This window comes from Membranihabitans maritimus, from assembly GCF_021729145.1.
GTDB classification, from domain to species: domain Bacteria; phylum Bacteroidota; class Bacteroidia; order Chitinophagales; family Saprospiraceae; genus Membranihabitans; species Membranihabitans maritimus.
In genome coordinates, this window is the sequence record NZ_JAJSLW010000024.1 from 1 (window position 1) to 57,671 (window position 57,671).

At 37.5% G+C, this 57,671-nt stretch carries 48 protein-coding genes; 28 read left to right on the plus strand and 20 right to left on the minus strand.

Annotated features, from left to right (window positions below; translation table 11 throughout):
* Positions 1-125: 125 nt before the first annotated feature.
* The 6 genes from LVD47_RS20590 to LVD47_RS20615 all read right to left on the minus strand — a co-directional run bounded on the left by LVD47_RS20590 (position 126) and on the right by LVD47_RS20615 (position 5,722).
* A complete protein-coding gene (locus LVD47_RS20590) occupies positions 126-2,294 on the minus strand; it encodes a xanthine dehydrogenase family protein molybdopterin-binding subunit (RefSeq protein ID WP_236980257.1) in 2,169 nt (722 codons plus the stop codon).
* A 7-nt stretch (positions 2,295-2,301) separates the two neighbouring features.
* Complete coding sequence (locus LVD47_RS20595) at positions 2,302-2,799, minus strand: (2Fe-2S)-binding protein (protein ID WP_236980259.1); 498 nt, start codon at positions 2,797-2,799, stop codon at positions 2,302-2,304.
* 106 nt (positions 2,800-2,905) lie between these two features.
* Entirely contained in the window at positions 2,906-3,781 is an 876-nt protein-coding gene (locus LVD47_RS20600; RefSeq protein ID WP_236980261.1) for an RNA polymerase sigma factor, read from the minus strand.
* A 57-nt stretch (positions 3,782-3,838) separates the two neighbouring features.
* Positions 3,839-4,390, minus strand: coding sequence for an RNA polymerase sigma factor (locus tag LVD47_RS20605; RefSeq protein WP_236980263.1), 552 nt, complete (start codon positions 4,388-4,390; stop codon positions 3,839-3,841).
* A gap of 79 nt (positions 4,391-4,469) precedes the next feature.
* On the minus strand, positions 4,470-5,342 hold the full coding sequence (locus LVD47_RS20610; RefSeq protein WP_236980265.1) for a sulfite exporter TauE/SafE family protein: 873 nt from the start codon (positions 5,340-5,342) through the stop codon (positions 4,470-4,472).
* A gap of 77 nt (positions 5,343-5,419) precedes the next feature.
* On the minus strand, positions 5,420-5,722 hold the full coding sequence (locus LVD47_RS20615; RefSeq protein ID WP_236980267.1) for a hypothetical protein: 303 nt from the start codon (positions 5,720-5,722) through the stop codon (positions 5,420-5,422).
* Positions 5,723-6,195: 473 nt separating this feature from the next.
* Here LVD47_RS20615 and LVD47_RS20620 point away from each other — a divergent pair, with 473 nt between their 5' ends.
* Positions 6,196-6,639 (plus strand): RrF2 family transcriptional regulator, encoded by a 444-nt coding sequence (locus LVD47_RS20620; RefSeq protein ID WP_236980269.1) that lies wholly within the window; start codon positions 6,196-6,198, stop codon positions 6,637-6,639.
* Between the two features lie 64 nt (positions 6,640-6,703).
* Here the strand turns inward: LVD47_RS20620 and LVD47_RS20625 are convergent, their stop codons facing one another.
* The gene (locus LVD47_RS20625; RefSeq protein WP_236980271.1) at positions 6,704-7,729 is read right to left on the minus strand and encodes a nucleoid-associated protein; all 1,026 of its coding nucleotides are present in this window, start codon (positions 7,727-7,729) and stop codon (positions 6,704-6,706) included.
* Positions 7,730-8,264: 535 nt separating this feature from the next.
* Here LVD47_RS20625 and LVD47_RS20630 point away from each other — a divergent pair.
* The 3 genes from LVD47_RS20630 to LVD47_RS20640 all read left to right on the plus strand — a co-directional run bounded on the left by LVD47_RS20630 (position 8,265) and on the right by LVD47_RS20640 (position 11,508).
* Positions 8,265-9,764, plus strand: coding sequence for an acyl-CoA dehydrogenase family protein (locus LVD47_RS20630; protein ID WP_236980273.1), 1,500 nt, complete (start codon positions 8,265-8,267; stop codon positions 9,762-9,764).
* 21 nt (positions 9,765-9,785) lie between these two features.
* Positions 9,786-10,538 carry an NYN domain-containing protein gene (locus LVD47_RS20635; protein WP_236980274.1) on the plus strand — a complete coding sequence of 251 codons (753 nt, stop codon included), beginning with the start codon at positions 9,786-9,788 and terminating at the stop codon, positions 10,536-10,538.
* Positions 10,539-10,728: 190 nt separating this feature from the next.
* Positions 10,729-11,508: an NIPSNAP family protein gene (locus tag LVD47_RS20640; RefSeq protein WP_236980277.1), complete on the plus strand. Its 780-nt coding sequence runs from the start codon at positions 10,729-10,731 to the stop codon at positions 11,506-11,508.
* 19 nt (positions 11,509-11,527) lie between these two features.
* Here LVD47_RS20640 and LVD47_RS20645 read toward each other — a convergent pair whose 3' ends face one another.
* The 3 genes from LVD47_RS20645 to LVD47_RS20655 form a co-directional block, all read right to left on the minus strand.
* Entirely contained in the window at positions 11,528-11,836 is a 309-nt protein-coding gene (locus LVD47_RS20645; protein WP_236980279.1) for a hypothetical protein, read from the minus strand.
* A 275-nt stretch (positions 11,837-12,111) separates the two neighbouring features.
* Entirely contained in the window at positions 12,112-12,873 is a 762-nt protein-coding gene (gene yaaA / locus LVD47_RS20650) for a peroxide stress protein YaaA (protein ID WP_236980281.1), read from the minus strand.
* A gap of 84 nt (positions 12,874-12,957) precedes the next feature.
* Complete coding sequence (locus LVD47_RS20655; RefSeq protein WP_236980284.1) at positions 12,958-13,422, minus strand: DUF1573 domain-containing protein; 465 nt, start codon at positions 13,420-13,422, stop codon at positions 12,958-12,960.
* A 252-nt stretch (positions 13,423-13,674) separates the two neighbouring features.
* Here LVD47_RS20655 and LVD47_RS20660 point away from each other — a divergent pair, with 252 nt between their 5' ends.
* The 13 genes from LVD47_RS20660 to ftsZ all read left to right on the plus strand — a co-directional run bounded on the left by LVD47_RS20660 (position 13,675) and on the right by ftsZ (position 30,997).
* On the plus strand, positions 13,675-16,104 hold the full coding sequence (locus LVD47_RS20660) for an alpha-ketoacid dehydrogenase subunit alpha/beta (RefSeq protein ID WP_236980285.1): 2,430 nt from the start codon (positions 13,675-13,677) through the stop codon (positions 16,102-16,104).
* 81 nt (positions 16,105-16,185) lie between these two features.
* Positions 16,186-16,911, plus strand: coding sequence for a polyprenol monophosphomannose synthase (locus tag LVD47_RS20665; RefSeq protein WP_236980286.1), 726 nt, complete (start codon positions 16,186-16,188; stop codon positions 16,909-16,911).
* 1,200 nt (positions 16,912-18,111) lie between these two features.
* Positions 18,112-18,582: a division/cell wall cluster transcriptional repressor MraZ gene (mraZ, locus tag LVD47_RS20670; protein ID WP_236980287.1), complete on the plus strand. Its 471-nt coding sequence runs from the start codon at positions 18,112-18,114 to the stop codon at positions 18,580-18,582.
* Positions 18,579-19,481, plus strand: coding sequence for a 16S rRNA (cytosine(1402)-N(4))-methyltransferase RsmH (gene rsmH, locus LVD47_RS20675; RefSeq protein WP_236980288.1), 903 nt, complete (start codon positions 18,579-18,581; stop codon positions 19,479-19,481). The genes mraZ and rsmH overlap by 4 nt, the downstream gene beginning before the upstream one ends.
* Before the next feature lie 31 nt (positions 19,482-19,512).
* Entirely contained in the window at positions 19,513-19,833 is a 321-nt protein-coding gene (locus LVD47_RS20680; RefSeq protein WP_236980289.1) for an FtsL-like putative cell division protein, read from the plus strand.
* A gap of 7 nt (positions 19,834-19,840) precedes the next feature.
* Positions 19,841-21,976 carry a PASTA domain-containing penicillin-binding protein gene (locus LVD47_RS20685; RefSeq protein WP_236980290.1) on the plus strand — a complete coding sequence of 712 codons (2,136 nt, stop codon included), beginning with the start codon at positions 19,841-19,843 and terminating at the stop codon, positions 21,974-21,976.
* Complete coding sequence (locus tag LVD47_RS20690; RefSeq protein WP_236980292.1) at positions 21,969-23,459, plus strand: UDP-N-acetylmuramoyl-L-alanyl-D-glutamate--2,6-diaminopimelate ligase; 1,491 nt, start codon at positions 21,969-21,971, stop codon at positions 23,457-23,459. Before LVD47_RS20685 ends, LVD47_RS20690 begins: the two co-directional genes overlap by 8 nt.
* Entirely contained in the window at positions 23,459-24,697 is a 1,239-nt protein-coding gene (mraY, locus tag LVD47_RS20695; protein WP_236980294.1) for a phospho-N-acetylmuramoyl-pentapeptide-transferase, read from the plus strand. Before LVD47_RS20690 ends, mraY begins: the two co-directional genes overlap by 1 nt.
* Before the next feature lie 299 nt (positions 24,698-24,996).
* On the plus strand, positions 24,997-26,163 hold the full coding sequence (locus tag LVD47_RS20700; RefSeq protein ID WP_236980296.1) for an FtsW/RodA/SpoVE family cell cycle protein: 1,167 nt from the start codon (positions 24,997-24,999) through the stop codon (positions 26,161-26,163).
* Positions 26,129-27,244, plus strand: coding sequence for an undecaprenyldiphospho-muramoylpentapeptide beta-N-acetylglucosaminyltransferase (gene murG, locus LVD47_RS20705; RefSeq protein ID WP_236980297.1), 1,116 nt, complete (start codon positions 26,129-26,131; stop codon positions 27,242-27,244). Before LVD47_RS20700 ends, murG begins: the two co-directional genes overlap by 35 nt.
* The gene (locus tag LVD47_RS20710; RefSeq protein WP_236980298.1) at positions 27,241-28,035 is read left to right on the plus strand and encodes a cell division protein FtsQ/DivIB; all 795 of its coding nucleotides are present in this window, start codon (positions 27,241-27,243) and stop codon (positions 28,033-28,035) included. Before murG ends, LVD47_RS20710 begins: the two co-directional genes overlap by 4 nt.
* Before the next feature lie 11 nt (positions 28,036-28,046).
* Entirely contained in the window at positions 28,047-29,513 is a 1,467-nt protein-coding gene (gene ftsA / locus LVD47_RS20715) for a cell division protein FtsA (RefSeq protein WP_236980299.1), read from the plus strand.
* Positions 29,514-29,575: 62 nt separating this feature from the next.
* Positions 29,576-30,997: a cell division protein FtsZ gene (ftsZ, locus tag LVD47_RS20720; RefSeq protein WP_236980300.1), complete on the plus strand. Its 1,422-nt coding sequence runs from the start codon at positions 29,576-29,578 to the stop codon at positions 30,995-30,997.
* 1,087 nt (positions 30,998-32,084) lie between these two features.
* On the opposite strand, the gene LVD47_RS20725 is transcribed toward ftsZ, so the two are convergent.
* The 6 genes from LVD47_RS20725 to pdhA all read right to left on the minus strand — a co-directional run bounded on the left by LVD47_RS20725 (position 32,085) and on the right by pdhA (position 37,478).
* The gene (locus LVD47_RS20725; protein WP_236980301.1) at positions 32,085-32,864 is read right to left on the minus strand and encodes an endonuclease/exonuclease/phosphatase family protein; all 780 of its coding nucleotides are present in this window, start codon (positions 32,862-32,864) and stop codon (positions 32,085-32,087) included.
* Entirely contained in the window at positions 32,861-33,706 is an 846-nt protein-coding gene (locus LVD47_RS20730; RefSeq protein WP_236980302.1) for an endonuclease/exonuclease/phosphatase family protein, read from the minus strand. Before LVD47_RS20730 ends, LVD47_RS20725 begins: the two co-directional genes overlap by 4 nt.
* A gap of 315 nt (positions 33,707-34,021) precedes the next feature.
* Complete coding sequence (locus LVD47_RS20735; RefSeq protein WP_236980303.1) at positions 34,022-34,876, minus strand: MBL fold metallo-hydrolase; 855 nt, start codon at positions 34,874-34,876, stop codon at positions 34,022-34,024.
* A 113-nt stretch (positions 34,877-34,989) separates the two neighbouring features.
* Positions 34,990-35,508: a 6,7-dimethyl-8-ribityllumazine synthase gene (gene ribH, locus LVD47_RS20740; protein ID WP_236980305.1), complete on the minus strand. Its 519-nt coding sequence runs from the start codon at positions 35,506-35,508 to the stop codon at positions 34,990-34,992.
* 77 nt (positions 35,509-35,585) lie between these two features.
* Entirely contained in the window at positions 35,586-36,269 is a 684-nt protein-coding gene (locus tag LVD47_RS20745) for a tetratricopeptide repeat protein (RefSeq protein WP_236980306.1), read from the minus strand.
* A gap of 174 nt (positions 36,270-36,443) precedes the next feature.
* Positions 36,444-37,478 carry a pyruvate dehydrogenase (acetyl-transferring) E1 component subunit alpha gene (pdhA, locus tag LVD47_RS20750; protein WP_236980307.1) on the minus strand — a complete coding sequence of 345 codons (1,035 nt, stop codon included), beginning with the start codon at positions 37,476-37,478 and terminating at the stop codon, positions 36,444-36,446.
* 101 nt (positions 37,479-37,579) lie between these two features.
* On the opposite strand from pdhA, the gene recF reads away from it, so the two are divergent.
* Together recF and LVD47_RS20760 are read left to right on the plus strand one after the other, a co-directional pair.
* Positions 37,580-38,686 (plus strand): DNA replication/repair protein RecF, encoded by a 1,107-nt coding sequence (recF, locus tag LVD47_RS20755; protein WP_236980308.1) that lies wholly within the window; start codon positions 37,580-37,582, stop codon positions 38,684-38,686.
* A complete protein-coding gene (locus tag LVD47_RS20760; protein ID WP_236980309.1) occupies positions 38,683-38,970 on the plus strand; it encodes a DciA family protein in 288 nt (95 codons plus the stop codon). Before recF ends, LVD47_RS20760 begins: the two co-directional genes overlap by 4 nt.
* Before the next feature lie 58 nt (positions 38,971-39,028).
* On the opposite strand, the gene LVD47_RS20765 is transcribed toward LVD47_RS20760, so the two are convergent.
* A complete protein-coding gene (locus tag LVD47_RS20765; protein WP_236980310.1) occupies positions 39,029-40,684 on the minus strand; it encodes a S8 family serine peptidase in 1,656 nt (551 codons plus the stop codon).
* 112 nt (positions 40,685-40,796) lie between these two features.
* Between LVD47_RS20765 and LVD47_RS20770 the strand changes: the two genes are divergently transcribed.
* The 3 genes from LVD47_RS20770 to LVD47_RS20780 all read left to right on the plus strand — a co-directional run bounded on the left by LVD47_RS20770 (position 40,797) and on the right by LVD47_RS20780 (position 45,111).
* A complete protein-coding gene (locus tag LVD47_RS20770; protein ID WP_236980311.1) occupies positions 40,797-41,705 on the plus strand; it encodes a DUF6089 family protein in 909 nt (302 codons plus the stop codon).
* A 440-nt stretch (positions 41,706-42,145) separates the two neighbouring features.
* Positions 42,146-44,035, plus strand: coding sequence for a RecQ family ATP-dependent DNA helicase (locus LVD47_RS20775; protein WP_236980312.1), 1,890 nt, complete (start codon positions 42,146-42,148; stop codon positions 44,033-44,035).
* The gene (locus LVD47_RS20780; RefSeq protein ID WP_236980314.1) at positions 44,032-45,111 is read left to right on the plus strand and encodes a glycosyltransferase; all 1,080 of its coding nucleotides are present in this window, start codon (positions 44,032-44,034) and stop codon (positions 45,109-45,111) included. Before LVD47_RS20775 ends, LVD47_RS20780 begins: the two co-directional genes overlap by 4 nt.
* A gap of 74 nt (positions 45,112-45,185) precedes the next feature.
* On the opposite strand, the gene LVD47_RS20785 is transcribed toward LVD47_RS20780, so the two are convergent.
* The gene (locus LVD47_RS20785; RefSeq protein WP_236980316.1) at positions 45,186-45,377 is read right to left on the minus strand and encodes a hypothetical protein; all 192 of its coding nucleotides are present in this window, start codon (positions 45,375-45,377) and stop codon (positions 45,186-45,188) included.
* A gap of 221 nt (positions 45,378-45,598) precedes the next feature.
* On the opposite strand from LVD47_RS20785, the gene LVD47_RS20790 reads away from it, so the two are divergent.
* The gene (locus tag LVD47_RS20790) at positions 45,599-46,873 is read left to right on the plus strand and encodes an MATE family efflux transporter (protein WP_236980318.1); all 1,275 of its coding nucleotides are present in this window, start codon (positions 45,599-45,601) and stop codon (positions 46,871-46,873) included.
* Between the two features lie 67 nt (positions 46,874-46,940).
* A complete protein-coding gene (gene smc, locus LVD47_RS20795) occupies positions 46,941-50,507 on the plus strand; it encodes a chromosome segregation protein SMC (protein ID WP_236980320.1) in 3,567 nt (1,188 codons plus the stop codon).
* Positions 50,508-50,722: 215 nt separating this feature from the next.
* On the opposite strand, the gene LVD47_RS20800 is transcribed toward smc, so the two are convergent.
* Positions 50,723-51,214 (minus strand): hypothetical protein, encoded by a 492-nt coding sequence (locus tag LVD47_RS20800; protein ID WP_236980322.1) that lies wholly within the window; start codon positions 51,212-51,214, stop codon positions 50,723-50,725.
* Between the two features lie 151 nt (positions 51,215-51,365).
* Here LVD47_RS20800 and LVD47_RS20805 point away from each other — a divergent pair, with 151 nt between their 5' ends.
* From LVD47_RS20805 to LVD47_RS20815, 3 genes are all read left to right on the plus strand, one after another.
* Positions 51,366-52,421, plus strand: a complete 1,056-nt coding sequence (locus LVD47_RS20805) for an acyl-CoA dehydrogenase family protein (protein ID WP_236980324.1) — start codon at positions 51,366-51,368, stop codon at positions 52,419-52,421.
* A 52-nt stretch (positions 52,422-52,473) separates the two neighbouring features.
* Positions 52,474-53,691: a Tm-1-like ATP-binding domain-containing protein gene (locus LVD47_RS20810; RefSeq protein ID WP_236980325.1), complete on the plus strand. Its 1,218-nt coding sequence runs from the start codon at positions 52,474-52,476 to the stop codon at positions 53,689-53,691.
* A gap of 127 nt (positions 53,692-53,818) precedes the next feature.
* Positions 53,819-54,679, plus strand: coding sequence for a phosphoenolpyruvate hydrolase family protein (locus LVD47_RS20815; protein WP_236980327.1), 861 nt, complete (start codon positions 53,819-53,821; stop codon positions 54,677-54,679).
* Between the two features lie 251 nt (positions 54,680-54,930).
* On the opposite strand, the gene LVD47_RS20820 is transcribed toward LVD47_RS20815, so the two are convergent.
* Positions 54,931-55,755: an SMP-30/gluconolactonase/LRE family protein gene (locus tag LVD47_RS20820; protein WP_236980329.1), complete on the minus strand. Its 825-nt coding sequence runs from the start codon at positions 55,753-55,755 to the stop codon at positions 54,931-54,933.
* A 214-nt stretch (positions 55,756-55,969) separates the two neighbouring features.
* On the opposite strand from LVD47_RS20820, the gene LVD47_RS20825 reads away from it, so the two are divergent.
* Positions 55,970-57,337 carry a sulfatase-like hydrolase/transferase gene (locus LVD47_RS20825; protein WP_236980331.1) on the plus strand — a complete coding sequence of 456 codons (1,368 nt, stop codon included), beginning with the start codon at positions 55,970-55,972 and terminating at the stop codon, positions 57,335-57,337.
* Positions 57,338-57,671: the final 334 nt, after the last annotated feature.

Here is a 57,671-nt window from a genome sequence, read left to right on the forward strand (position 1 = left end):
GGTGTATTTAATGAATGGCCAAAGAAAACTTCTTCAATTATCTAACCCATTAGTACCTTACTACTGAATATCCCTAATTCACCTAACAACTCTTGACTCATAGCTTACTAAATATGGCTCAAAATTCACAGGTTGAAATACCTGTTCAATGGCAAATTCCTGATCCTTTTGCCCGAAGCTTGATAGACAGCATTGGCTATGGCAGCTGAGGAGGGACCCTGAGCAGCTTCCCCGGCACCCATAGGGGGCTCATAGGGACGATTTATAATTTCTACTTCTACTTCGGGTGTATCAGGGAATCTAAGAATCGGATAACTATACCAGTCCCGGGAAGTTATATTGTTTCGGTGGAATTTGACCTCTTCCAGAAGTGTCCAGCTGGCTGATTGTATCATGCCTCCTTCGGTTTGATTGGTAAGTCCATCGGGATTGATGACTTCGCCGGAATCTATGGCAGCCCACATCTTCTGTACTTTAATTGTTTTGTCTCTTTCGATTGATATTAAGGCAGCTACAGCACAATAAGAAGCTGAATTTTTGTAGCGGGAAAATCCAAAACCTAGTCCTTGGTTTTGATTTGGGGTGATACCTGAAGTCATCATAACTACTTTCTCGAGCACTTCGCGAGCGCGATTATCATCAATATGTTGTATTCTGAATTGAACAGGGTCAATGCCAGCTAATTCGGCCAACTCATCCATAAAACATTCTATAGCAAAAATATTGGCAAAAGCGCCTAAACTACGAAGAGATGACACTCGCAGCGGACCATTGTAAAAATGAGCATCAATAGATAAGTTGGGGATGGAATAATAAGGATCTGCATTGCGGTATCCACCACCTCGATAACCCTGGGGAATATTTACCGAAATGGTTTTGTAGGATCCTGTTGGGAGAAGATTCATTTCATTGCCACTGGGGCGTGTACTGTGGCTATCCGACCATACATTACATTGCCAACTGTCTATTTTCCCATCTGCAGAAAGACTGGCTTCCAGGTCCATGATCATTGCACAGCCATAGGGTTCAAGTCCATGCTCTTCTGTTCGGTCCCATTGTAACCGAATGTAATGATTAGGATACTCCACTGCTAATATGGCAGCTTCGGCAGCAGCGTCGTCGGCGGCATTGTGTCCATAGCATCCGGCTCCCGGAACGCCGGTGATTCTCACATCTTCTTCCGAAAAATCCAAAAGTTGTGCTATTGCTCCCCTGAGTGGGAAAACACCCTGAGTATGTGACCATATGTGTACTTTCCCGTTTTTGCAGATTGCTACTGCACATGATGGTCCATTAGCACCGTGCATGATGTAAGGTTTGTAGTATTCGGCCTTATGCGTTTTATTTGTTAGATGTAATGATCCTTTATTTTGAACTTGGACGGGCGGCTCGGCAATATCTTTAATATGATCTTTTAAATTGTCAAATTCTACGGTAAAACCGTTTTTACTCCATATACAATCCTGTTCTAATTGCCTCTTTGCTTTAATAGCCTGGTATTCCTCGTGGGCCAAAACCCCTATAAAATCATTTGTTCGGATTATTTTGACTACATCATTTATTTTTTCAGCATTGTCCGGATTGTATTCGATTAATTTTGATCGATACGAAGAAGAACGTGCTATGCGGGCGTGCAACATTCCCGGGAATCGAAGATCTTGTACGTAAACCGATTTCCCACGTACCATTTTTTCGATATCCTTCCTAGGTACAGGATGTCCGACATATCGATATTGGTTTTTGGGTTTGAGTTTCGTAGATTTATCTGTGTTTTCCTCGAGTTGGGCGCCTTTTAGTATTTCCCGGAAAGTAAATCTCCCTCCGTCTTTCTTTGCAATAATATATCCATTTTGGATGTTCAGTTCATTTTTATCTATTCCCAATTCTGCGGAAGCCTTACCTAACAATACTTCGGCTGCAGCTGCTGCCGCCTGGCGGACTGCCATGGCACTCCGAACAATAGACTGGCTACCTGCAGTGTATCCTTCATTGGGTGTAATCTCTGTATCTGCCAGAAATACTTCAATCCTTTCTATAGGAGTGTTTAATTCTTCAGCTGCTACCTGAGCTATAGCAATACGGATTCCCTGGCCGAGTTCCATTTTCCCGGTAATCACCCGAATGTTCCCGTCTTCCAGGATTTGAATCCAATCCCGGATGGCCGGAGCATCAATTATTGGGCTATGATTCGTTTCGCAGTCTGTATCCAATATCCAATGTACATTGGGAAACAAGGTGAAACCTACTGCGACATATCCTGTATTTTTTATAAATGATCTGCGATTGAGCCTCATAGTAAGATTATTTTGATTTTGCAGTAACCGAATGAATAGCCTTTACAAACCTGCTATGGGTTCCACATCTGCAGAGTACGCGCTCCATTCCATTTTTAATTTCCTGGTTACTGGGGGAGGGATTATTGGCCAATAAGGATACTGCACATATGATAATTCCATTTGTACAATATCCGCACTGAGCGGCTTGTTTGGAGACAATTGCTTTTTGAACAGGATGTAATTTACTATTGTTTTTAACCAATCCTTCCAGGGTGACTATATTCCTATTGTTGATCCCCGATACGGGGATACTGCAGCTTGGAGTGGCTATCCCATCTATCAGTACCATGCACGATCCACATTGGCCGAGCCCACAACCATATTTCGGCCCATTTAACTCCAAATGATTTCTTAGGACATAAAGTAATGGAGTATCGGGGTCTGTAATAAGCGCATAGCTTTCTCCATTTACCTTCAAGGTTAATTCCTGTTTAATTTCTCCACTTTTATTAACCATATTCATTTTTCTTAAATATAAGTATTTATAGCTTTTAAACTGTGGATGAAAAAAGGATTTTGCGTTGGGAAATATGGATTATTTTCCTTTGAAGTACCGTTTTGAGTGGAAATCAATTTGATGAAGTATGTATTTTTCGTAAAGATTTAATTCCTATATACATATAATTTCGGACCCCCTCTTCTCGAATATTCATAATGGCACTTATTTCAATGGTGCTTTTATTTTCGAAATATTTTAAGTAAATAGCTTCCTTCTGTCTTGAGGGAAGAGCATCTAATATTTTTTCAATGAAAGAATTAATTTCTATTTCAAATTCGCTATTGATCAGGTTTTCTTCAGGACTAGGGGTAGATTGTTCCATTGGCCACTGGTCATTCAGTACTTTCAACTGACGGCTGGAGGTTTTTAATAATCTGATAAGTTGACGCCGAAAAGATATAAAGACGTATCCTTTTATTGATTGAACTTGTTTAGGCGGATTTTCCCATAATCTCAGGAACAGGTCATGGATGGCATTATTTATAGTATCTGTATCATTGGATATCACTTTTCCATAACCGTATAGATTGGGATAAAAGTAGAGGTAGATATCTTTGAAAACTTTTTTATCCCCTTTAATAAACTTTTTCCACAAGTGTTCTATATTTTTTTCAAGAAAGTAAGCCCATAGTTCCTTCCTTTTTAACGGGGTGCGTGATACCGATTGAAAATGATTGAAGATTAAATTTTTGACAATTTCATGGATTGATGCTTCCATAGGTTTAGCTTTAGTTATTCTCTTTCTTTCTTCCCATATTTTTGACTGTGTTACTTTCACAATACGATCGGATACCTGTCGTGATTTTGTGAATTCAAATGCAAAATTGTAAACTTTTTCTTCCCAGTTTTGATCAAACATTTGTTTGAATTCAGACAAATTATGAGGAATCGTTACTTTGGATTGTTGTTGAGAGTCGGAGGTCCCTTCTATGTTTTTAGAACTCATCGTTGATCCTGTTTATTAGTTAAGAATGGAAATGATGAAGTATCTTATATACCAGAGTCAAAATGGCATTACTTGTGTGATTATTAAGACAATATTGAGAAGGTTATGCCTGGCAACGTATTCTTTTACCTTTTTCCTTGAAGCTATCATATGGTTTCTTACAGTATTTCTGGACAGATTTAATTTTATTGCAATTTCTTTGTAAGACAGTCCTTTATCGCGATAAAGTGTAAAGACTTTTTTCTGTTGTGGTGTTAATTTGGCAATTGAATTATCTACGGCAGTTTGTTGCTCAGAAGTTTCAAAAGGGTCGATATAGTCTGTGTTGTCGTTAATAATATTCTGTAAAAATTCTTTTTTAATACGATGGTTTGTTGCCGCTTTTCTCCAATAATCTATTATTGTGTTTCTGGCCATTACAAAGAGATAGGATTCGACGTCGTGTATTTTTTCCTTAGAATTCTTTCTCAACAACTTGATGAAAATATCCTGTAGTATGTCTTCTGCAAGGAAACTATCCTTAATGTGTAACAATAAGAATCCATATACTTTGTCTTTATTTTGAAGATAAAGTTGTTCAATTGAAATGTTCTGATTTCTTTTTTTCATAGTATTAAAATATTTAGTCTATAGTATTTATAGATATTAATGAAAAATTATAAACTAATATTTTTGGATAAGAGAGTGTTTACGTAATTGTCAAATAAAAGGTGCGTATACTAAGGCCGATAATTAATATGCCTACGATAATAAGCAAGATTTCCGGTTTGACTTTTTTGCAAACTATTGCAGCAAAGGGAGCAGCAACAACTCCTCCCAGGATAAGTCCTAAAACCGGCGCCAAACTGAGTTCTTCCATGAAGAATATAAAAGTACTGGCACTTGCCAGAGAGACAAAGAATTCCGAAAAATTTCCGGTTCCTATTGCAAACCTGGGCTTTTGCCCTTTGCCCATCAGGCTGGAATTGACAATGGGCCCCCAACCACCTCCTCCGATCGCATCTGCAAACCCGCCTATTGCTGCTAAGTACGGAATGGTCTTTTCGCGGCCATTAAATTCTTTCTTTTGTTTTTTTATAGTTTTGATTAATATATTAACCCCCATGACCAAAAGGTATAAAGCGATAAAGGGTTTTACGGCTTTACCGTCAATATTGGATAAAAAATACGATCCAATCACAGCCCCTCCGACTCCGGGCAAAATCAATCTTTTTGCCAGGTTCCAGTCTACATTTCCCAGTTTTAGGTGGGAGAGCCCGGAGGCCATGCATGTGAATGTTTGTGCAAAATGAACCCAGGCACTTGCTGTAGCGGGGGGAATCCCCAGCCCCAGTAGAATGGAATTGGAACTTACACCGTATGCCATTCCCAATGCTCCGTCAATGATTTGAGCTATAAAACCCGCAATCAGAAACCAAAAGAACAGTTGGTAATCCATTTGAGAGGTACCTATAAAGCCTATGATTCCTTGAAGTGTAATTATTCCGAGGACTATAAGACTTGTCGCTATGAATGTGGCCCACAGTGGTTCTGATTTTAATTTAGCAAATATTTTTTTCATATTGATGATTGTAATAAATGGGTTAGATAGTTATATATATTTTAGTCTATAGGATTTATATAGTTATAGAGTAAAATTTATGATACATTGAGTTTCTTTTGGGGTTTAACCCCAAAATGTTCTCCTTTGATGAGCTCTCCTTCGAGTGTGATTATCCGTGGAATTTCCCAATGGATGAAACAAGGGTATTTAAAGAAATTGTGAGGCTGACGGGTCATTAATTCTTTGTCCAAAAGTATGAGTTCGGAGCATATAAGAAATATCGGCTCAATATCAATATGAATGTGAAGATGTTTGCAATGGGTTTCAAAATGAATTTCTTTGATTTTCCAGGGATAGGATAATTGCAGGGCAGATTCAAATAATTCAATGTTACTCATGATTGTTTCGTTTTATGGGATTGTTGATAATAATATATCCAACCTTTTGAGGAATGAAGATGATCCATGTGAGGTAAGGCAATTATTGCATACATGTTTCGAGTCTTTGCTTGTAGAATATTATTCATATTGTCATATTTTAAACTCATATCGAGTAAATAGCATCCTACACTTTAATTATGGTATAAGATGTCATGTCTGATGTAAAACTACTTTATATAAATATAAAGTCTATAGAAATGATAGATTAATAAATGTTAAAAATTTCTTATGCTTTGTATCAATGATATTTACAATGGATGCTTTATGCATGTAGTTCTCTGATACAGAAAAGTTTATAGGTTTGTCAACTCTTTTCTATACCATAGTATCCACGTGGGACAATGTTTATTATATCATATAAATTGTATATTTCGGAAATATTTTGTCCTAATCCCCATACTTACTGTATCAAGTTTTATATTTGTCCGAATATGATTTCAAAAAAATCAAAATATGCACTGAATGCCTTGATTCATCTTGCTCGCAAATATGGAGAAGGTCCTACTTTGATAAGTACAATTGCGGAGGAAGAAAGTATACCCCAAAAGTTTCTTGAAGCTATTTTGCTGGATTTGAAAAATGCGGGTATTTTAGGTAGTAAAAAAGGCAGGGGTGGAGGTTATTATCTCAGAAAAGACCCGGAAAAAGTAAATATGGCTCAGGTACTTAGACTTTTTGACGGGGCTATTGCTTTAATGCCCTGTGTGACGTATAGGTTTTATGAGCGATGTGATGAATGCAAGGATGAAGAAACCTGTTCTTTGCGCGAAGCTTTTAAAAAAGTGAGAGACGAATCAGTGAATATCTTTAAAAAATATACGTTGAAAAGCCTGGTTGACAGAGAAAAGATATTAAAGGAATTAACTTCAAAATAATCATCCATATCCTGGTTTAATTGGTTATTATTCTGGAGGTCTTAGAAATGTAATAAACTATCACTTATTGTTCCTTTTCATAATAAATTTTATAAAATTTACGTCCATTTTCATCGACTCCTTGTTCGATCCATTCACGATTTCCATGAATATATATGTGAAAATTTTTGTCGAGTTTAAGAACACTTTTGAATGCACGCGCTTGTTTTTTAACTGCTTGGGGTGATATTTCAAAATGGTCTGGTGATTGTAAATCCCTTTCTTTTCGGTAGTTTTGATCAAATTCTTGAAAGGATTGGATTACACCTTCATCACGAAATACATTTTCTTCAAATTCATTTTTATCGAAGTTGTCATGTGATTTGAAATAATCAACTGATCTGTTCAAATAATCGATTTGATCAGCTTTAGATACCTCAAACTCCTCAGTAATCCGGGAGTTGATGAATTCTTTGGTCATGGACAATGTTTGATTTGTGTTATTTACATGATCTGCTTTTGGCTTATGGTTGATAAATTCATTTTGCCAGTAATCCGTTTCTCTTCTGGGGTTGTCAATAATCAAAATAGTATAAGGGGCATCTGTGAGTAGTATCAAACATCCTTTATCGGGTTTTTTGCTGCCGATAACTTTGCGAAATGTAAGGTGTGCCCGGTTACCTTTTACAGAGGTATCTATAAATTGATCCTTTTCTTCAAATTTGAAAATTCCAATAGCATCCACTATTTGATTATTGTATTGGACCTCTTCGATCATAGCTGTAAATACGTCTCCACCTTTAATATTCGGGTGACGTGAACAAGAAATCAAGTGTTGTAGAATATGGTAGGACCCTTCTGCAAAGTCATCTCCCATTTCAATATTTTGTATAATTTGGAAGAGCACATTATAATCAAGGTCCACATCGTGGTGAAATTCAAAAGTTTCAGCTATAGTCATAAAGGGTTTTAGAAAGGCTTTTTTAAGAGTGTTAATTTCACTTTCTTCTGAATATTCAAGTATAGAATTACTTAAGATTATTTCTGTTTCATCTGGAGAAACTTTATGATGAGTAATACAGCTAATGCGAGAATCTTCGATTCCTATCATCTTCATTTATTATAGAATCCAGTAATTGTGGGTAAAGATAATATTTAATGCGAGTTAAAATAGTTCGTTAAAAAAATAAGAATCTTAGTAGATTATTTGAATGAAAATGATCGATTTTAAATTTATAAATGGTAACATCCGAATGTAGGTATTAGGTAACTTTTGGAAAGGGAAAGATCATTTTTTTACCGGTTGAGGCCTGAAAGGTAAGAATATAGATGGTGTATAGTGCTGATTAAAATGAAATTTAGGATGAAATTCTGTAATAAAGGTCAAATCTTAAAGTTCAATCATTGTTCATTAGAGTGATCGGACGGAAACAATGTAAATCTTGAAAAGTAAATTAGGTAATTAAAAAGTATTACCTTTAGGAAGATAATTTATCTGAATTTCAGGTGTATTGAATTATTTCTTTATTTCACAATTCTAGTGAAGGCATCTAATTTTAGTTTTCTGATTTTTGATCATTTTATCCAATTTATTTTCTCTTACCATCTAGTTGATAGGAAAAATAGAATAATAAAGATTTTTATCTATGAGTACGATATCATGTTTGTCTCCGATTCCTTTTTCCTTGTTTATCCATAGATATGAGATGGCACTGAAAATGATTTTTAGTAATAGAGACCTAAACCCTTCAAAGACCTTCCAAGGGAAAATTTTGAAAGAAGTTGTTGGGTTGAAACCGTTATCTATTTGTGTGCCTCAGCAATACGGTGGGAGGGGAACATCCGCTAAAGAGTGTTTTGGTTTATTGGCTGCTACATCCTATCATTCATTGCCATTATCCTTGGCATTGGGAATTAATATAGCTTTATTTCTTGAGCCGTTGGCGAAGTACGGAGATGAAGTGGTCAAAGGTGAAATCTATTATAATTTCTTAGAAAGAGGGGCAATGGGAGGTTTAATGATTACAGAGCCTGAATATGGGAGTGATGCACTTAATATGAAAACATTCAATCAGAACAAGGGAGACAACCATATTATTAAAGGGATAAAGCATTGGCAAGGATTGACAGGTATGGCAGATTATTGGATCATCGCTTCAAGAAATAAAGACAGAAAAGGAGTCCTTCGACGGGATATTGATTTTTTTATTTCAGATGAATCCAGGGAAAACCAAAAGGTAGAGGTATTGGAGTATTATGATAGTGCGGGATTGTTAATGATCCCGTATGGCAGAAATAAAGTCGATATTAAAGTTCCGTCTCAAAAAAGGCTAAAACCAAAGTCTACAGGATTAAAAATGATGATGGATATTTTACATAGAAGTCGCTTGCAATTTCCTGGAATGGCCATGGGATTTATTAAACGGATACTAGATGATTCTATAGAACATTGTAAAACCAGAATTATTGGCAAATACAGACTATTTGATTTTGATCAGGTACAATTTCAATTATCTAAAATACAATCATCATTTACGATTTGTTCAGCTTTTTGTGTGAAGAATAGTGCCCTTAGTGATATCGACCAAGATGCATCCAGCCGGGGTATTGAGGCAAACAGCACAAAAGCTTTAGTTACTGATTTAATGCAAGAAGCAGCACAAGCGCATGCACAGTTATCCGGTGCTAAGGGATACAGAATGAGTCATTTGGCAGGAAAGGGAATTATGGATAGCAGTCCTTTTCGAATATTTGAAGGTGCCAATGAAATGTTGTATACACAAATAGCTGCAAGCATAATCAATGAATTAAAGAAATTTAGAACAAAAGATTTGTGGACACTCTTAAGTCAAAAAAGTGAAACTTGCATGGGAGCTCAATATTTTAAAAGAGAATTAAGTTTTCCTATAAGTAATAATATTACTCAAAGGAAATTGATTGATTTAGGAAAAATAATCGCTAGAGTGGTTTCAGCAAATAATGTAGTAGAGCTTAAGAATACAGGTTTTAATATTGAATTAGCTGAAAATTGTTTGAAAATAATTAGACAGGAAATTTCTAATCTTACGAACTCAATCAAATCACATACATCGGTGAAAGTTAGTTGTGAAATAGGTGGCAACAGTAACTGGATGGAATTTGCCTAGTGTAAAATTAAAAATTAATTTATGAAAGATTATAAAATAGCTGTGTTAATAGATGCTGATAATGTGCCATATTCTAATGTCCGGGAAATGTTGGAGGAAATTACTAAAAATGGAATACCTACTATAAAAAGAATTTATGCAGACTGGACAAAGCGAACCGTATCAGGTTGGAAAAGCGTATTATTGGAAAATGCTATCACGCCGATTCAGCAATATAGTTATACCCGGGGGAAAAATTCCTCAGATAGCGCTCTTATTATTGATGCAATGGATATTCTTTATTCAGAAAGAGTGGATGGCTTTTGTATTGTATCTAGCGATAGTGATTTTACCAGATTAGCTATCAGGCTAAGAGAAGCAGGTATGAAAGTGATAGGAATGGGAGAAAAGAAAACACCTACTCCTTTTATTACGGCCTGTGAGAAATTTATTTACCTAGAAATTTTAAAACAACCTACTGGAAAAGAAGAGTCAGAAGGTGTCAAAAAAGGTAAGTTAAAACCGGGAAAAGAAGGACTGACTAGCCCTCTTAATAAAATAGATGCTGATTTTATTAGATTTTTGACAACCAGTTCTTCTGATCTAGCCGATGAAAATGGGTGGACCTTTTTAGGGGATCTAGGTAATTTATTGCTTAAGAAAAAGGCTGATTTCGATCCCCGGAATTATGGATTTCCTAAATTGCTTCCACTAATAAAAAGTACAAATGCTTTTGAAATAGACCAGAAAGAAGTGAGTAAAAATAGCAGGCATATCTATATTAAGATCAAGTAATGGGTTTAGAGTCCGTTGTCTGGCATTAATCGCATGATAATTAATATTTCAAGTTTATCTCAGAGCGCTTTTCAAATGACGTGTTACTTTTTTGTAAATATGCTTTTAAATGTTAAACTTGTAAAAGGATAAATTAATCAAATTGAATTTTGTCCTTTCATTTTTTACAAACTTTTAATTAAAACATTAAATGAATATTAAATTATTTAGAATTTTGACTGGGTTGATTTTTTTGATGGTTTTTGTTTCAATAGCAAAAGCACAAAAGCGTGATTTATTTGAAATTAAAATATATCATATTGAAAGGCCGGAACAAGAAACTGTATTGGATCAATATCTTGAAAAAGCATTTATACCCGCAATGCATAGAGCTGGTGTTGATCACATAGGTGTATTCAAACCTGTTCCTTCAGATCCTACCTTTGGAAAGGTAATTTATGTTTTTAGTCCTTACAAGTCTCTGAGTCACAAAATGAAAGTGGATCAAAAGGTGAAAAATGATAAGGAATATTTATCGGAAGGTGAGAGTTATATTACTGCTTCTCCGGAAAGGGCCCCTTACCAGCGAATAGAGACTATCCTTTTACAAGCATTCGAAGGAATGCGGGGCTATAAATTGCCGGACCTGAATAACCCAAAGTCAAAGCGGGTATATGAATTAAGAAGTTATGAAAGTGCTACCGAAGAGAGGTTTGCCAATAAAGTACACATGTTCAATAACGGAGAGATCGATATTTTTGAACGTCTTGGTTTCAACGCTGTCTTCTATGGAGAGGTTATTGCCGGGAGTAAAATGCCAAACCTTATGTATATGACTACTTTCGAGGATCTGGACTCCGAAAAGATGCACTGGGATGCCTTTCGTGCGGATGATCAATGGAATAAAATGAAGGTTATGGAACAATACCAAAATAACGTTTCAGGCTCTGACATCATGTTGTTGACTCCTGCGGATTATTCGGATATATAATAGATAACAAGTAAAAGGTTTACCGGTTTTCCGGTAAACCTTTTGTAATTTGATTTCTCCTGGTTTGATCAAAATTGTTAGAAAAATGAGAATGTGCATTAAATGTCGCATTCTTTGTATTGGATAGCTTTACGAGATTATTTTGGTGGAGTATAATTTTTTGATAACCTTTTCTGCTATGCCAAAAACTGCACTCTACCGTGTTTTTACTTTTGTGCCAACCAATCCAGGGATTATATTCGTTAATGTATCGCTGAACTGTCAAAACGGGCCCACCTGTCTTTTTTTGAACCCGATCACCTTGTTTGAATAATCTTTTTGTGTTCATAACAATTCAATTTGATTCAAAAAATTGATAATTAAATACCCCAAGTATTTTACAATAATTACTTTAAGTACTTGTTCGTGATTAATACGGTATTTCCGGCGAAAACAGTTAACCACTATTATCAAAATAACAAAATGGCAGATTCACTAATTTAGTTCCCAAAGTGTGCAGTTTTTTTTGTGTATTTTGTAGTAGGGAATAGGAAATTTTAGACATTTGTTTTTATGATAGGTCAGCGTAAACTTATTTGGCAAGCGCTAATGGAATGGCTGCATTTATCTAGTAAAATACCACTCCCAGGCCGATGAAAGATCTTCATTAAAGGCATAACCATCATAATCAAACCCTTTCAGGTCTTGTCGTTCAGTAAGTTGGTTTTTGATCATATATTTAGCCATCATCCCCCGGGCTTTTTTGGCGTTGAATGATATGAACTTCCATTGTTCATCTCGCCATTCCTTAAAGTTTATCTCGAGTACATTTCCATCAATATTATTAAAATGAATGGCTTTGGAATATTCATTGGATGCCAGATTTACAAGGGTTTTATCCTTGTGGTTGGCAAGTGATTCATTGATTTCTTTTGTCAGTTTTTCATTCCAAAACTCGTATAGGTTATTTTTTCTTCCCGACTTTAATTTGGTTCCCATTTCCAATCTATAAGGTTGGATAACAGTACTGGGTTTAAGTAAACCGTAAAGGCCGGAAAGAATATAGAGATGGCTTTCAGCAAAATCAAGATCTGTTTTGGAGAAATCTTCTGCTTCCAGGCCCTGGAATACATCGCCTAAAAAGGAATAAATGGCCGGTTCACCTTTTTTAGTTTCAAATTTAGTGTCAAAATCCTTATACCGTTGATAATTTAATTTGGTGAGATTATCGCTGATACTCATTAGCTTTTTGATTTTTGGTTTGGACAGTGACTTGAGCTTGGTCATTAATTGGGCTGTTTCTTCGGGAAATAACGGAAGGGTTTTGTCTTCTTTTGGTATGGATGTGTCACGAAGTGTCTTGGAAGGGGAGAGGATAGCGATCATTGTTACTGTATTTTAGTATTATATATAAAAAAACCCTTGAAAATTTGTTCATTTCCAAGGGTGGTAAAATAGATTTATAATTTTTTAGAATGCTGTTTTGTCTTGTTTCGGTACGCTTTTATCTTCGGGTTTATATACTTTCCCTTTAATATTCAGGACAATGGTTTCATCACTGGAGGTATTGACAGTGACCGTTTTGGCAAATGTACCAATTCTTTCCGTGTCATACCTTACCTTGATTTCGCTGGAAGCACCAGGCATAATAGGTTCTTTTGGCGTTTCAGGAACCGTACAACCACAAGATCCTTTTGCGTTTTTAATTACAACTGGTTCATTACTTACATTTTTGAATTTGAATGTCCTGTACGGATCTGATCCTTTTTCAATCTCTCCATAATCTATGGTTTTGGATTCAAACTCCAGACTTGGTTTTTCTTTTTCCGAATCAAAAACGGCATTTTTTTCCGAATCATTTAAATTACTGTTTTGCGCTTCTGCAAAGGTGAAAACAGCAGCGAAAAGGGCTAGTGTCAAAAGTATGTGTTTCATGATTTATATTAAATTTTTGAATAAATACACTCACTTGTATGGAGCTAATGTACAGGTATCTAACGAATATAATCAAAAAAATGGTCTAAAAGAAACGTTAAATCAAGTATTGGATTTTAGGAATAAAGTAGTAAAATTAAAATTGGCTTCTTTATTCCAGAGTAGAATTAATATTGGAATTGTAGGATTTCTTCTCTCTAATTCAAAGAATGATTTTGATTGAAATTAAATTTATTATAACTTTAGGCGGTTATGAATGCAAGTGGAATGGAAGAACAAATAAAAGACCCTGAAATAATTCAAGAGTCCACCGAAGCCAATCCATATATAAAGGAGGTTTTGCACGATTTTTGGATCTGTTGTATTAGTAGAGAAGCGTCCAAGTTAGTAAGGCGAGAGGTGTTGACGGGGAAGGCAAAATTCGGAATCTCCGGGGATGGAAAGGAAGTTGCCCAGGTAGCAATGGCGCGTGCTTTTAAGAAAGGTGACTTTAGGTCTGGTTATTACAGGGACCAGACTTTCATGTTTGCCATCGGAGAGGCTACGTTGGAAGAGTATTTCGCCCAGGTATTCGCGGATCACGAACAAGACCCATTTTCCGGGGGGCGTCAAATGGCAAGTCATTTTGCCACAGCGTTTATTGATGAAAATGGTGACTGGGAAGACCTCCCCAATAAATACAATGTCTCCTCTGACATTTCTTGTACTGCGGGACAGGTTAACAGAGGATTGGGGTTGGCATTAGCATCCAAAAAATTCCGGGATGTAAAGGAGTTGAAAGACCATCCTTTGAATGACGGTGGCAAAGGGGTTTCATTCCTTACGATAGGAGATGGAAGTACCTCAGAAGGACCATTTTGGGAAATGATGAATGCCGCAGCCGTAATGAAAGTCCCATTGGCAGTAAGTGTATGGGATGATGGGTATGCTATTTCTGTACCGACCAAATATCAAACTGTTAAGGAAAGTATTTCCAAGGCCATGGAAGGTTTTCTAATAGATGAAAATAAGAACGGAATACGAATTTATACAGCCAATGCATGGGATTATCCGGGTTTGATTGATCTGTACGATAGGGCCATAAACCGGGTGAGGGATGAATACATTCCAGCTCTTATCCACGTTCAGAAGATGACACAGCCCCTGGGACATAGTACTTCCGGATCTCATGAAAGGTATAAATCCAGAGAGCGATTGCAGTGGGAAGAAGATCACGATTGTATCGATCGGTTTGAAGATTGGATACTTACCAATGAGCTTGCCTCTGCCGATGAATTGAAAGGATTGAGGAAGGAAGCCGTTGTTTATGCAAAGGAAGCCAAGAACAAAGCCTGGAAAAAGTTTTCGGATCGAATTGAATCCAAGAAAGAAGAGTTTACTACTATTCTTAGAGAAATTTATTACGCGAATGATAAAATGGAATTTATCAGATTGCATTTTGATAAAATGAATCAATTGCAGTATCCCAACTTATCAGATATTGTTTCTGCTGCACGGAAAATTAGTCATGGATTGAGCATAAAGGGTGTTCTTCATGAAAATCTCAAGAAGTGGATCGAAACTGAAATGGCCTATATGGATGATGCAATCTGTTACAATTTATATTCTCATACACCGAATTCTCCCTTTAAGGTGGATGAGATTCCTCCTGTATATTCGGAGGATTCCCTTGAACTTAATGGTTATGAAATCTTAAATCGGTTTTTTGATAAAGCATTTGAAAAGCACTCCAATCTTTTTGGATATGGAGAAGACGTTGGGAAATTAGGTGATGTAAATCAGGGATTTGCAAAATTGCAGGAAAAGTATGGGGAACACAGGATTTTTGACACGGGTATTCGAGAGTGGACGATTATAGGACAAGCCACAGGAATGGGAATGAGGGGGTTACGTTCCATAGCTGAGATCCAGTACCTCGACTATATCGTGTATGCCTTGGCGCCACTGACAGATGATCTTGCTACTCTCCGCTACCGAACTGATGGAAAGCAATTTAGTAATCCCATTATCCGGACTCGTGGTCATCGTTTGGAGGGAATTTGGCATGCGGGTTCTCCAATTGCTATGTTGTTGAATTCTTTAAAAGGGATACATATTTGTGTGCCGAGAAATATGGTGCAGGCAGCAGGAATATACAACACTCTTTTACAATCGGATGATCCTGCTATTGTTATAGAAGTACTTAATGGATATAGAAAGAAAGAAAAACTACCGGATAATATTGGAGAATTTACTGTGCCAATCGGACAAGCCGAATTGTTAAAAGAAGGAAAGGATCTTACGATAGTGACTTATGGTGCTTGTGTTTGGGAAGCATGGGAAGCCCTGGATTACCTTGATGAATTTGGCATATCCGTTGACCTGATCGATGTCCAAACATTAATGCCTTTTGATATACTTCATTTAATAAAAAAATCTGTTGTTAAAACGAACAGGGTTTTGTTCTTAGATGAAGATGTTCCTGGTGGAGCCAGTGCATATATGCTCCAAAAGGCTATGGAAGAGCAACAATTATTTGATTACCTTGAAATTCCACCGGAAACGCTTTCTGCACGTGATAATCGCACTGCATATGGCGATGACGGTGATTACATTACCAAACCAAGTGAAGACGACATAGTCATGAAAATACTGAATATGTTGCACCGCGTCGATCCTGAAAGATATCCTAGATTGTTGTAGAAATAGTTTTTTACTATTCGGTAAAACTTCGCTTATTATTGGTCTTGATTTTATATATTTGGCGTTCATAATAGTAGTATTTTGAGCAAACATCTAGTAATTATACCTACCTACAATGAAAAGGAAAATATAACAGCAATTGTTAATGCGGTTATGGAACTGGATGTTGATTTTGATGTGCTTATAATAGATGATGGATCCCCGGATGGAACAGGTGCAATAGTCAAGGAAATGCAGCAATCAACCAAGGGGCTCTTTATTGAAGAAAGAACGGGGAAACTTGGATTGGGAACTGCATATATACACGGGTTTCGCTGGGCTTTGGATAAAGGGTATGATTATATATATGAAATGGATGCAGACTTTTCGCACAATCCAATGGATTTGGAAAGAATGGCTGAAGTTCTTTTGAAAAAAGAGGCAGATCTTGTGGTTGGTAGTCGTTATACAGAGGGAGGAGGTGTCGTTGATTGGCCAATTAAACGGTTGATGTTGAGTAAATTTGCTTCATATTACGTAAGATTAATTACCTGGATGCCGGTACGTGATGTAACGGCAGGTTTCGTCGGTTATTCAAGAGATGTTCTTGAATCACTTGATCTTTCCAAAATAACCTTTATAGGGTATTCCTTCCAAATTGAAATGAAATTTGCTTCCTGGGTTTCAGGATTTAAAATTAAGGAAATACCCATTCTCTTCAAAGATCGTGAGAAAGGGAAATCCAAGATGTCGGCGAATATTGTGAATGAAGCTATATTCGGGGTATTGAAAATGAAGATTAATTCCCTTTCTAAAAATTACAGGTAATACTTTTCCTAAGGGATAACACCACAGTATGCATTTTGGTAATGATAGATTCTTACCCAGCTTCATAGAATGAGGTTGTGAAAATAGTTTCGATTTTTCTTCGCTTTGTATAAACTAACCTGATCTCAATGGATTGTTAGGATTCGGATCATTTGATAAAAGTGAGTTTGACTAAAAGGGCGAATAGATATTGGACTATTTGGTGTTCCTTCAGAGCCGAAGATCGTTGTCTTCAAGTGGTAACTCCATAATACTAATTCTCAATCTTGGATCGGCAAAGGGAATCTACTGTGTTTCCTTCCTTTTCATTATCCTGATAAAACTTCAGGTAGCTGCCTTGTATTTTACCCTTCCAAACTCTCTTTGAGCCTATATACATTCTTTACAACGTTGGTTAAACTATGAAAATCTGATTGTAGATTATTCTCCGTTGACCGTGGATGAAAAATTCAAAAGACTACGAGTAATAATCCGGATAGGTTGTATCCAGAGGACAATGAATTGTAATAATTTCAGATGAGGATAAATCTGATAATTCAATACCTGCCCCATCACTTAAGACTTCTCTGAATGGAATAATAACTACCGTTTCCCTTTGTTTTTGTCGGGATAGAATGAAGACGGGAACGTCCTGGATGAGTCCCCTCTCTTTATACTTTTGGACGATAACATATTTCAGGGACCTTTCTCCATGAAAATGAAGGTCTTCTTTCCTTCAGAGTTTTAAAAATCATCTTTGAATTCAACTATTTTTGTCGGATTATACATTTTTAATGAGGGCTAATTCTGCATATTCAGCTGTTGATCCAATCTCACCAATTTTCTATAGATTCTTAATCTGGTATCTGGGAATATTTGGGTCTATACTGTTTTGGCAAGGATGATTTAAAGACTGAATTTGCTAATTTCTATCGAAAATTCTCATCAAATAATCAATTCTCTCCCACAACTTACCACCATTTATTAAATTAATATAGAGAATTAATAAATTTATAATATGCCTAAAAACAGATAAATATAGATTATTAATACTGTATTAGTGTTTTTAGATTATATAGTATTATCAATTAGACTATATTTTAAAACGTGAAAGTGGGTGTAAGTGGTAAATATTATTTTTTTTAATATGTTTGGTGTTAAAAGGTGGTGATTTGTGGTAAAGTTATTTACTTTTGATATTACAAGCTTGTGAAAAAATAAATGGTACAACTTTACGGTGAATACGAATGTAGGTTGGACGCCAAGGGGCGGATGCGGATGCCTTCTCAATTGTTGAAGCAATTGGGTGGCTTGTCTCCTGCTACATTCTTTGTTAACCGTGGTTTTGAAAAGTGTATCATGATTTATCCTGAAAAAGTTTGGGATGGAATTGTTGAAGGGATTAATAAATTAAATGTTTACCGCCAGAAGGACCGTAATTTTATACGGTATTTTTACAGGGGGGTCAGCAGTGTAACTACGGATTCGGCAGATCGGGTCTTGATTAACAAGACGTTGCTCGAATATGCAGATATAGAAAAGGATGCTGTGTTGTTTGCTTATCTGGATCGCATTGAAATGTGGGATAAGGATGTGTATCATGGTATGTTGGATGCTGAACCTCAGGAGTTTTCTGATCTGGCTGAGCAGGTTTTGGGTTTTAATTCGCACGGAAATCTGTCAGAAGAATGAGGCATGATTCGGTTTTATTGAAGGAAGCTGTTGATGCCCTTGAGGTTGTTCGAGATGGGGTCTATGTCGATGCTACATTTGGAGCTGGAGGGCATAGTATGGAGTTGTTGAAGAGGTTAGGAGAAAAAGGGGTTCTATTTGGTTTTGATCGTGACCTTAATGAATTGCAAAAAGCAATGGAAGATGAAAGGCTCGTCTTGAGGCATAATAATTTTTCTGATATTTTGAATGTACTAAGAGTAGAAGGAGCGTTGCCTGTCAATGGTGTTGTTGCGGATTTGGGAGTTTCTTCCATGCAATTTGATCAGATCGATCGAGGATTTTCTTATCGGGGTGACGCCGGGTTGGATATGCGGATGAATTCGGGGGCCAATGTAAGCGCATTGGATGTGCTGAATTCATATTCAGAGGAGAAGCTGTGGTATATGTTTTCTGATTTGGGGGAAATTAAAAATTCCAAAACGCTAGCCGCTGCAATAGTAAAGTTTAGAAATTCAAGAAAATTACATACAACGCAGGAACTTGCTTTTATTGCCGAACAGAATTCCTATGGTAATACATTTAGGTACTTGTCGCAAGTATTTCAAGCAGTGAGAATGGAAGTCAATGATGAGTTGGGGGAGCTTGAGAGGTTTTTAAGTCAGTTGTGTGATTTGGTTGCAATTGGTGGACGAGCAGCTGTGATTACCTTTCATTCTTTGGAAGATAGATATGTGAAAAACTATTTTAAAACCGGAACTATAGATGGGCAGGTTCAAAAGGATGATTTTGGGAAAGTGGAAAGGCCATTTCGGCCGGTAAATAAGAAGCCAATTCTCCCTGGAAAAACCGAAGTTGAATTCAATAAAAGAGCGAGAAGTGCCAAGTTGAGAGTGGGGGAGAGAATAAATAAGTTGTAAGTATTAATTCAATTAAAAGCTGATTTGGGATATGGCCAATAGGATGGGGAATACAAAGAAAAAGTTTAATGGATCGGGAGTGATGAATTGGTTGCGTTCCCACATGGAATATATTCTGTTTTTATGTGGATTGGCATTTTTGAGTATAATGAATTCCCATATTGCTGAACAGAAGGTTCGCAAAATGGCTTACATGAAAAAAGAGGTCAAAGAATTGAACTGGAAGTATTTAACTATAAAATCTGAATGGATGAACAATTCATCTCTTTCAAATTTGGAGAAAAATCTTAAAGAAAACTCTATCGGCAAGGAAGGGGAAAAGCCTGTTATTTTAAAGTCAAAAAAATATTGATTTTTAAATGAGCGTAAGGAAAGAAATTTTAGGTCGTGCATATTTTGTGTTTTGCCTGTTCTTATTGGTAGGAGCTGTTATCCTGGGTAAAGTCATCATGATAGATACGGTAGAAAGATCTTTCTGGGTTGAAAAGGGAAATAGTCAATCTATTAAGAAGCAGGTTGTGAAGGCTCATAGAGGGAATATATATGCAGATGACGGAGGATTGCTGGCTACAAGTATTCCGTTTTTTGACGTGCGAATCGACTTTGGGTCATCGGCGATGAGGCAAAGGTATTTTGACGACAACGTTGATTCTTTGGCTGTGTGTTTGCAGAGGGATATTTGGCCTTCCAAGTCAGTAGGTGCCATTAGATCAGAATTAGTAACGGCAAGGAAAAATAAAATCAGGTATTTTTTAATAAAAAGAGATGCCACTTTTGAAGAAGTCGAGAAAATTAAAAAATATCCGCTTCTATCTATGAGTGGATACAAAGGAGGGTTGGTTCTTGAAAGGAATTCAAATAGATTGAAGCCTTATGTGAACCTGGCGAGTAGGTCAATTGGGAGAATGCCGGGAGATCGGCAGCCGGTGGGTTTGGAGTTAAGTTATAATGAAGTGCTTAAAGGCAATCATGGGGAGCGGTATGTTCAGAGAATTGGAAGAGGGACCTATATACCTGTAGAGGGGCTGTTGAATACGGAGGCAGAGGAAGGGGCAGATTTGCAAACTACTTTAAATGTGAACCTTCAGGATATAGCAGAACATTCTTTAAGAAAAGTCTTGGAAGATCATGAAGGTGAATGGGGAACAGCGATTGTAATGGAAGTCAAAACGGGAAAGGTAAAAGCAATTGCTAATCTTGGTAAGAATGGTGAATCTTATTATGAGAACCTCAATTATGGGGTTGGAAGATTGTATGAGCCGGGATCAACTTTTAAACTTGCTACTATGCTTGCGCTTTTTGAGGATCAGGATATGTCACTTGAGGAAGAAGTGGAGATCGGCCCGGGTTACATGGTTGTAGGACCTGGTGTGATAAGGGATTCAGAAGGACATCCATTTAAGAAGACCACTGTAGCCAATGCCTTTGCCATTTCTTCAAATGTAGCTATTGCAAAATTGGCAAATAAATATTTTAGGGAAGGTGACGGACCTGACCGGTTTTTTAAATACATGAATCAATTTCATCTGAAATCAAAAACCGGAATTGAGATTCCTGGTGAACCCCTTCCGGATTTGTACTCAAAAGATGAGAGAGAAAAAATTCCTTCCAAAAAGGGAACCTGGAGTTCGATAATGTCAATTCCGTATATGGCTCATGGATATGAATTAAGACTTACGCCATTACAAGTATTGTCTTTTTATAATGCCATTGCTAATAATGGATTTTACGTACAACCGAGGTTAGGGGATAAAATTGTCAAATCGGGTACGTTGGTAAAAGATTTGACAAAAAACAACAAGTCTGTGCAAATAGCATCAAAGGAATCTATTGTCAAGGCACAGACTATACTCAAAGCTGTAGTAGACAGTGGAACGGGTAAGAATTTGATAAGCAAAGATTATAGTGTTGCCGGGAAAACTGGTACTACACGAACCAATTATGCAGATAAAGAAGCTAGCAGAAAAAAATATACAGCGTCGTTTGTTGGTTACTTTCCAACTGAAGATCCGATATATTCTTGTATAGTGGTTATTGATGATCCTAAAAAAAATAAGTATTACGGTAGCAAAATTGCAGCTCCTGTATTCAAAGAGATCGTTGATTATTGCTATGCCACGAATCCGGACCTTATGGAAGTACTCAATGAAGAACCCATGCTCACAACTGCGAATTTGCGCATACCTACTTTCGAAGTCGGATACACCGAAGACTATGAAAAGGTCTTTGGCTACTTAGGTCTCAAAACAAGAAAATCCACCGATAGTAAATGGTCGCTCTTAACGCAGGATTCAACCGATTTTAACCTGGAACCCCGAAAAATCTCGGAGGAGGTCATTCCAAATGTATTGGGCATGGGTTTGAAAGACGCACTATTTATTCTCGAGAATATGGGAATTGAAGTAAAGATTAGTGGATCAGGTAAGGTGACCGAGCAGTCTCTGGAACCAGGTGAACCATTAAAAAAAGAACAAATTTTCCTTACTCTTGGATAATGATATGATGAAATTAGGTGATTTATTGCGACATATTGATTTTCTCAGTTTTACTGGAGATAGAGATGTGGAAATTGCCAACATTCAGGTCGATAGCAGGAAGATTGAAAAGCAGGGGTTGTTTATTGCCGTAAAGGGTACAGATCTTGATGGAAATCAGTATATCCCGGATGCCTTATCTCAGGGAGCTATATGTATTGTTTCTGAGTTTGATCCGGTTTTAAATCCGGATGAAGACCATATAAGTTGGGTAAAAGTCGCTAATGATCGATTGGCAGCTTCCCGTCTGGCAGAAGCATTTTATGATTATCCGAGTAGAAAGTTAAAATTAATCGGTGTTACCGGGACCAACGGTAAATCTACTATTGTTAATTTTTTATATCAGCTATTCGAGAATTTGGGTTTTAAGACGGGGTTATTTTCTACCATAGGAAATAGAATTCACAATAAAGCAATTGGAGCTACTCTTACAACTCCTGACCCTGTTTCATTAAGCAGGTCTTTGGCGGAGATGGTGAACGAAGGCTGTGATTATGTATTTATGGAGGTTAGTTCTCATGCCCTGGCTCAAGAAAGAATAGCTGCGCTGGAGTTTGATGGTGGAGTGTTTACTAATATTACCCGAGACCACCTTGATTATCATCATACTTTTGCGGATTATATAAAAACCAAAAAGATATTTTTTGATAACCTCCCTCAAAATGCATTTGCCCTTTTGAATAGTGATGACAGAACCGGTAGGGTAATGGGACAAAATACGACAGCAAGAAAAGTTACATACGGGGTAAAAGGAATGGCTGATTACAAAGCCCAGATTTTGGAGTACGATCTTAATTCCATGCTGCTGGAAATAGATGGTCAGGAAATATATACCACTATTACCGGAGAATTTAATGCTTATAACTTATTAGCCACCTACAGTGTAGGGTGTTTGCTGGGAGTAGAGGCCCGGGAAGTATTGCGGGTGTTATCCGCCATAAAAGAAATTCCCGGAAGATTGGAAAAGGTGAAGGTTGTAGAGGGAAAGGCAATAGGATTTGTCGATTATGCACATACCCCGGATGCGGTTGAAAAAGTAGGTTCTACCCTTAAAAAACTTATTCAGGGGGATGGTAGATTAATAATTGTACTTGGCTGTGGTGGGGACAGGGACAAAACAAAAAGACCTTTAATGGCGTCAGCTGCTGCTTCCAATAGTGATATTGCGATTTTGACCTCGGATAATCCAAGGAATGAAGATCCTGAGGAGATTTTGGTAGATATGTTGAGTCAACTTCCACCCCACTTATTAGCACATACATTCAAGGTCAAAGACCGTAAGGAGGCAATACGAATGGCGGTTTCTATGGCGGCAGATAAAGATGTGATCCTGGTAGCTGGAAAAGGTCATGAGACATATCAGATTGTCAAAGAAAGAAAACTACCATTCGATGATAGAGTTGTTTTGCACGAAGCATTGAAAGAAAAATATAAAACCCATTAATGTTATACGCACTTTTTGAATACATAGAATCCAACTATGATTTCCCTGGAGCGAGATTGTTTCAGTATATCTCATTCCGTTCCGGGTTGTCAGTGATATTATCATTGATAGTCGCTATGTTTTTTGGTAAGCGTATAATTCGATTTTTGAGGAGAAAACAAATTGGTGAGACAGTCCGGGAGTTAGGACTCAAAGGGCAGAAGGAGAAAGAAGGAACGCCTACCATGGGAGGGGTGATTATTATTCTTGCTATTTTAGTACCGACCCTATTGTTGAGTAACCTGTCAAATATTTATATCCAATTAATGATATTTACCGTATTGTGGATGGGTTTGATTGGGTTTGTTGATGATTATATTAAAGTTTTTAGAAAAAATAAACAAGGTTTAAAAGGAAAGTTCAAAATAATGGGCCAGATAATCCTAGGGTTGGTAGTAAGTATAGTTATGATAACTCAAAAGGATATAACGGTAAGGATGGACAAGAAGTTAGTAACCGAGCATCAGATGGAAAATGGAGATGTTCAACCATCTGATGAGAATTCTAAATATGTTGATGTCCATAATTACCTGACAAATGTTCCTTTTTTTAAGGGTAATCAATTGGATTATAGTAAGATTATTCCGGTTTCGTCCAGTGCTCCATTGAACGCTGGCCTTGTATTCATTCCATTGGTCATTTTTATTATAACAGCTGTGTCCAATGCCAGTAATCTTACAGATGGCCTCGATGGTTTAGCTACCGGAGTCTCTGCTATAATCGGTGCCACACTTGGCATTTTCGCATATGTATCGGGTAATACTATATTTGCTGAGTATCTCAATATTTTTTATTTACCCGAATCAAGTGAATTGGTTGTTTTTGCTGCTTGTTTTGTAGGAGCATGCATTGGGTTTTTATGGTTCAATGCGTATCCTGCTTCTATTTTTATGGGGGATACGGGTAGCTTGACAATAGGTGCAATAATTGCCGGCATGGCTATTATGCTGAGAAAGGAATTATTAATACCGATTCTCTGTGGTATTTTCCTGGTTGAAAGTTTGAGCGTTATTTTGCAGGTTTCGTATTTTAAATATACCAAACGAAAATACGGCCAGGGTAGGCGAATTTTCAAAATGTCACCGCTGCATCACCATTATCAGAAATCCGGACTTCATGAATCTAAAATTGTTTCAAGATTTTGGGTTGTTGGAGTAATGCTTGCAGTTGTCGCTATTATTACTCTGAAAATTAGGTAATAAGGATGGTGTTTTGGCTATATATAGTAATAATTTTATATTTTTATTTAGCTTATTATGAGTTAAAAATGTATAGTTTTAATTAATAATATTATATTTTTTTTATATTTGTTTTGAAAGTCAAAAAAATGAACTGAATGAGGAAATTTCTACTAAGGTTTCAAAAAAAGAATTGTCCGTCGGGTGAAGGCCCGAAATAAATCATTCAGAATAATCAGGTCATGAGGGTGCGTAAGACCGCGCCCTCTTTTTCATATTTTTTGACATTGTATGGTAAAATTATTTGAAAGAGAACTACAATGGCATTTGTCCAAAACATCACTAAAAATATAAGTGGAGACCGAAATATCTGGTTGATATTTGGGTTTTTGTGTTTGGCTTCCATGCTGGCGGTGTATTCCTCAGCGGGAATTATGGAATACAGAAGTGGGGGTGTAGGTGTAGGTTACCATATTATAAAACATCTTTTAATTATTATATGCGGTGGGTTTATTGTATATGTAGTGCATCAATTGCCGCATAAATTTTTTAGTGCCATTGCGCCGACGTTTCTTTTGATATCAATGATATTATTGATTTTTACGATGGCATTTGGTGTGGAAATAAATGATGCTAAGAGATGGATTTCAGTACCATTTATCGGTCTTACCTTCCAGACCTCTGATTTGGCAAAAGTGGCCATAGTACTTTTCCTGGCAAGAAATATATCGAGTAAGCAATCATCGATCAAGAATTTTAATACGTTTGCGGTGCCTATGTTGCTACCTATATTAGGTGTCTGTTTATTAATAGCCCCTTCGGATTTGTCTTCTGCGATGATTTTGTTTGCTACCTGTTTGATTATGTTATTTGTAGGACGCATAAAGACCCAATATATCTTTATGGTGTTATTCGCTGGTGCTATTGGGTTAGCGCTTCTGATATTAGTGGGGTATGCCTTTCCGGAATTAACACGGTTTGACACCTGGATGAGTAGGATTAGTGATTTTATGACAGGTGCTGATAGTAGAGATAATATTCAGGCTAAAATTGCTATAGCTCAGGGGGGATGGTTTGGTACAGGGCCGGGGAACAGTATGCAAAGGAATTTTATAGCGTATCCTTATGCAGATTTTATTTTTGCTATCATATGCGAAGAGTATGGTGTGATTGGAGCTGTATTGATTCTTGCAATCTATCTGATGCTTCTTTTCAGGTGTACAAAATTATTGACTAGATCCAAAAAAACCTTCGGAGCTGTTTTAGCCTTTGGCTTGTGCCTCAATATTGTTTTGCAAGCCATGGCCAATCTTGCCGTGTCTGTTCATCTAGTACCTGCTACCGGATTGACCCTTCCCATGATAAGTATGGGAGGATCTTCACTATTATTTACATCGTTGCAATTTGGAATTATTCTGAGTGTGAGTAGAGATGTAGAGAAAAACGGATTTCATGTTAAAAGCGAAAAAAATGAAAGTGATGATTAGTGGTGGAGGAACAGGGGGACATATTTTTCCGGCGATAGCCATAGCCAACGCTTTAAGAGAAAGAATACCGGAATCCGCGATTCGTTTCGTAGGGGCCAAAGGAAAAATGGAAATGGAAAAAGTACCCGCTGCCGGATATGAAATTGAAGGTTTATGGATTAGCGGATTAAGCAGACGTTCAATAATTAAAAATTTATTGTTTCCATTTAAATTGGTGAGTAGTCTCTGGAAATCCTATAGAATAATCAAAAAATTCAGACCTGATGTAGTAGTTGGGGTTGGTGGTTTTGCCAGTGGTCCGCTTCTGGAAGTTGCTTGCAGGTTGGGAAAACCGACACTGATCCAAGAACAGAATTCATATGCAGGATTGACCAATAAATTATTGGGGAAAAAGGTGGATAGGATATGTGTTGCATTTGAAGGGATGGATTTGTTTTTTCCAAAAGAGAAATTAATTGAATTAGGCAATCCTGTACGTTCTACGTTATTTGAGAATTCTTATTCACAGGAAGAAGCCAAAAGACAAATGGGGATTCCCGCCCAACGTAAAGTTATCCTGGCGATAGGAGGGAGTCTTGGTGCTCGGACGATCAATCAGATGTTTAGGGATAATACAGAGCTATTTCGCGAGAACGAAGAGGTATATTTTATCTGGCAACAAGGTAAATTATATGCAGATGATTATGGAAACTGCAAATCTGCCAAGTTGAATAATGTACGGGCCATGACTTTTATAGATGATATGGCTATTGCTTATACAGCCGCGGACCTGGTGGTGTCGAGAGCAGGAGCTTTGACCCTTGCTGAACTGGCAGCACTTGGTAAACCCGCTATATTGATTCCATCTCCTAATGTAGCAGAAGATCATCAAACAAAGAATGCTCAGTATCTGGTGAATCGCAATGCTGCTTTACTGGTAAAGGATGAAGATGCTGTTGAAAAGGGGATTAAAATGGCTATCAAAACTGTAAAGGACCAGGATGTTTTAACGCGATTGTCCTTAAATATTCATGGTTTGGAAAGAAAAAATTCTGCAGGAAGAATAGCTGATGAAATCATTAAACTTGCTAAGACAACATGACTGAAAGGAAGAAACATATAATGAACCTTTTGGTATTACTCGTTTCTTGTTTGTGTATTGGCGGAGCTTTAATTTTATTTGCTTCTTTTGGATATAATAGTGATCGAATAGTAGCAGATATTCAAGTAGAAATAGAAGCGGATGTCCCGGGACAAAAGTCCCTTTTGGATACTACCGAAGTTTTCCGGATTATTCAAGGATCTTTCCCGGACGGGCTTGTAGGAAGGAGTCTGAAGAATACGGATCTTGATGTCCTGGAAGAGCAATTCGAAGCAAATCCTTTTATCAAGGAAGTCCAGTTATATGCAGATAAAAAGAATATACTTCAAATCCATGTAGCGGAGCGAAAGCCTCTTCTACGTGTATTTAGTCTCAAAGGAGCCAATTATTACATCGATTTCGATGGATACCCCATGCCACTTTCCGAACATTATTCTGCGAGAATAATGACGGTTACGGGACATATTCCTCCATTGAAAGAAGGAGAGAAAGTGGACTCTGTTAAAAAAGTATTCGATGTTTTTACCATTGCCAACGCCTTGCAATCGGATACATTCATGAATGGATTCATTAATGAAATCCATGTTGATCACCAGGGACAAATTTTATTGGTTCCGCTTATCGGTGATTTTCGGATTGAAATTAGTGAAACAAAGGAAATTGATGAGAAAATTGAAAATTTAAAAATATTTCTCAAAGAAGGATTGTCCCGTGTGGGATGGGACAAATATTCAAAATTGAGTATTGATTATAAAAATCAAATCGTAGGTAAAAAATCATTGAATCCGTGAAATAAATGCATATGAAATTAAATAATTACAAACCGGAAGAAGTCGTCGTTGCCGTAGATATAGGCACTACGAAGGTATGTGCTGTCGCCGGGCGGCGCAACGAACACGGAAAACTTGAAATACTTGGACTGGGAAAAGTACCTTGTGAAGGCGTCATTCGTGGAGTGGTTTCTAACATCGAAAAAACGGTACGCGCCATTCGGGAGGCTGTATCTATTGTTGAAAAACAAATTGACGCAAAGGTAAAAGTAGTTCATGTTGGAATTGCCGGACAACATATAAAAAGTTTACATCATCACGGTATTTTGACACGGGATAATGCACATGATGAGATTAGTCAGTCGGATATTGATCATTTAATAAATGACATGTACAAACTGGTATTACCTCCGGGCGATAAGATTTTACATGTTATACCTCAAGAATATACCGTAGACAATGAACAGGGAATTACGGAACCTATTGGCATGTCGGGTATAAGATTAGAAGGAAATTTTCATATTATTACCGGTCAAATAACAGCCTCAAATAATATATTGAGGTGTATAAAAAAGGCAGGACTTGAGGCTGCTGATATTACATTAGAACCCATCGCTTCGAGTGCAGCTGTTCTCAATCAGGAAGAAAAAGAAGCTGGAATAGCTCTAGTGGATATAGGAGGAGGAACTACAGATCTAACAATATTTTATGAGGGAATTATACGCCATACAGCTGTCATTCCTTTCGGAGGATATGTAATTACCAAGGATATTAAGGAAGGATGTACGATAATGAGTCATCAGGCAGAGAAATTAAAGGTGAAATTTGGTTCTGCCTTAGCGGATGAAGTTTTGGAGAATAAAATTATTACTATACCCGGGTTGAAAGGAAGAGCACCCAAAGAAATTTCGGAAAAAAATCTGGCCAGAATTATTCAGGCCCGAATTGAAGAAATTTTGGAGTATATCGTTTATGAAATAGAAAGATCCGGATATAAAAATAAATTAATTGGAGGAATAGTCCTGACGGGGGGAGGTTCAAAATTGAAATACATTGAGGAACTTATTGAATACCATACAGGAATTCCCACGAAGGTAAGTTATCCAATTGAGCATCTTGCTCACGGGTATATAAAGGATTTGAGTAGCCCTGTATTCTCTACTTCTATTGGTTTATTACTAAATGGATTTGAAAGCCGGAAATATGGATGCGCTATTGAAGTCGAAGAAGAGGATGAAGTAGAAGAGGTTTTTCAACCTGTCAGCTCACCGGTTTCTTCAGTTAAAATGGAAGAGAATAAGCCGAAAGATGAGTTAAGGCCAGAGTCTTCAAATCCTGAAAAAGAAGATTCAAAAAAGATAGAAGGGGGTGGGGCATCCCGGGATACCAACCGCTATACAGACGCCGAAGTCAATTCCGAAGAAAAGGGCTTTTGGAATAAAGTATTTAACAAGACTAAGGATTGGTTTGAGGCCAGTCCGGATTCTGATTTGAATTAAAAAAATGTAAGTAGTATACAATTATCTCGCTAAAAAATTATTTAAATTAAAAAAGTTAAATTATGGAATTCGATATACCTGCCAGAGAAAAATCAATCATCAAAGTAGTTGGTGTAGGAGGTGGCGGTTGCAATGCCGTTACCCACATGTTTCGTCAAGGAATTGTAGGGGTTGATTTTGCATTGTGCAATACCGACCATCAATCAATGGAATTAAGTCCTGTACCGATCCGTATCCAATTGGGACCCAACCTTACAGAAGGACGTGGAGCGGGATCCAAGCCGGAAGTGGGAAAGCAGGCTTGCCTGGAATCACTGGATGAAATTGAAAATTTTTTGGATGATGGCACAAAAATGGTTTTTGTTACGGCCGGCATGGGTGGAGGAACCGGAACTGGTGCCGCACCTATCATAGCCAAAACGGCACGTGAATTGGGAATACTTACCGTTGGAATAGTTACCTTGCCATTCAGGTTTGAAGGGAATACCCGGATAAAGTATGCAGAGACCGGACTAGATGATTTAAAGAAAAATGTAGATGCATTGATTATTGTATCTAATAATAAATTGCGTGACATTTATGGCAACCTTCCTGTATCGGATGCTTTCGGACATGCAGATAATATTTTGACAACAGCAGCCAAAGGTATTGCGGAAATAATTACCGTACCAGGGTATGTGAATGTTGACTTCGAGGATGTCAATACCGTAATGCGGGATAGCGGTGTCGCCATCATGGGTACTGCTACTGGTGAAGGTGATGACCGTGCAAAAATGGCCGTAAGGGAGGCGTTGGATTGTCCGCTGTTAGAAGAGAATGATATTCGCGGGGCGGATCACATCCTATTGAATATTTCTTCCGGGAACCGTGAAATCACCATGGATGAAATATTTGAAATAACGGAATATGTCCAGGAAGAAGCGGGTAACGATACGAATTTAATTTGGGGAAATTGCCACGATGAGACGTTGGAAGATAAAATTTGCGTAACTGTAATTGCTACCGGATTCGAGCGAAAGAATAAAATCGAAAGTATTCCTGCGAATGATGCCCAAAGTGTAAAGCTAGAGGAAAAAAAAGAAGAAGTAAGGGAGTTTAAAAAAGACTTACAATTGGAAATAAACCCCTCATCAGAAGCGTCTACAGTGATTTATCAGGAAAAGAAGATTCCTTCTATGGATGACGTGGCAGGAACTTACAATCGCGATGAAGATCCTTTTGTAGATGAGGAAGTCGTCAAAAAACACCGTACCGAGACTGAAAAGTCAAGATTTCAACCCTTGAAGCTCGATGATAAAAAAATGTACTCGCACAAAACCATCGTGGACATGGAGAGTGTACCAGCTTATAAGCGAAGAAGGGTTCATCTGGATGACCCTGTAGACTCCGATTATGAGCCACAACCTTCATGGTCTATGAATACAGATGACGATGAGCCTACGATTCGAAAAAACAGCCCGTATCTTCACGATAATGTAGATTAGAGAATTGGCAATACTACTATAATTTAAATAATTCCCCGGCAGGTCGATTGATTTGCCGGGGTTTTTGTTTTGGAATTATGCTTGATTTTATTGATTAAGCAATATTTTTTCTTTATTTGAATTTTCTATTGCTTAAGAATATTTAATTTTTAGGTCTATTGAATATGTTGAGATTTCATAATCGACTAAAAATATCTTATCTAAAGGATACTGTAGAGGCCCCATTATTAAGCGGTATAAAAGGATGGTTTCGTATAAAAATCGATTTTCAATACATACACTAATCATGTGTTTTATGACAATGTAATGATTTGCTTTTTCTATTGTGCCGGGGCTTTGTTTTTGTACAGGAAGTATATAGTGCTAATGATGGAGTAATTAATGCACTAAATATTAATATCTGTACTCAAAATAGCATATCTATAGGTTCAATTGAAGATCCCCGGCAAAATTTAATATAAAACCTGACATTTCATCCACACAGTAAGTTATATGTAACAGCTGAAATGGATATAGTAGAACTTAACCCAATGGACTGGGGATCTAAAGTTCTACAGTCCTGGGATAGAAACCCTCAAGCCCTGTACTTGAGTATAGATACGAATGTGTAAGGAAATTTTATCGTAGGAGGCATTGAGGAACATGTATACGATTAGATAAATAATCGTTTTTCTTCCTGATATAGTGAAAATAAACCTTTCATTAAGAGATCCCTTGCGGTGCGGTGTTTGCCTGAAAGGTTACTGACTGTTGTTGGTACACATGTAAATAAAAATTTAATATTCACTCAAATCCATCGTGAATTTCCCATATATACAGTATCTAAGGCACAGGAATTACCAATTTCACTCACTTTCTGCTGTAGGTGACCTACAGCACTGTCCGAAAATGTCCCAGCAGGACAAAATATGGCTAGCAATAATGTAAAGGCATTATATCGCGTGCCATAGGTCATATGTACGCTACAAAAAATGCATTGAGTAGCATTTAATCAGCACTTGATTGTTAAAAAAGATGTGTACCGACGTTAGGGTTTGTGGGGGACCCTCAAATAGAAGGGTAAATCTTACCCCTTTACATATGCCTTTTATTCCAGAATCAAATCCACATAATAATAACAATGGTCGGTCACATAGGTGTCGCATACAACTTTGGTGTTGACCACTTGCCAATCCTGACCGTGGGAATAAAGCACGTAGTCAATCTTAATTCTGGGATGGTCCGATGGGAAGGTGTATTCGGCTTTTTCAGGTGATGATGCAGGTGTAAATGCCTTAAATAAAATCTTCATGGCTTCACTATCCGGTGTAGCATTCAGATCCCCGGCTATGATAGTTGGGTACGGACTATCTGCAAATAATCTTACAAGTTCTTCTGCTTGTGCGATTCGATCCGGGGAATTTCGTACATGGTCCAGATGGGTTCCTACAAATTGTAGCGTATCTCCGGACGGAGTGGATACTATAACGGATAGTGCTGCCCTGGGTTCGCTTCCCGGGCGGTTGGGTAAAGGGTAATTCCGTGTGGATATAAATGAATATTTTGAAAGGACACCTTCACCGTATTCCCCGCCGTCATAAGGCATGGCCCTGGCGAATAAGGGAGCCATTTTGGTCCGCCATCCCAATTCGGTAACCAGGTCGTATTTTTGCGCCCGGTTGGTCCGGAAATCCACTTCTTGCATAGCAACGAAATCCGGGTTGAGATTTTCAATAGGTTGGGCAATGGCATCCAGATTGAAATCTCCTTTGGTAGTTGCCCCATGGAGGATATTGTAGGTCATAAAACGAAGGGTATCACTTTGAGCATGAGCATACGTGATTCCCAACGTCAATAGAAATAATAAGATCGCTATTTTCTTTATCATTTGATAGTAAATTGTGTGATAACGGGAAAATGGTCGGAATTGAAATGCCGGTCAATCCAATGGCTTAATATGGCTGTTTTCTTGATTTCAACTTGATCATTAGCAAAAATATAATCAATTCTGTGAGAATCTTTCCTGTTGATGTCAAAGCCACTAAAAGTTCCCGATGGCCCCAAAGGTGGAGTCTCAGAGTGGGTGTAGCTGTCTTTTAGTTTTTTTGATAGCATTTGAATGGCTTCAGTTTCGGGAGCCAGGTTGAAATCTCCGGAGAGTAAAACCGGCTCGTTGGCGTTTGCTAATTCTTTTATTTTCTGAATGATCAATTGGGCGCTTTCTTTCCGGGCTTCATGTCCGCGGTGGTCAAAATGGGTGTTAAATACCCATATTTTGTCGCCACCTTTTTTGTATTTGAAGTGGCCGTATGTACAAATGCGTTCCATTGATGCATCCCACCCTACTGAGGGCTTCCCCGGAGTCTCTGATAACCAGAAAGTACCGTCTTCCAATAGTTTAACCCGCTCGGTATGATAAAAAACAGCGCTGTATTCTCCTTTGGTTTTTCCATCATCCCGCCCTACACCTATATAGGTATATTGTTTTAAAGATTCATCCAGGTACTGCACCTGTTCATGGAGACCTTCCTGAATACCTATGAAATCGGGCTCATAGAATTGGATTTCTTTCACTAATGAAGCTTTGCGGTTGTCCCACTGGTCTTCACCGTCGTTGATGTTATTATACCTGATATTATAGGTCATAGCGCTATGGTTTTGCGCTTTGAGGCCGGATGATAATAACACTAAAGTTAGGGAAAGAAGCCAGTGAATATGTCCTTTGTTCATGATGACGGTAATTTTTATGCAATATAAAACCTCATCTTGTATTTCGCAATTTATGATTTAATTGTTATCATCTGCGTCTATAAAATTAACCGGGTGTTAATCCTTAGTGGACCGCAAGCTTGAAGCTACAAGCTATAAGCAAAGTAATTTGACCGAATAAACCTTTTTTCATGTGGATGTTTCGGCACAGAGAAAGGTTCGTCGAACCTATAAACTTTTGCGTCAGAGCAGTTTTTTAAGGCTCATATCCTGGAAAGGAAAACTTTCGACTTTGAACTGATCGCTCCCGCCTCCTTGCTTCGTTCTGCCTACTTTTTACTTCACCATCTCTTCCAAAGGACCGTGTTTCTTTATGACAAATCGATTTCGGTCATCCTTGGAGATTTCGGCACATTCCATTTCCGGGTCGTGTTCAAAAAACAATAGGTCACCGGAATTTACCAAATGGCTTAATAAGCGTTCTTTTTCGTCAAGGGTATATAGAGGTTGAACGTCATACGAAAGAACGTATGGCCTGCGTATATGCCAACGGCTGGGAATCAAATCGGCACCGTACCACATTCTTTTGTTAGAATCGATAGGAAGGTCCAGTAGCATCATAGCCATAGTATGGCCATTCACAAATCGAATGTTTATGTCATCCATCCAAAGTAAATCATCTTTCTGAACATCTATCATCTGCAAAAGTCCCTGTTCCTTCAACGGAACGAAGTTCTCCCGGAGGAAGGAAGCTTCTTCTCTGGGGTTAGGGTCAAAAGCCCAATCATAGTGGATGGAATTTGACCAGTAAGTGGCATTGGGAAAAGTAGGAATAATTTTACCGTTTTCATCGAATTTTAGTGCTCCTCCTACGTGGTCAAAGTGAAAATGTGTAAGGAACACATCGGTTATTTCGCGGGGATCTATAGCCATTTCACGAAATGAATCTATCACAGAATTGCCATGGGGGTAGAACATTTTTCTGAATTTCTCGCTTTGTTTGTTCCCGATGCCTGTGTCAACCAGGATTTTGCGATTACCGGTTTCGATAAGGATACTTCTCATAGACCAGGTACAAAGGTTGTCAGCATCAGGCGGGTTGAGCTTTTGCCACAACTTTTTAGGTACTACCCCAAACATAGCTCCACCATCCAATTTAAAGTATCCGGAAATTACTGAAGTAACTTTCATTCTCTCTTTTTTTAGTAATTGCTCTAGTGATTAATGCTCTTATGTTTATCGCTTCCGGGTCCGTTTTTCTAAAAACCGGTGCCCCAATGTTCCAACTGTTTATGGTCAGCCGTCTACCTATTCCTAAACCCTATCTGGCCTTGTACTTCCTTTTTCAGGTCTTGTCTCAAAAGTATCATTTCAAGTGCAGCCTCAGCAGCTTCTTTCCCTTTATTTTCTTTACTTCCGTCTGCCCTTGCAATAGCCTGTTCCTCGGTATTTACTGTTAAAACACCAAAAACAAATGGTTTACTAAAGCGGAGGTTAAGCCCCATTATCCCTTGCGCTATACCCTGGTTGATAAAAATATCGTGATCGGTTTCTCCCTTAATGACGCAGCCCAGGCAAATCACAGCTGCGGGATTGTGGGTATTTTCAATGAACAATGCTCCTAATGGTAGTTCGTAACTTCCCGGAACATTTTTTGAGATTATATTTTCTTCTAAAATACCGGCATTTTTGAGTGCTTTTGTACACTCGCTTAACATTGTATCCGTTACTGCTGAATTCCATTGTGCTTTGACGATCCCAATTTTGATATTTTCCAAATCCTTTGGTATAGCACTTATTTCTGTTTTCCCTTTTATTTTCATGATGATGTTTATATAATAAAAAAGGTGAGCATTACAAAAATACTCACCTTTTGGTATATCTTCTAATTATCTAAATTCTAATTGACGGAATCTTTAAATTCAATATTACTTATATATTTTTCAATACCGTAACCATCAGGGCTTTCAGGATATTTTTCTTTTATTTCTTTATAAGCTGCCAACGCTTCTTTATACTCCTGATCGCGTTCGTGAAGCATTCCCAGTTTTTTGAGGTAATACGGTGTCAAATAGGTATTATCCCCTGTATTACCGGCTTTTTTGTAAAAGCTTTTTGCTTTGGCAAAATCTCCCAGCTCACTATAGGCATCTCCCAGCAAACCATATTTAGTAATCGGTGTAATATTCCCATCTGCAGCAAATTCTTCCAAATAGCTAATGGCTACTTCAAATTTTCCAAGTTTCATATATGAAACACCTGCGTAGTATTTTGCCAAATTAGCCGTAGGAGTGCCGCTGTATTCATCAATTATATCCAGAAAGCCCATATTCCCGGCTCCGGGACTCAGTAGGGCGTTTTCGAAGGAATCTTTTTCAAACTGCTGTTCTGCTGCGTAAATGGCATTAATGGCTTCGGTATTTCTTGGTTTGAGGTAAAGGTTTTGATAAGCTAAAACCCCTATGACAATTACCAATATCCCGACAACTACTCCAACAATTATATTCTGGTATTTCTCCAAAAAGCTTTGTTGTTCTGTACCTCCCTGGCCTTCGAATTGATTTTGTTGATTTTTTATTGACATCCTAAAAAAATTATTGCCTGAAAAAATTCAGGCAAAAATAAATAAATAGCTAAAATTCCGTAAATCTTGAATAATTATTATCTAATCGTAATAGTTAATTTTCAATTCTTTGTTAAGCAAAGATATATACAAATTATCTGTTATATCTCATTTGCAGGGACAAAGATAATAATTTTATGTCAAAAAAGGATAATCGTCTTCTACATAATTGTCTTCATACAATTCCGAAGGATCTGGAAATGGGGATTCCTCGGCAAATTTTACTGCTTCTTCAATGGTTTCTTTAATATCATCCTTTATAGATTTTATTTCCTCTTCCGAAGCTATTTCGTTTTCCAGAATTTTCTTTTCCAGCATTTTGACCGGGTCTTTGTCTTTATAGGACTTCAATTCTTCTTTGGTACGATACTTTGCAGGGTCTGAAACGGAGTGACCTTTGTATCTATAGGTTTTGATTTCGAGGAAGTAAGGTCCTTTTCCTGCCCGAATGTGTTTGGCGGCTTTTTCCAGGGCTTCGTGGACATCTTCTGGTTTCATACCATCTACAGCTTCGCTTGGCATATCAAAAGGCATTCCCACTTTATAAATATCTGTCAAACTTGAAGTTCTTTCAACAGAAGTCCCCATGGCATAGTGGTTATTTTCACAAATGTATAAAACGGGTAATTCCCACGTTTTTGCCATATTAAAGGATTCGTACAATGCTCCCTGTCGAGCAGCTCCGTCTCCAAACATACAAACGGATAGATTGTCAGTCCCTTTATATTTCTCTGCAAATCCGATTCCCGTACCTATGGGTATTTGGGCTCCTACAATTCCATTTCCTCCAAAGTACCTGTGTTCTTTCGAAAAGAAGTGCATAGACCCGCCTTTCCCTTTTACAGAACCGGTCTTTTTACCCCAAAGTTCGGCCATACATTCTTTCGCCGAAAGTCCCCTGGCAAGAGCTATGCCATGCTGCCTGTAACCCGTCACGATAGCGTCTTCAGGGCGTATAGCTGACACTAATCCTGCAGCAATAGCTTCCTGACCTATATAGACGTGGCAAAATCCACGAATATTTTGACGGCCGTATTCCATCAGTGTACGCTCTTCAAAACGGCGAATTAACAACATGGTTTCATACCATGTCATGTATGTTTTTTTGCTATAACTATCGGTATTCGATTTTTTGGTAGTTTTTGTATTTTTCTTTGTAGTAGTTGTCATAATTTTATTTTAAATTGACATATTAGGCATTCCGCTACGGAACCCCAAATATAGAAAACTTAGATCGATATTTGAAAACCAACCTTTAAATTATAACCGAATTGGAGCTTCTTAGTTTAAAACTTATCCATTTTAAAAATTATAGAAATGCTGAATTTTCATTTAATCCTTATCTGAATTTGATAACGGGAAATAATGGAATGGGAAAAACCAATATCCTGGATGCCATTTACTATTTAGCTTTTGGTAAAAGTTATTATAGTATTCCGGATAAAAAATTAATTCGCTTTGATGATTTTGAGGATCGAAATTCTTTCCACAGAGTGGAAGGGAAGGTTACAGGAACTGAAAAGTATCATTTTACGTATAGTGGTGCCCGTAAGAAAACCGTATTTCGAAATAATGAACCCTATGAAAAAATATCTGACCATATAGGTAATATTCCCGTTGTATCCATTTTCCCGGAAGATATAGCCTTGGTGAAAGGAGATTCTTCTCTCCGGAGGAAATTCGTTGACAATACAATTAGCCAATCTGATAGGATGTACCTGAATCATTTAATGTATTATAATAAGATTATAAAGAGAAAGAATGAATTGTTAAAACAGTTCTCGATGAATTACAGGGATAAGGATATTTTGTTGGATAAATATGACAGGGAATTGAAGGATCCTGGAGAGTATATAATTATCGCGAGAAAACAATTTCTTGATGAATTTAATTTATTCTTTCAAAAATATTATCGATTGATTTCCGGGAAAATGAACGAAAAGGTAACTATCAAGCATGTGAGGACCGTTTTGCCCAATGAATTTTCTACTATAATATTCCAAACCAGACAGGAAGATATTCGGAAGAAGAGAAGCACTATGGGACCACACAGGGAGGATTTTAGAATTTATATCAATGAAAAGTATGCTAAATATTTTGCTAGCCAGGGACAACAGAAAAGCATCCTCTTTGCTCTGAAATTAGCACAATTTGAATATATTAAGAGGATCCTGCAAAAGAAGCCGATTTTATTATTGGACGATTTTTTTGAAAAACTGGATGAAAACAGAATAGTTAACCTAATGCAGCTTTTAAAGGATTCTTTTTTTGGTCAGATATTTGTTACTGATACAGACCCCAAAAGAATGGAGGGGATTGCACAAAAATTAGGATTTGATTTTACTACATTTACGATTGAAGAAGGCCAATTGATATGAGCAAAGATTTTACAAATATTAAGAATATACTTTCAGGTATATCCAGGGATCCAAGGTATTCATCTAAATTGGATGAAAAGAGAATTGAACAAGTTTGGGAAGAAAGCAATTCACCATTTATAGTTTCCAGAACGGAAAAAGTTTCATTCAGGGATGGAAAGCTATTGTTATTTATTAATTCTGCACCGTTGAAACAAGAGTTATTTAACAGTCGACCATTAATCATTAAAAAAATAAATGATGCATTGGGTCAGGAAGTGGTCAAAGAAATTGTTATCCGGTAAAAAAAAGCAGTGAAAAGTTTTCAAACCTTCACTGCTTCTTTCCTTATTGCTTTTTATTTTAGGAATTTCCTTTTGCCCTTGAAGCAGCTAGTTTATATGCTTTTTCTGCATTGAGAATTCCTCCGCTTACGCTTAATTTTGAAAAATTAACCATATCTTCTGTACCCGGTTGGATGACTTTTTCTTTAATTGGATCACTTGAAACCATTAAAATTTCTTTTACTTCTTCCGCAGAAAGGGAAGGAAAATTTGCTCGAATAATAGCTGCTACTCCAGCCACTACAGGCGCTGCCATACTGGTTCCTGAGGAATTTTTGTAATTATTATCCGGTGCCGTGGAGTATATATTATGTCCAGGAGCAAAAATATCAACATTGATTTGACCGTAGTTTGAAAAAGTAGCAACTGAATTTTCGTCTTTAACCCTACTTAATGCGCCTACTTCGATCCAGTTCCTAGCTTGTTTTTTCCCAAATATTTTTCCGAAAAAACCATTTCGGTCATATTGATCTGTAGGAAAATTCGCTGATGTATCTGTGTCGGAAGATTCATTTCCTGCTGCGTGAACAAGTAAAACATCCTTCTTAGCAGCGTATTTAACGGCGTCATCAACTACTTTTTTTGCAGGTGATATTCCTTTTCCAAAACTCATATTGATGATTTTAGCACCGTTATCTACAGCATATCGGATTCCGTTTGCTACGTCTTTGTCGCGTTCGTCACCATCGGGAACAACCCTTACACCCATAATTTCAACCTGATTTGATACGCCATCCATGCCAATCATATTATTGTTTTCAGCACCTATGATTCCCGCTACATGTGTACCGTGAAAAGCATCAGGACCAGCTATATCATTATTACCGTAGTATTTTTCATTTTTGTCTTCAAAGTTATCGTTAACTATGGATCTTGGATCGAATTCAGGATTGTATCCGTATTTGTACTTAGACTCATAATATTTTTCTCCCTGATTTATATCATCAAGAATAAAGTTTTCCAATTCTTCAAAATTTTTGAAAGACTTGCCAGTCGATTCCAAAATATTTTTAAGCACTCCAATTACTTGCAAGTTAATATTATCTTTCTCTTCTTCAAGTTTGGAAATACTATTACTGTTAATAGCCATTTCATTCCCAACTGTAGCATGGGCCATATTGAGAAAATTCTCAATAAACGATTTTTGCTGCGCTAGATTTTCATAATCTTTTTTGGATTTTTCGTATTCCGACTCTACTTTTTTCTTGTAAGTCAAGTATTTGGCATATTCTTTTTTCTCTTTTTTGCCTAGATTCAATGGATTAACATCCTCATATTTTTTCTTTAAGGAGACATATTGCCTGGTGATTTCGTACGTATCGTGATTTACGTTTTCGCCAGAAGCATTACCGATGAAATTCCAGCCATAGATATCGTCAATATACCCATTGTTATCATCATCTTTATTATTACCTGCTACCTCCCCCGGGTTTTTCCACATTACGTTTTTTAAATCTTCGTGGTCTGCGTCCACACCTCCGTCCAAAACAGCTACGATTACTTTGTTTTTTGGATTTGCTATTAAGTTGTTTTCATAAATTGATTGTACATTGGCCCCGTTTACTGAAGCTCCATGTAGTAAAAACCAATCCTCGTTTTGGCCACTTAAAGAAATGGTAGAAAGAAAGATAATAAAAAGACTATAGTATAAGTTTTTAACCTTCAGTGAGTTCATTATTAAATTTTAATTTTACATGATAAAACCATGCGAATTTACGTTTATAAATCGTAAATAAGATAGTTTTAAAATAATTCTAACATAATTTCAAGCATCATATACGTATTTTATGAAATTATTATATCGATATATATTGTCGGCCGCTTTATTTTGTTTTTCTCTTACTAGTCATTCACAAAACATAGAAGCAGGATTGGGGTTAGGAATCTCGGGATATAACGGTGATTTCCTCCCGGAAGTTTCACAATTTACCAAAACCATATATGGTGCGGGTCAATTGAGTGCACTTATCCATTTTAATGAACGGCTTGGAACACAATTTTTTTTAAGTCTAGGTCGGGTAGGTGCCGACGACAAGGATTTTGGCAGGGAAGATCGCAACCTGTCCTTTATAACCAATATTACTGAATTGGGGGGACGTGCTATATTCAATGTGATCCCATTTGATCCTTATGGAGAGTACGGGAGAAAATTTACATTTTATATTGGAGCGGGAGTCTCCGCATATAAATTTAATCCATATACTACTAATCACCAGGGACAAAAAGTTTTTCTACAGGAGGTAGGCACTGCCGGTCAATATTTACCGGACGAAATGAGTACAAGTAAACCATATAGCTTGTTTGGCGTGGGAATACCCGTTACAGGGGGTATTAAATGGGCCGTTACTCCTCAATTAATTTTGGGGTTGGAAATTGATTACCGGCATATATTTACGGATTACATTGATGATTTCGGACGAGATCGATACCCTGCCTTTGACGATCTGGCCTTATCCAATGATCAGGCTGCTTTGTTGATTGATCGGGGATGGGAGGTTAGTTATGATCCTAACAGCAATATAAGCCCTATTGATGCAGCTAAACAGAGTTATGAAAATATGGAATTAGAGGGGTTGTTGAGATCTTCGGGTTCATATGATGATAGTTTTGGATTTATTTTCCTGAAAGTAAGTTATATCCTGGAGGATTTATCTTTTGGGTTTGGCAAGTCCCGGTTTGGATGTTATCAATTTTGATGACAAACCCATTAGCCAAAGTAGTTAGATGCCGGTCTCGTTTTTTCTTTTTCTTAAGCTATTCATGTCCGCTTGCTGGCTTTTTTTTTTCGTACTTATCAAGTTTGACCAATCTCAATCGCTCCCAGAATTAGGTTATTTGCTTTATAGTAAGATCTTTAACCCGGGAAGATAATATTGCTACTTCTCTTGATGTTTTGCCCGGTTTTTGTCGATTTGCCAATTCATTAGTTGAAACCGGCAAGATCGTTTCGAAGGAGTCTGGGAAAGAGATAAAAACCTGCTTTTATCCCGATCGACAATATCGGGATCTACGGATTGGTGAATTGATCTGAATGGAATGTAGGGATGAACAGTCCGCTAAGGTCAAATTTGAGGATTGTTTATTTGAACCATTACTATATTGATTTTGTATTTTGTGACTAAATCGGGGCTAATAGATGGAATTTTACGAAGTTTTAAAAAGGTATTGGGGGTATGAATCTTTTCGCGAAGGGCAATATGAAGCCATTGAATCTATAGATTCCGGCAGGGATACGCTTTTAATCTTGCCTACGGGAGGTGGAAAATCCTTATGTTACCAAATTCCTGCCATTAAATCCGGTAAAGTTTGTTTGGTTATTACCCCACTAATTGCGTTAATGGAGGATCAGGTTTCTAATCTAAAACGGAAGGGTGTAAATGCCGAATATTGGCATAGTGGCATGAGCGATAATGAACAGCGGAGGATCGTTGAAATTTTTAGAAATACAAAAGAACATCTCCTGTTTTATCTTTCTCCGGAACGGTTGGACAGTGAATATTTCAGGGAATTGACAGATCCTGCCAGGATCGCTTTTGTAGCTGTGGATGAGGCACATTGTATTTCACAATGGGGGTATAATTTCAGGCCAGCATATCGTAAAATTAGTACATTCAGGGAAAAATTCCCAGGACTTCCTGTTATAGCCATGACTGCTACTGCTGCGCCAATAATAGAAAAAGATATCATTGGACAATTGATGTTGAATAATCCCAGGATTTTCAAAAGGTCTATTTATAAGCCCAATTTATCTATTTTTCAGGAAGAAGAACCAGACAAAAATAAATTCCTGGCAAACTACACTAAGAGTCTAGAAGGTAGTGGAATTATTTACTACAGGAACCGAAATGGTACGGAGAAAATTGCGGCCATGTTATCTAATTATGGTCGAAGGTGTACATTTTACCATGCGGGAATGGCCATGGAAGAGCGTGCTTTGGTCCAAAAAAAATGGTTGGAAGGAAAATTTGATTTTATTGTTGCTACCAATGCGTTTGGGATGGGAATCGACAAGGACAATGTAAGGTGGATTATTCATTTGGCACCACCGCCATCATTGGAAGAGTACTATCAGGAAATAGGAAGGGCCGGACGGGATCTCAAACATGCAAAGAGTTATTTACTGTGGACTGAATTTGATTTTGAGGATATGAAATCGATCATAGATATTAAATATCCCGATTTGAAGTCTTTAAAAAGGATCCTGAGAAATTTTTTTAATTATTTTCAACTACCGGTTTCGAGAGAGCCGTTGAAAATTGAGTTTAATATAGATTCCTTTGTCTCGGATTTCAAGGATTCATTTTCCAGGATTCATCATGCGTTTTCTTTATTAGATAGACTTGAGTTTCTAAGTTATTCAGAACCGCAGGAACGGCAGGCTATGGTGAGGCTCAATAAATTTAAAATTAACCTGGAGGATCTGAAGAGAAGTTCTCCCAAAATTTTACGTGTTATTAATCACTGGATGAGAACGATTGAAAATGCTTTTTGGACAGATATTGAATTTTCAATGGACGAATTGGCATTTGAGCTGGATCTGGATAAAGAAGATTTATTCCATCGTATAAAAGTGATGAAGTCGATGGGAATGATCAAATTTACTCCCCCAGGTAATTTTGCTACAGTTCTATTTTCACGGGGTAGGCCTTCCATTGAAAATATTTACCTGGATAAAAAAGTTATCGATGAATTAAAAAGCAGGGAACTACATAGTCTGAAGGTAATGGAAGATTTTATTAAAAGTGACCATTGCAGGTTTCAAGCGTTAAGAACTTTTTTTGGGGAGGAGAAAGGAGAGCCTTGTAGACATTGTGATATTGATTACTTAATAGAAGCAAATAACAAGGAAAAGTTGGAAGAAATAAAAAGTCTATTGAAGGATAAATTGAAAAAACACCCCTTGGATATTTTTGATTTTGTAGTTGGTCAGGACAATGAATATCTGGCAAAAGAAGCAATAAGAGATATGTATAGACAACAATTAGTGAAGTATTCAGACAATAAGCTAAAATTAAATATTCATTGAAGAAGATCATAAGAATCATAACTACTTCCCAATACCCCTATGATCAAAGATTGAGAAAAGTGGCGATTGTCCTTGAGGATATTGGATATGAAGTACATATTACAGATCGCTCAAAAGGGAATTATTCAGGAGAGATTAATACGATATTTAAAAGGGGATTCCTTTTTTATATGGAGTATAATGTAAGGGTTTTCTTTATATCTCTATTTACTCCCGGGGAAACCTTTTATGTGGCAGATATTGATCCTATGCCGGCAATTATTCTTCTCTCTTTTTTTCGGAAACATCAAATTATTCTCGATTTGCACGAGTGGTTTCCGGAAGTTCCTGAACTTGAGGGTGCCCGGGTTAAGAAAAATATTTGGCGGTTTATTGAGCGTTTTAGTTTCCGGGTCGCTAATATTATTGTTACGGTCAATGATTCACTAAGCGAGATTTATTATAAAAATTATGGACGCAAGCCGATTGTTGTAAGGAATATACCATTATTAAGAAGAAAGGTCCGGGTAAATGGGAGAAAGAAAAATTTTGAGAATAGAATCATTTATTACCAGGGAGCTGTCAATACAGGAAGGGGATTGGAAGCAGCCATAGAAGCAATGAAATGGCTGCCAAATTGGAAATTATGGATTGTTGGAGATGGGGATATTTTGGATTCTTTGAAAAACACAGCTTCCATATCCACTGCCAGGGAGAGAATCATTTTTTGGGGAAGAAAAAAAACTGATGAATTAGATAATCTGATGGCTGAGGCAACTGTGGGTATTAATTTACTGGAATCCAATTCTGCTAATTATTATTACAGCCTGGCGAATAAATTCTTTGATTATATGATGATGGGCATTCCTTCTATAAATATGAATTTTCCGGAATATCGAAGGTTGATTAAAAAAATTGATTCCGGATATTTATTAGAAAAACTTGATGCTCGAGACCTCGCGAAACTTGTGTTGTCGATTGAATATGACGAATACGAATCGAAAGTTGATAATTGTGTAAGGGCTTCTAAAGTTTATAATTGGGAAATAGAATCGGAAAAATTAAAAATGGCAGTAAATAGTTACCTGAAAACCTGAATTCTATGAATTTTTAGCATTCAGGTCACAAGATAACTGTGGGAGTCGTAAGGGAAGAAGGCATACATACTGGATTATTTATATCCTTTTTTTTGTGAATAAAAATCGTTCTTTGGAGCAAGCATGGGATCTGAAGTAGTAATGATCTCAATAGACTGTTGAGAAAAGGAGAAAGTATTGTTTTCCATCTCTTTACCTTTTTTCGATAAAACCTCAAGTATGTGTCGTCGAATAACCTTTCGGGAAGACTGGGTACACTTTTCCATAAACCTTCCATTCTATATGAAAGGATCGCTTTTTGTCGCAATTAGGGTGGAAACCAGGTATTGCTTTCATTCGGGTTGCCAGGTTAAAAGTTCAGGGTGAAAAAATTTGTTGGTATTCTTGAGAACACTGACTACTTTTGTGAGCGAATTTTAAGGACCTGAATAAACAATTTGGTTTGGATTTATCGTATCGCAGGATTCTAATATTGGCTGTGCCAATTATGATAGGCAGCATTGTTCAGAATGCGATAGCCTTGATGGATAGCCTTTTTCTATTCTATTTAGGAGAGGATGACTTCGCAGCCATTGGGTTTGTAAGTGCGTTTTATTTGATCATTATATCAGTAGGGTATGGATTTTCCAGAGGGGGGCAAATAGTAATGGCCCGTCAGGATGGTGGTAGTCAATTCCGGAGAATAGGAATTTCTTTTAATACCAATTTGGTAATGTTAATCGTGCTTGCTACCATTTTTTTCTTTATTGTGCGCTATGCTTCCCCGTGGTTTTTAAAGTTTTTGGTAAGTAATGAAGTTATTTATGAAAAAAGTGTAGAATACCTTCAATTTAGGTCCTGGGGTGTCTATACGGGGTACCTGGGGCTGGGGATGGTCGCACTATATACAGGAGTATCGAATACCGGTTTTTTGGTTATTGCTACAGTTGTTTTGTTGGGAACCAATCTCTTTTTTAACTACGGATTGATTTTTGGTAATTTTGGAATGCCCCAAATGGGTATTGGTGGAGCAGCATTAGCAAGTAATATTGCGGAACTTGCGGGCTTTATTAGTTTTGCAATACACGTTCTTATATCAAAGGATTTTAAGATTTTTCATATTCCTTCCAAGGTTGTAGCTAACTATCGTATAGCCAGGGATATATTAAAAATCTCTATGCCACTGGTATTGCAGACTAGTGCAGGGGTTTTAAGTTGGTTCGTACTTTTTACACTAGTGGAAAATATGGGACAACGGGAATTGGCAATTTCCAATTTAGCTAGAGTATTTTATCTTATTTTAAGCATCCCTCTTTGGGGATTTTCCGTGTCTGTAAATACGATGGTAAGTAACGCAATGGGATCCCGTAAATATGAGAAAATACTGGTCATAATTAAAAGGACTTCACTTCTGACCCTCATTATCACGTTTACCATAGCAATTCCCCTTCTTCTGAAACCGGAATTTTTTGTTAATCCACTTCTCAATGACGAGCAGATGGAGGTTTTGTATCAGGCCAAAGGGGTTTTGAGGTTGTTATTGGGAATTTTTGTATTCTATATTTTAGGAACTATATTTTTCCAGGGTATGATAGGAACAGGCAAGGTGCTCCTGACATTGACGATTCAATTATTGTCGGTTGGTTTCTACATCTCGTTGTTATTGATTGGAGTTAAATTGCTTGGCTTTAATATGGTACAGGCATGGGCACTGGAGATTTTATATTGGATCGCTATACTCGTTTGTAACCTCGTATATTTTAAGTTTTATTTCAAAAAATAGAGAGTTATCAACAATTTGTTGATATATAAATTTAAAAATATAACCTGCAACCTTATATTTTTGTGTTATGCGTCTACAAAGGATTGAATTAAAAGGTTTTAAAAGTTTTGCAAGTGAGACCCATATCATTTTTGATGAAGATATAATTGGGGTAGTTGGTCCCAATGGGTCCGGTAAATCTAATATTGTAGATGCTGTTCGATGGGTGCTTGGCGAACAAAGTAGCCGTGAGTTGAGATTGGAAAGTATGGGGGATGTCATTTTTAATGGTTCCAAAAAAAGGAAGGCAGGTAAATTGGCTTCAGTATCCCTGACATTTGAAAATACCAAAAATTTGCTTCCTACTGAATTTAATGAGGTAACATTAACGAGGAAGCTTTTTAGAAGCGGTGAAAGTGAATATCGTATTAATGATGTGAAATGCCGGCTAAAAGATATTCATAATTTGTTCATGGATTCGGGAATCGGATCCAATTCTTACGCCATTATTGCATTGGGTATGGTAGATGATATTCTAGCAGACAAAGAAAATGCCCGTAGACAAATGTTTGAGCAGGCTGCAGGAATTTCCAAGTATAAACAGCGTAAAAAGGAAACCTTAAAGAAATTGAGTCATACCGAAGAAGATCTGAATCGGATCGAAGATTTGGTATTTGAAATAGAGAAGAATCTCAAATCACTTGAAAGGCAGGCCAGGAGAACAAAACGGTTCTATGAGATAAAAGGTGAGTTCAAAGAACTTAGTATTCAATTGGGTGGAATCAGGGTAGGCCGGATAAAAAAGAAATTGGATGAATTGAATTCTCAATTGGAAAGGGAAACGGAAGCTTATCGATCACTGGAAGCAGAAATTACAAATCGGGAGTCAAAAGTTGAGGAAGGAAAGAAAGAAAACCTGGATAAAGAATCCGAATTGAGTGCTGCCCAGAAAAACATAAATAAAGTGGTTGGTGAAATTCGGGGGTTAGAGGAAGAGAAGCGTATTTTGAGCCAGCAGCTGACATATCGAAAAAATGAACTAAATGAACTGAGGGCTAAAATAGAGGAATTTGGTGTAGAAAAGATGAACCTCAAAGAGGGAATAACTTTGTTGGCTTCCAGGTTGGAGAAGGAAAATAGAAAATTGCAAGATGTCCGAGTGGAAAAGGCTGACTCTGCAACAAAAATGGAGACGTTGAAAGTCGATTATGAGTCGGGAAAAGCTTCTGTTGATTCACAATACAATCAAATACGGGAAAAAGAGAAAAATGTTCTAAATCTGGAAAGGGATATTGAGATCCAACGTTCTAAAGACCAAACACTCAAGACTGAAAAAGAGAAAATAACTCAAAGAATACAGGAAAAAGAGGATTGGCTCGAAAAGGAAAATAAATGGCTGGGGAATGTAGATAAGGATGTGCAAAAGTTATCAAAGCAAATCAATACGCTGGAAGAAGAAATCTTTCGAAAAAATTCGCGGAAAGAAGAGTTGGAAGAGGAAGAGGAGTCCATTGTCAAACTATTACAACGCCATAGTCGAAAACTTGATGCAAGGACGAATGAACAGAAACTCTTAAAAGATTTCGTCAGTAAAATGGAAGGTTTTCCGGAAAGTATTAAATACCTGACTAAAAATAATAGTTGGAAATCTTCATTTGCGTTGCTTTCGGATATAATTACGGCCAAAGCCCCTTATCGTTCAATATTAGAGGATTATTTAGGTGATTACCTGAATTACTTTGTTGTGGACCGGTATCAGGATGCAGCGTCTGCGATCCATATTTTGAAAGAAAATGAGAAGGGAAGGGGAAATTTTCTAATCCTTGAAGAATGGATCACCCGTTCCCAATTGGAATTGTTCAATGTGGAAGGATTGATTCCTGCATTGGAAATCGTAGAATATGATAGCAAATATGAAGCCCTTATTTCCAACCTTTTGGGCAATGTTTTTTTTGCAAAACCTGAGTTTTTTACGGAAGATGCCGAACTTGCCGAAAATGCTGTATATCTATCCATGGATGGAACGATTCATCGACAAAAGGGAAAAACCTCCGGCGGGAATGTTGGCCTTTTCGAAGGTTCTAAACTGGGAAGGAAACAACAAATTGTACAGTTAGACCGGGAAATAACTGACATAAATGGAGAAATTGAAGGATGCGAAGAACAACTCGATGCACTCAATGATGAAATACAGGATCTGGAAACTAATGAAGAAGAAGATCAATTAGAACAACTTTCATCCGAACGCAGAAAGCTCGAGTCCCAGAAAATGAAGATAGAGACGACTGTGGAAGTGACGGGGAATGAAATTCAGAGCTTAAGAGGTGAACTGGAAGCAGTCTTGAACAAAGAGAAGGAAGACCGCGAGAATATAGAAGAATTGAATGAAAAGTTGAGAGTGTCCAATTCCAAACTAGAGGAACTACAATCTGAATTGGCTGGCATTGACGAAAGTTACAATCGGATTTCTACAGAATATAATGAAATCCGGCAGATTTTCAATGATGTAAACATTCGTGAAATTCAGCAAGCTAATTTGGTGGATCAGTTACAGCGGGAATTTGAGTATAAATCAGATCGACTCAAAGAATTACAGCAAAATGAGGGACAGAACCAAAATAAAATAATTAGTACAGAAGAGGCCATCGAGGACTTGAACCGATCTCAAGGTAACATTGATTCTCAATTATTAGAATTGCTTGATGCGAGAAAAGAAAAAGAATCTAATCTTAATGAGGTAGAAAAGAAGTATTACCAGTCACGGATGGAGATTACTGAGATGGAGAATGAAATAAAGAAATTAAATCAAAAGCAACGGAATTCCCAGACAGTAATCAATCAATTAAAGGATCAATTGAATTCGGATAAATTTGAATTTAAAAGGATTACGGAGCGATTGAATATTGAATTCGGGGTGGAAGAAAATGATTTGATTTTGGGTGATCCTGGTGAAGAAAAGGGTACTGAGGATGAATTAACACCGCGAATTGAAAAGCTAAAAAACCGTCTGGATAATTACGGTGAAATAAACCCGCTTGCTGTAGAAGCTTATGACGAAATTACAAATAGGCATCAAACTATAATAAGCCAACGTGATGATGTACTTGAAGCTCGTGATAAACTAGTAGAGACGATCAATGAGATTGAAAATACCGCTACTCAGAAGTTTATGGAGGCATTTGAGAGTGTACGGACTAATTTTATTGATGTTTTTCGCAGGTTGTTTACAGAGGATGATGATTGTGACCTGGTATTACTGGATCCAGACAACCCGTTGGAATCGAAAATAGAAATCACGGCTAAACCAAAAGGAAAGAAACCAAAGTCTATAAGCCAGTTATCCGGAGGGGAAAAAACTCTGACGGCTACTGCCTTGTTGTTTGCACTTTATCTTCTCAAGCCTGCGCCATTTTGTATTTTTGACGAAGTAGATGCTCCGTTAGATGATGCCAATATTTATAAGTTCAACCGGATTATTAAGGAATTTTCTGGTGATTCCCAATTTATTATTGTTACCCACAATAAACTTACTATGGAGGCCGTGGATATTATTTACGGCGTTTTTATGGAAGATACTGGTGTGTCTAATGTTGCAGCAGTGGATTTCCGCCATCTGGATGAAGTAGCTGAATTTGCTGTAAGCGGAGGAGGGTAACCTGGAGAAATTCTGTATTAATATTATATGTAAGGATAGTACAGGATCTAGTTGCAATTGCTTTCTTACCCGAAGTTTGTGTTCCATCCTTTACAAAGTTTTCTGACATACCTAAAAAGTGGGTAATAAAATGGGGTAGTATTAAACGATACGTTGCGCTTCTTGGTTTGATAATATTAATCAAATCTTAATAGAAAGTTGTAAAAGAAATGTACCTATTGGCATAGTAATACTATGGGATTGGTCGTGATTGTATTGCTTTCATGGCCCGCACGGTCTTTTATAAAAATATCATATGTCAATGTATCCCTGGGATATAATTGAGAAGGGGTGCAAGGTGGAGTACCATCCGGAAAAATACAACATGTCGTATAAATCGTAATCGTTATTTCTCCTTCAATGCCCCTACTGGCCCCTTCAGAGGGCAGCATCGGAAGACGATACTGAGAAGCAATAAACTGATCCCGGTTGTCTCTGATAAAGATATTTAGACTATCATTGTTCCCCAGGTCGCCATCTCCATCAGTAAAAGAAAATGTTATCCGTAAAGAATCAGTATTGAAATTATCTTGAATCATTTGATTCCGATTCATACTGATAAATTCGATTACCGGTTCATCAGGGAAATCGGGCCTTTTAATGCAGGAAGTAAGCACTATAAAACCTACAAAAAGAAAAAAATACTTTATTTTAAACTGTTTTTTCATAGATCAATATTATCTTAAATATACAGGTTTATTGCGAATTTGCTTGATTAGCTAGGAAAACCCTGATGTAGTTATATAAATTTTAACGATAATCAGAATTATTATTAAGCGTAAGACAGGTTGTCTATATTGTGTTTACGTATTTTATCAGATGAATATTATCAAACTATTGAATTATAAAAATATTGGATTAGAACTGGATAAGAATGGATGTTTTTCAAAGCAACTTACAGAGCATTTCATTGACCGGGGTTTGTTTCAGCTTTTTGTACCCGATTCTATTAAAGAAGCACCTGAAGATAAGATATCTGGAGAAAAGGACTTTGTTAAAGCGGTCAGGACTATCGAGGAGTACTCAAAGCTCGACGGGAACATTGGATGGATATTGCAAATTGGAGCCGGGGCAGGTGTATTTGCGGCCTATCTTGAAAACAGGATAGCCAAAAAGTATTTTTCACAGTCTCATCAGGTGGTTGCCGGCTCGGGATTCCCAGCAGGGGTAGCGAAACCCGTAAAGGGAGGCTTTCAAGTATCCGGTTCCTGGAGATTTGCAAGTGGTGCTTATCATGCATCAATATTTACAGCCAATTGCAAAATTGATAATTCAAAGGATACTATTGTATCTGTAATTATACCTGCTGATAGAGTGACGATTCTTCCGGTCTGGAATGGGATGGGTATGCGGGCAACCGATAGCCATACGTTTGTAGTTGAGGATGTTTTTATCCCTGATGAAGATGTATTTGAAATTGTTCCTGAAAGATTAGTTGTGCGTTCACCATTATACAGAATGCCTTTTGATTTATTTGCACGGGCTTTATTTATTCCTGTTTTTTTGGGCATGGCAGATGATTATATAGAGGTATTTGGAGAATTTATTAGGGAGAAAGACGATGATTATAGTGATAAAAGAGGATTACTTTTGGAAGAATTTACAATTAGCCTAAAATATCAACAGAGTAAATTTTATAGATCATTGGACATTGTGTGGGATTCTGTATGTAGTGAGAATATGACGGAAGGTTTATCTATTTCGTTTTCCAAATTATGTATAGGAATCAAGGAGATCCTTACTACAAACATTGAAAAGTGCCACAAATATACTGGTATGGAAGGGGTACGTATGGATTCCAGAATTAATGTAATTTTTCGAAACTTTATAACGGCAGGAGCTCATTATCTATTATCACCATTATTAAATAAGTAATGAATGGGTAATAATGTAAGGATATTGATACTTGCTTCTTAAAAAAAAACTGATGTGCGAGCTACCTAAGTTTATAGTGATTTTAGGCTGTTTTGATACCAAGGGGGCTGATTTTGCATACTTGAGAAGTTGTATTGTTAATCTGGGCGAAGAGGTTTTGATGATTAATACGGGGATCCTTGGTACAACGCATCTTTTTCCTGTTGATATTGAGGCCCATGAAGTTGCGGAGGCTGAAGGTGTTGACTTGGAGGGGCTTCGACAAAAGAATGATCGCGGATATGCTGTCGGGATAATGGGGAAGGGGGCCGGAAGAATAATGTCATTCTTGAATGAGAAAGATCAAATCAAAGCTGTTATCGGTATGGGAGGTGGTGGAGGAACTTATATTGCCTTAAAATCCATGCAGAAAGTGCCATTTGGGATTCCGAAATGGTGTATTAGTACGGTAGCATCCAAAGACCTTTCCAGGCAAATAGGGAGTAAAGATATCGTTTTGATGCCTTCTATAGTAGATATTGCTGGCCCCAACAGTGTTAGCAGGTTTTTGATGTCCCAAGCTGCGAAAGCTATTTGTTCAATGGCTAAGGTGAAAATTGATTCCACTGGCATACATGTCAAAACGATAGCCATTACCATGTTTGGAAATACAACCACTTGTGTGGATTACTGCCGGGAATTATTGGAAGATAAAGGATATGAAGTATTGGTTTTTCATGCGAATGGGGTGGGTGGAAAGACTATGGAATCTCTGATCATGGAAGGAGTGGTGCACGGTGTATTGGATATAACTACTACAGAGTTGGTTGATGAACTTTGTGGTGGAGTTTGCAGTGCAGGACCGGATCGGTTGAGTGCGGCTTCTGAAATGGGAATTCCGCAGGTCGTAGCACCGGGGTGTATGGATATGGTTAATTTTGCTCAACCAGCTACCGTCCCTCCCCGGTACAAGGATCGTCAATTATATAGTTGGGCGCCTGATGTGACCCTAATGCGCACTAACATTGTAGAAAACAAGGTCCTTGGGAAAATCTTAGCGGAAAAGTTGAATATTTCCAGGGCGCCCGTAAGAATATTATTACCTCAAAAAGGATTATCACAGATTGATTCGAATGAAGGCGTTTTCTATGATCCTGATGCCAACCGGGTATTATTTGATTCGATACAATCAAATATATGTGAGGAAATTGACACCATAGAAGTAAACTTCCATATCAACGATCCGAAATTTTCAGAATTGGCGGTTGCAACGTTATTGGATTTGATGTAAAAATATTTACATTAGTTTGGAAATGTCTGGAAAGTTCTTTATCAATAAGGTTTTAAATATCTTCTATGTGAACCCTTGAGTTTACAAGGCTCTAAATTGTCATAAATTAATTAAAAAAATACAACATATGCCAAATCCATGGACAGGAATAGGGAATCCTTACACCAAACAAGAAGTAAATGACCGACTGAAAAACACACTCGGTCAGAATAAGGCTATTATAGCAGCCGGGGCTGGAACCGGGATAAGTGCCAAGTTTATAGAGAGAGGGGGAGCAGACCTTATAATTGTATATAATTCAGGACGCTTTAGGATGGCTGGTCACGGTTCTACAGCCGGCCTAATGGCTTATGGTGACGCTAATGCCGTTGCGATGGAAATTGGGGAATTTGAAGTACTCCCTGTGGTAAAAGAAATTCCGGTTATTTGTGGAGTCCACGCTACTGATCCTCGGAGAAGAATGTGGCATCACCTCCTGAAAGTGAAAGATATGGGGTTTTCGGGAATAAATAACTTTCCTACGCACTGTATTGTAGATGGGAAGTTTCGTTCTATCCTGGAAGAAACCGGGATGGAGTTTGACAAAGAGGTCGAGATGGTCCGACTAGCTACAAAGATGGACTTGTTTTCCATAGTATATATATCAAATGCCGAAGAGGCACTTAAAATGGTAGATGCAGGTGCAGATGTAATTGTTATACATTTGGGTACTACGATCGGAGGTTCAGTGGGTGTAGTAGATGCAAGTATTACCATGGATGAATCCATCGATCGTTTGAACGAGATACAACAAATAGTCCTAGATCAGGAGCCATCGATTATTTGTCTGGCACATGGGGGGCCGGTTAATACTCCTGATGATGTACGTTATGTTATGGGAAGAAGTAAAATCCAGGGTTTTGTAGGTGCTTCTTCACTAGAGAGAATGGGTGTTGAAGAGTCATTAACAAATTTAACGAAAGATTTTAAGTCAATTTTACTGGATTAACACGTAATAGATGACAAATGAAATTGTCACTTTATAATGCTTTTCCAGGGAGTCTGGACATTTTTTAGGAATATCCTTATGAAAGGAACAAAGATCATTTTATATGAAAACCGGCGCAACTATACCACGGAGTGCTTTTCACGGGTGATGAGTATATTGTTCTTATGGTCTTTTTTTTGCCTGGAGTCTTGAGTTTTTCAATTAATCCTTTGGTCTGGAGGCAATAGATACAGGAGGGCAAGATTTTATATTCACGGAACTCCACTCACATTCATTTTGATACTATACAGACTTTCGGAGGCTGTAATGAAAAGTATATTCATATCCACTCCACCGAAACACACATTCGCAGTCCACTTTTCAGGTACCTCTATATGACCGATTTTTATACCCTCCGGGTTGAAAATCGTAACCCCTTTCCCTGTCAAATAAATGTTGCCGGCTTCGTCAATAGTCATTCCATCGGACCCCATTTCAACAAAGAGTTCTCTTTTACTTAGCTTCCCGTTTTTGCGGATTTTAAATTTATAAATTTTGTTATCCCCGATATCCGCTACATATATTATTTTTCCGTCAGGGGTTCCAATAATACCATTGGGGCGGACAAATCCCTTGGCTACAGGAAAAAATTTATTCTTTTCTTCGGAAAGGTAATAGACGTACTGCCCTTCCTGTTGCATCTCAGGATTCCGTACCCAATAAGGTCTTTTGTACAATGGATCTGTGAAGTATATACTTCCATTGGGGTGGACCCAGACATCGTTTGGTCCATTTAGTAATTTATTTTGGTGATTTTTTATAAGTACCGTATGGTTCCCATGTGTATCTATTCTCCATAGTTGGTTATCCATATCTGCACAAGCAATTAAATATCCGTTTTTGTCAAAGTATAATCCATTGGACCTACCGCTTTCTGAAAGAAAAGTTGATAATTTCCCATGAGTTGACCATTGGTATATTTTGTTATTAGGTTGGTCTGTAAAAAAGATATTTCCAAGGGAATCAACGGCAGGGCCTTCCGTAAAACTAAATTCTCCGGCTAACTTCTTTAGTTCTGCTTCCGGGTGCACCGGCATACTGGATTGTGATTTTAGTATAAAAGGAAATAGCGGTAGGAAAATGATAAACCTTAAATATGGGATTATGCATGATAGGGGTGGGAAAATAGTGTTAGGAATATTTTTTCTACTCATAAATGTTATTTGCTGATAAAATTACATAATTTTTGTCGGGTATATCGCCTGTTATGACTTTTGAACTTTTTTTAATAATCTACTTAAATATTTATTGATGAAGATCAACTTGTTATGTAAATGTTTCCATGCCCTATCAATGGTATTTTTTTTTAGTATCAGTGTAAGTAGTTGTTCCGATCCAAATTCCGGAAAGGACGTCCCCAATATAATAGTTTTTATGATTGACGACCTGGGTTACGGTGACATTGGTGCTTATAATGATTCTATAGATTATACACCTCATATTGATTCCCTGGCAATCGAGGGTATGATGTGGACAGACTTTCATTCCAACGGGCCAATGTGTTCGCCCACTCGTGCAGCTTTCCTTACCGGTCAATATCAATATCGCTTTGGGAAAAGGTTTGAGCACGCATTGAGTGCCAGGAGAAAAGATAGTGGTTTGCCTGATACAGTGGTAACTATTGCAGATGTACTGAAAAGAAAAGGATATAAAACAGGAATGTTTGGCAAATGGCATCTGGGGATAGAAGAACCGTATTTGCCTAATAATTACGGTTTTGATATATTCCAGGGTTTATTATCCGGAGACGGGGACCATCACACGCATATTAACCGGTGGGGGATGGAAGATTGGTGGAGCAATAAGAAGCTGGATATGAATCAAGAATATTCTGTAGACCGGATAACAAAAGGGACAGTTCAGTTTATTAAAGAAAATAATAATGACCCCTTTTTTTTATATGTATCACACCTAGCCATTCATTTTCCCTGGCAAGGACCTGGAGATCCTACTCACAGGATGAGAGGAGGAGATTATACAGATGACAAATGGGGAATTATTCCTGATAAGACCAATGTAAGGCCGCACGTCGAGGATATGATTAAAGCTGTTGATGAAAGTGTGGGCGAGATAATGGCTTCATTAAAGTCTCAGTTGCTAGATAAAAATACAATAGTGATTTTTACTTCCGATAATGGCGGTTACAGGCATTATGATTATCGATTTTTTAATATTTCAAATAATGGTCCGCTACGAGGTCAAAAAGCAGAAGTTCTTGAAGGAGGGCACAGAGTCCCGTTTATTATATGGTGGCCGGATAAAATTGATCCAGGAGAAAAAACTTTTGAATTGGGAATGAGTATGGATTTGTTTCCCACCTTAGCAGCTATCGTGGAGGCAGAACTTCCTGAATACGGGACCGATGGCATAGACCTAAGCCCCGTACTGTTTGAAAAAGGGAAAACTATGGAAAACCGAACTGTATTTTGGAAGATGGGAGATGATTGGGCGGTAAGGGAAGGGAAATGGAAACTTATAAATATGGAGGGAAAAAAATCCCTTTACAACTTGCAGGAAGATATTGGTGAATCCAATGATAAAATAGATACACAACCAGTGAAAAGGGATTTATTAAATAAGGAATATAATCAAATGGTTAGAAATATATTGTTGTATTAGGTGTAGGGTGTTTTCATTATAAAAAAGGCCTGGTAACGTAAACGGAATTTGTTTTATTCTGATTTTATTTGAATTTGTAGTGATTAAGAGTGTTTTATTGTCAGGTTAGTATCCTGTTGTTATTTGTTTTTAGTATTGATTATTTGTTTGTTATGGTTTTGATTCAGGGTATGCATTCATTACATGGATGCAATAAGAGAAGGCCAACATCAGGGGCAAAAGGTAGGTGAGTGGGTGTTGAATTCGTGGAAATAAACTCAGAGATTTACAATCAATAAGGCAATCATTGTAAATTTAGGACTCAAAGCCACAAGCTCTTTGAACAAAGGATATC

Coding starts and splice junctions, on each gene's coding strand:
- LVD47_RS20590 (WP_236980257.1), bottom strand. CDS start 2,294: ATGAGGCTCAATCGCAGATCATTTATAAAAAATACAGGATATGTCGCA.
- LVD47_RS20595 (WP_236980259.1), bottom strand. CDS start 2,799: ATGAATATGGTTAATAAAAGTGGAGAAATTAAACAGGAATTAACCTTG.
- LVD47_RS20600 (WP_236980261.1), bottom strand. CDS start 3,781: ATGAGTTCTAAAAACATAGAAGGGACCTCCGACTCTCAACAACAATCC.
- LVD47_RS20605 (WP_236980263.1), bottom strand. CDS start 4,390: ATGAAAAAAAGAAATCAGAACATTTCAATTGAACAACTTTATCTTCAA.
- LVD47_RS20610 (WP_236980265.1), bottom strand. CDS start 5,342: ATGAAAAAAATATTTGCTAAATTAAAATCAGAACCACTGTGGGCCACA.
- LVD47_RS20615 (WP_236980267.1), bottom strand. CDS start 5,722: ATGAGTAACATTGAATTATTTGAATCTGCCCTGCAATTATCCTATCCC.
- LVD47_RS20620 (WP_236980269.1), top strand. CDS start 6,196: ATGATTTCAAAAAAATCAAAATATGCACTGAATGCCTTGATTCATCTT.
- LVD47_RS20625 (WP_236980271.1), bottom strand. CDS start 7,729: ATGATAGGAATCGAAGATTCTCGCATTAGCTGTATTACTCATCATAAA.
- LVD47_RS20630 (WP_236980273.1), top strand. CDS start 8,265: ATGAGTACGATATCATGTTTGTCTCCGATTCCTTTTTCCTTGTTTATC.
- LVD47_RS20635 (WP_236980274.1), top strand. CDS start 9,786: ATGAAAGATTATAAAATAGCTGTGTTAATAGATGCTGATAATGTGCCA.
- LVD47_RS20640 (WP_236980277.1), top strand. CDS start 10,729: ATGAATATTAAATTATTTAGAATTTTGACTGGGTTGATTTTTTTGATG.
- LVD47_RS20645 (WP_236980279.1), bottom strand. CDS start 11,836: ATGAACACAAAAAGATTATTCAAACAAGGTGATCGGGTTCAAAAAAAG.
- yaaA (WP_236980281.1), bottom strand. CDS start 12,873: ATGATCGCTATCCTCTCCCCTTCCAAGACACTTCGTGACACATCCATA.
- LVD47_RS20655 (WP_236980284.1), bottom strand. CDS start 13,422: ATGAAACACATACTTTTGACACTAGCCCTTTTCGCTGCTGTTTTCACC.
- LVD47_RS20660 (WP_236980285.1), top strand. CDS start 13,675: ATGAATGCAAGTGGAATGGAAGAACAAATAAAAGACCCTGAAATAATT.
- mraZ (WP_236980287.1), top strand. CDS start 18,112: ATGGTACAACTTTACGGTGAATACGAATGTAGGTTGGACGCCAAGGGG.
- rsmH (WP_236980288.1), top strand. CDS start 18,579: ATGAGGCATGATTCGGTTTTATTGAAGGAAGCTGTTGATGCCCTTGAG.
- LVD47_RS20680 (WP_236980289.1), top strand. CDS start 19,513: ATGGCCAATAGGATGGGGAATACAAAGAAAAAGTTTAATGGATCGGGA.
- LVD47_RS20685 (WP_236980290.1), top strand. CDS start 19,841: ATGAGCGTAAGGAAAGAAATTTTAGGTCGTGCATATTTTGTGTTTTGC.
- mraY (WP_236980294.1), top strand. CDS start 23,459: ATGTTATACGCACTTTTTGAATACATAGAATCCAACTATGATTTCCCT.
- LVD47_RS20700 (WP_236980296.1), top strand. CDS start 24,997: ATGGCATTTGTCCAAAACATCACTAAAAATATAAGTGGAGACCGAAAT.
- murG (WP_236980297.1), top strand. CDS start 26,129: ATGTTAAAAGCGAAAAAAATGAAAGTGATGATTAGTGGTGGAGGAACA.
- LVD47_RS20710 (WP_236980298.1), top strand. CDS start 27,241: ATGACTGAAAGGAAGAAACATATAATGAACCTTTTGGTATTACTCGTT.
- ftsA (WP_236980299.1), top strand. CDS start 28,047: ATGAAATTAAATAATTACAAACCGGAAGAAGTCGTCGTTGCCGTAGAT.
- ftsZ (WP_236980300.1), top strand. CDS start 29,576: ATGGAATTCGATATACCTGCCAGAGAAAAATCAATCATCAAAGTAGTT.
- LVD47_RS20725 (WP_236980301.1), bottom strand. CDS start 32,864: ATGATAAAGAAAATAGCGATCTTATTATTTCTATTGACGTTGGGAATC.
- LVD47_RS20730 (WP_236980302.1), bottom strand. CDS start 33,706: ATGAACAAAGGACATATTCACTGGCTTCTTTCCCTAACTTTAGTGTTA.
- LVD47_RS20735 (WP_236980303.1), bottom strand. CDS start 34,876: ATGAAAGTTACTTCAGTAATTTCCGGATACTTTAAATTGGATGGTGGA.
- ribH (WP_236980305.1), bottom strand. CDS start 35,508: ATGAAAATAAAAGGGAAAACAGAAATAAGTGCTATACCAAAGGATTTG.
- LVD47_RS20745 (WP_236980306.1), bottom strand. CDS start 36,269: ATGTCAATAAAAAATCAACAAAATCAATTCGAAGGCCAGGGAGGTACA.
- pdhA (WP_236980307.1), bottom strand. CDS start 37,478: ATGACAACTACTACAAAGAAAAATACAAAAACTACCAAAAAATCGAAT.
- LVD47_RS20760 (WP_236980309.1), top strand. CDS start 38,683: ATGAGCAAAGATTTTACAAATATTAAGAATATACTTTCAGGTATATCC.
- LVD47_RS20765 (WP_236980310.1), bottom strand. CDS start 40,684: ATGAACTCACTGAAGGTTAAAAACTTATACTATAGTCTTTTTATTATC.
- LVD47_RS20770 (WP_236980311.1), top strand. CDS start 40,797: ATGAAATTATTATATCGATATATATTGTCGGCCGCTTTATTTTGTTTT.
- LVD47_RS20775 (WP_236980312.1), top strand. CDS start 42,146: ATGGAATTTTACGAAGTTTTAAAAAGGTATTGGGGGTATGAATCTTTT.
- LVD47_RS20785 (WP_236980316.1), bottom strand. CDS start 45,377: ATGGAAAAGTGTACCCAGTCTTCCCGAAAGGTTATTCGACGACACATA.
- LVD47_RS20790 (WP_236980318.1), top strand. CDS start 45,599: ATGATAGGCAGCATTGTTCAGAATGCGATAGCCTTGATGGATAGCCTT.
- smc (WP_236980320.1), top strand. CDS start 46,941: ATGCGTCTACAAAGGATTGAATTAAAAGGTTTTAAAAGTTTTGCAAGT.
- LVD47_RS20800 (WP_236980322.1), bottom strand. CDS start 51,214: ATGAAAAAACAGTTTAAAATAAAGTATTTTTTTCTTTTTGTAGGTTTT.
- LVD47_RS20805 (WP_236980324.1), top strand. CDS start 51,366: ATGAATATTATCAAACTATTGAATTATAAAAATATTGGATTAGAACTG.
- LVD47_RS20810 (WP_236980325.1), top strand. CDS start 52,474: ATGTGCGAGCTACCTAAGTTTATAGTGATTTTAGGCTGTTTTGATACC.
- LVD47_RS20815 (WP_236980327.1), top strand. CDS start 53,819: ATGCCAAATCCATGGACAGGAATAGGGAATCCTTACACCAAACAAGAA.
- LVD47_RS20820 (WP_236980329.1), bottom strand. CDS start 55,755: ATGCCGGTGCACCCGGAAGCAGAACTAAAGAAGTTAGCCGGAGAATTT.
- LVD47_RS20825 (WP_236980331.1), top strand. CDS start 55,970: ATGAAGATCAACTTGTTATGTAAATGTTTCCATGCCCTATCAATGGTA.